This is a genomic window from Pseudoalteromonas sp. 2CM39R (assembly GCF_023161845.1).
Genome location: NZ_JALNTM010000010.1, coordinates 229668 through 287338, shown reverse-complemented (window position 1 = coordinate 287338; position 57671 = coordinate 229668). Strand labels below are relative to the sequence as shown.

41 protein-coding genes (2 of these 41 cut by a window edge) are annotated in these 57671 nt (G+C 42.9%); 22 read left to right on the top strand and 19 right to left on the bottom strand.

What is annotated here, in order from left to right; genetic code table 11:
- Window positions 1–407 carry the 3' end of an amidohydrolase family protein gene (locus tag MTF66_RS22390; RefSeq protein ID WP_248528845.1) on the top strand. It extends 1180 nt beyond the left edge of the window, so 407 of the gene's 1587 nt are visible here — the last part of the coding sequence; the start codon falls outside the window, past its left edge; its stop codon occupies window positions 405–407.
- A 54-nt stretch (window positions 408–461) separates the two neighbouring features.
- Here MTF66_RS22390 and MTF66_RS22385 read toward each other — a convergent pair whose 3' ends face one another.
- Window positions 462–2765 (bottom strand): TonB-dependent receptor, encoded by a 2304-nt coding sequence (locus MTF66_RS22385; protein ID WP_248528843.1) that lies wholly within the window; start codon window positions 2763–2765, stop codon window positions 462–464.
- 214 nt (window positions 2766–2979) lie between these two features.
- On the opposite strand from MTF66_RS22385, the gene MTF66_RS22380 reads away from it, so the two are divergent.
- The gene (locus tag MTF66_RS22380) at window positions 2980–4182 is read left to right on the top strand and encodes an AraC family transcriptional regulator (RefSeq protein WP_248528842.1); all 1203 of its coding nucleotides are present in this window, start codon (window positions 2980–2982) and stop codon (window positions 4180–4182) included.
- A 26-nt stretch (window positions 4183–4208) separates the two neighbouring features.
- Here MTF66_RS22380 and MTF66_RS22375 read toward each other — a convergent pair whose 3' ends face one another.
- On the bottom strand, window positions 4209–5678 hold the full coding sequence (locus tag MTF66_RS22375; RefSeq protein ID WP_248528840.1) for a M20 family peptidase: 1470 nt from the start codon (window positions 5676–5678) through the stop codon (window positions 4209–4211).
- A 214-nt stretch (window positions 5679–5892) separates the two neighbouring features.
- On the opposite strand from MTF66_RS22375, the gene MTF66_RS22370 reads away from it, so the two are divergent.
- Window positions 5893–7083 (top strand): alpha/beta hydrolase-fold protein, encoded by a 1191-nt coding sequence (locus MTF66_RS22370; RefSeq protein WP_374237576.1) that lies wholly within the window; start codon window positions 5893–5895, stop codon window positions 7081–7083.
- 18 nt (window positions 7084–7101) lie between these two features.
- Here the strand turns inward: MTF66_RS22370 and MTF66_RS22365 are convergent, their stop codons facing one another.
- On the bottom strand, window positions 7102–8250 hold the full coding sequence (locus MTF66_RS22365) for a serine hydrolase (protein WP_248528838.1): 1149 nt from the start codon (window positions 8248–8250) through the stop codon (window positions 7102–7104).
- Window positions 8251–8654: 404 nt separating this feature from the next.
- Here MTF66_RS22365 and MTF66_RS22360 point away from each other — a divergent pair, with 404 nt between their 5' ends.
- From MTF66_RS22360 to MTF66_RS22350, 3 genes are read left to right on the top strand one after another with little or no spacing between them, the layout of a single operon-like run.
- A complete protein-coding gene (locus MTF66_RS22360) occupies window positions 8655–9806 on the top strand; it encodes an RNA ligase RtcB family protein (protein ID WP_248528836.1) in 1152 nt (383 codons plus the stop codon).
- Entirely contained in the window at window positions 9803–10441 is a 639-nt protein-coding gene (gene prfH, locus MTF66_RS22355; RefSeq protein ID WP_248528834.1) for a peptide chain release factor H, read from the top strand. The genes MTF66_RS22360 and prfH overlap by 4 nt, the downstream gene beginning before the upstream one ends.
- Before the next feature lie 8 nt (window positions 10442–10449).
- Window positions 10450–10788, top strand: a complete 339-nt coding sequence (locus MTF66_RS22350) for a low molecular weight protein tyrosine phosphatase family protein (RefSeq protein WP_248528832.1) — start codon at window positions 10450–10452, stop codon at window positions 10786–10788.
- A 67-nt stretch (window positions 10789–10855) separates the two neighbouring features.
- Here MTF66_RS22350 and MTF66_RS22345 read toward each other — a convergent pair whose 3' ends face one another.
- The 3 genes from MTF66_RS22345 to MTF66_RS22335 all read right to left on the bottom strand — a co-directional run bounded on the left by MTF66_RS22345 (window position 10856) and on the right by MTF66_RS22335 (window position 18046).
- On the bottom strand, window positions 10856–14071 hold the full coding sequence (locus MTF66_RS22345) for a S41 family peptidase (RefSeq protein ID WP_248528830.1): 3216 nt from the start codon (window positions 14069–14071) through the stop codon (window positions 10856–10858).
- Window positions 14072–14229: 158 nt separating this feature from the next.
- The gene (locus MTF66_RS22340; RefSeq protein WP_248528828.1) at window positions 14230–15603 is read right to left on the bottom strand and encodes a 5-methyltetrahydrofolate--homocysteine methyltransferase; all 1374 of its coding nucleotides are present in this window, start codon (window positions 15601–15603) and stop codon (window positions 14230–14232) included.
- A gap of 28 nt (window positions 15604–15631) precedes the next feature.
- A complete protein-coding gene (locus MTF66_RS22335) occupies window positions 15632–18046 on the bottom strand; it encodes a TonB-dependent receptor domain-containing protein (RefSeq protein WP_248528826.1) in 2415 nt (804 codons plus the stop codon).
- Between the two features lie 138 nt (window positions 18047–18184).
- Here MTF66_RS22335 and MTF66_RS22330 point away from each other — a divergent pair, with 138 nt between their 5' ends.
- From MTF66_RS22330 to MTF66_RS22320, 3 genes are read left to right on the top strand one after another with little or no spacing between them, the layout of a single operon-like run.
- Complete coding sequence (locus MTF66_RS22330; RefSeq protein WP_248528824.1) at window positions 18185–18688, top strand: DUF2796 domain-containing protein; 504 nt, start codon at window positions 18185–18187, stop codon at window positions 18686–18688.
- Window positions 18685–19152 (top strand): Fur family transcriptional regulator, encoded by a 468-nt coding sequence (locus MTF66_RS22325; protein ID WP_248528822.1) that lies wholly within the window; start codon window positions 18685–18687, stop codon window positions 19150–19152. The genes MTF66_RS22330 and MTF66_RS22325 overlap by 4 nt, the downstream gene beginning before the upstream one ends.
- Window positions 19153–19197: 45 nt before the next feature.
- Window positions 19198–19599, top strand: coding sequence for a MerC domain-containing protein (locus MTF66_RS22320; RefSeq protein ID WP_054563008.1), 402 nt, complete (start codon window positions 19198–19200; stop codon window positions 19597–19599).
- A 60-nt stretch (window positions 19600–19659) separates the two neighbouring features.
- On the opposite strand, the gene MTF66_RS22315 is transcribed toward MTF66_RS22320, so the two are convergent.
- Together MTF66_RS22315 and MTF66_RS22310 are read right to left on the bottom strand one after the other, a co-directional pair.
- The gene (locus tag MTF66_RS22315) at window positions 19660–19905 is read right to left on the bottom strand and encodes a DUF3297 family protein (protein WP_171037140.1); all 246 of its coding nucleotides are present in this window, start codon (window positions 19903–19905) and stop codon (window positions 19660–19662) included.
- Window positions 19906–19990: 85 nt separating this feature from the next.
- Window positions 19991–20455, bottom strand: coding sequence for an energy transducer TonB (locus MTF66_RS22310; protein WP_248528820.1), 465 nt, complete (start codon window positions 20453–20455; stop codon window positions 19991–19993).
- A gap of 180 nt (window positions 20456–20635) precedes the next feature.
- Here MTF66_RS22310 and MTF66_RS22305 point away from each other — a divergent pair, with 180 nt between their 5' ends.
- Both MTF66_RS22305 and MTF66_RS22300 read left to right on the top strand, forming a co-directional pair.
- Window positions 20636–22720, top strand: a complete 2085-nt coding sequence (locus tag MTF66_RS22305; RefSeq protein WP_248528818.1) for a TonB-dependent siderophore receptor — start codon at window positions 20636–20638, stop codon at window positions 22718–22720.
- On the top strand, window positions 22710–23855 hold the full coding sequence (locus MTF66_RS22300; RefSeq protein ID WP_248528816.1) for a DUF1624 domain-containing protein: 1146 nt from the start codon (window positions 22710–22712) through the stop codon (window positions 23853–23855). Before MTF66_RS22305 ends, MTF66_RS22300 begins: the two co-directional genes overlap by 11 nt.
- Before the next feature lie 63 nt (window positions 23856–23918).
- On the opposite strand, the gene MTF66_RS38535 is transcribed toward MTF66_RS22300, so the two are convergent.
- The 5 genes from MTF66_RS38535 to MTF66_RS22265 all read right to left on the bottom strand — a co-directional run bounded on the left by MTF66_RS38535 (window position 23919) and on the right by MTF66_RS22265 (window position 32196).
- Window positions 23919–28865, bottom strand: a complete 4947-nt coding sequence (locus MTF66_RS38535) for a S8 family serine peptidase (protein ID WP_282454159.1) — start codon at window positions 28863–28865, stop codon at window positions 23919–23921.
- A gap of 159 nt (window positions 28866–29024) precedes the next feature.
- Window positions 29025–30209, bottom strand: coding sequence for an ATP-binding protein (locus tag MTF66_RS22280; protein WP_248528814.1), 1185 nt, complete (start codon window positions 30207–30209; stop codon window positions 29025–29027).
- Between the two features lie 6 nt (window positions 30210–30215).
- Window positions 30216–30926 (bottom strand): response regulator transcription factor, encoded by a 711-nt coding sequence (locus MTF66_RS22275; RefSeq protein ID WP_248528812.1) that lies wholly within the window; start codon window positions 30924–30926, stop codon window positions 30216–30218.
- Window positions 30926–31309, bottom strand: coding sequence for a DUF3019 domain-containing protein (locus MTF66_RS22270; RefSeq protein ID WP_248528810.1), 384 nt, complete (start codon window positions 31307–31309; stop codon window positions 30926–30928). The genes MTF66_RS22275 and MTF66_RS22270 overlap by 1 nt, the downstream gene beginning before the upstream one ends.
- Window positions 31309–32196 carry a MipA/OmpV family protein gene (locus MTF66_RS22265; RefSeq protein ID WP_248528808.1) on the bottom strand — a complete coding sequence of 296 codons (888 nt, stop codon included), beginning with the start codon at window positions 32194–32196 and terminating at the stop codon, window positions 31309–31311. Before MTF66_RS22265 ends, MTF66_RS22270 begins: the two co-directional genes overlap by 1 nt.
- Before the next feature lie 354 nt (window positions 32197–32550).
- Between MTF66_RS22265 and tkt the strand changes: the two genes are divergently transcribed.
- Window positions 32551–34551, top strand: coding sequence for a transketolase (gene tkt, locus MTF66_RS22260; protein ID WP_248528806.1), 2001 nt, complete (start codon window positions 32551–32553; stop codon window positions 34549–34551).
- A 119-nt stretch (window positions 34552–34670) separates the two neighbouring features.
- Here tkt and tal read toward each other — a convergent pair whose 3' ends face one another.
- Window positions 34671–35624, bottom strand: coding sequence for a transaldolase (gene tal, locus MTF66_RS22255; RefSeq protein WP_058586025.1), 954 nt, complete (start codon window positions 35622–35624; stop codon window positions 34671–34673).
- A 231-nt stretch (window positions 35625–35855) separates the two neighbouring features.
- Here tal and MTF66_RS22250 point away from each other — a divergent pair, with 231 nt between their 5' ends.
- The 6 genes from MTF66_RS22250 (at window position 35856) to MTF66_RS22225 (ending at window position 43689) form a co-directional block, all read left to right on the top strand.
- Complete coding sequence (locus MTF66_RS22250) at window positions 35856–37508, top strand: ribulokinase (protein ID WP_054562996.1); 1653 nt, start codon at window positions 35856–35858, stop codon at window positions 37506–37508.
- The gene (locus MTF66_RS22245) at window positions 37505–38200 is read left to right on the top strand and encodes an L-ribulose-5-phosphate 4-epimerase (protein ID WP_058586026.1); all 696 of its coding nucleotides are present in this window, start codon (window positions 37505–37507) and stop codon (window positions 38198–38200) included. The genes MTF66_RS22250 and MTF66_RS22245 overlap by 4 nt, the downstream gene beginning before the upstream one ends.
- Before the next feature lie 23 nt (window positions 38201–38223).
- Window positions 38224–39723: an L-arabinose isomerase gene (araA, locus tag MTF66_RS22240; RefSeq protein WP_054562995.1), complete on the top strand. Its 1500-nt coding sequence runs from the start codon at window positions 38224–38226 to the stop codon at window positions 39721–39723.
- Window positions 39724–39859: 136 nt separating this feature from the next.
- Window positions 39860–40444: an HAD family phosphatase gene (locus tag MTF66_RS22235; RefSeq protein WP_248528804.1), complete on the top strand. Its 585-nt coding sequence runs from the start codon at window positions 39860–39862 to the stop codon at window positions 40442–40444.
- A gap of 215 nt (window positions 40445–40659) precedes the next feature.
- Window positions 40660–41727 carry an aldose epimerase family protein gene (locus MTF66_RS22230; protein WP_248528803.1) on the top strand — a complete coding sequence of 356 codons (1068 nt, stop codon included), beginning with the start codon at window positions 40660–40662 and terminating at the stop codon, window positions 41725–41727.
- 12 nt (window positions 41728–41739) lie between these two features.
- Complete coding sequence (locus MTF66_RS22225; protein WP_235576231.1) at window positions 41740–43689, top strand: RICIN domain-containing protein; 1950 nt, start codon at window positions 41740–41742, stop codon at window positions 43687–43689.
- 414 nt (window positions 43690–44103) lie between these two features.
- On the opposite strand, the gene MTF66_RS22220 is transcribed toward MTF66_RS22225, so the two are convergent.
- Window positions 44104–44499 carry a DUF4019 domain-containing protein gene (locus MTF66_RS22220; RefSeq protein WP_248528801.1) on the bottom strand — a complete coding sequence of 132 codons (396 nt, stop codon included), beginning with the start codon at window positions 44497–44499 and terminating at the stop codon, window positions 44104–44106.
- Between the two features lie 173 nt (window positions 44500–44672).
- Window positions 44673–45107 (bottom strand): DUF4019 domain-containing protein, encoded by a 435-nt coding sequence (locus MTF66_RS22215; protein ID WP_248528799.1) that lies wholly within the window; start codon window positions 45105–45107, stop codon window positions 44673–44675.
- A gap of 592 nt (window positions 45108–45699) precedes the next feature.
- On the opposite strand from MTF66_RS22215, the gene MTF66_RS22210 reads away from it, so the two are divergent.
- Complete coding sequence (locus MTF66_RS22210; RefSeq protein WP_248528797.1) at window positions 45700–46650, top strand: diguanylate cyclase; 951 nt, start codon at window positions 45700–45702, stop codon at window positions 46648–46650.
- Window positions 46651–46675: 25 nt separating this feature from the next.
- Here the strand turns inward: MTF66_RS22210 and MTF66_RS22205 are convergent, their stop codons facing one another.
- From MTF66_RS22205 to MTF66_RS22195, 3 genes are all read right to left on the bottom strand, one after another.
- The gene (locus MTF66_RS22205; protein ID WP_248528795.1) at window positions 46676–47095 is read right to left on the bottom strand and encodes a hypothetical protein; all 420 of its coding nucleotides are present in this window, start codon (window positions 47093–47095) and stop codon (window positions 46676–46678) included.
- A 130-nt stretch (window positions 47096–47225) separates the two neighbouring features.
- Window positions 47226–50645 carry a LamG-like jellyroll fold domain-containing protein gene (locus MTF66_RS22200; protein WP_248528793.1) on the bottom strand — a complete coding sequence of 1140 codons (3420 nt, stop codon included), beginning with the start codon at window positions 50643–50645 and terminating at the stop codon, window positions 47226–47228.
- Between the two features lie 354 nt (window positions 50646–50999).
- The gene (locus MTF66_RS22195; RefSeq protein ID WP_248528791.1) at window positions 51000–51962 is read right to left on the bottom strand and encodes a glycoside hydrolase family 43 protein; all 963 of its coding nucleotides are present in this window, start codon (window positions 51960–51962) and stop codon (window positions 51000–51002) included.
- Between the two features lie 598 nt (window positions 51963–52560).
- Here MTF66_RS22195 and MTF66_RS22190 point away from each other — a divergent pair.
- The 3 genes from MTF66_RS22190 to MTF66_RS22180 form a co-directional block, all read left to right on the top strand.
- Entirely contained in the window at window positions 52561–55377 is a 2817-nt protein-coding gene (locus MTF66_RS22190; protein ID WP_248528789.1) for a TonB-dependent receptor, read from the top strand.
- Window positions 55378–55649: 272 nt separating this feature from the next.
- Window positions 55650–56987: an MFS transporter gene (locus MTF66_RS22185; protein WP_248528787.1), complete on the top strand. Its 1338-nt coding sequence runs from the start codon at window positions 55650–55652 to the stop codon at window positions 56985–56987.
- A gap of 77 nt (window positions 56988–57064) precedes the next feature.
- A protein-coding gene (locus MTF66_RS22180; protein ID WP_248528785.1) for a glycoside hydrolase family 127 protein crosses the window boundary here: on the top strand, window positions 57065–57671 show its beginning. It continues 1835 nt past the right edge of the window; the window shows 607 of its 2442 coding nt (coding positions 1–607); its start codon is at window positions 57065–57067; the stop codon falls past the right edge of the window.

Genomic DNA, 57671 nt, shown 5'->3' with positions numbered 1-57671 from the left:
ATGTTAAGTACATTATGGCTTACCCAATTACTGCAATCGCCACCGATGCGGGTGGTTCAGAACTTGGTAAAGGCAACCCCCATCCAAGAGGATACGGCACCTTCCCCAGAGTACTTGGTCATTATGTGCGTGAACAAGGGGGGATTTCGTTACCGGATGCAATACGTAAAATGACCAGCTTACCTGCAGCAAGAATGGGCCTAACTGACCGAGGAGTGATAGCACAAGGCTATGCTGCTGACATCGTCATACTCGACCCTGAGACGGTTGCTGATAAATCAACGTTTAGCGCACCTCATCAGTACGCAGAAGGAATTCAATACGTCATTATTAATGGCCAAGTCATTAAATCACCGGATGGCATGACGGGTAAAAGCGCCGGGCAAATATTGCGTCATACGCTTTAATTTATTAATCATTGAATGATAATAAAGCCGGCTAATCAGCCGGCTTTTTTGTGTTTAAAAAAAGTTATAAGTGAATGAAACGCCGTATGTTCTTGGGGGAGCATACATGACATCACTGAAACTCAGTTCAGACGTTGCTTTATCTGCTTTACTAACCTCAATTTCTTCATCGAGCAGGTTTTTAGTCCACAGCATGACTTCCCATGCGCCATCTGTAGAAACAATACCTATCTGGCTATTCACTAGGTTACTGGTACCAAGTTCGGTGGCTGATAAGTTACGCGCATCGCTTTGAACTTTACCGCGGTACGAATAATCAACCCCAGCAAACAGATCCCAATTTTCAGTGAGCGTGGTTTCATAGTTTAGGCTGACGCTGTTCGTCCATTTTGCGGCTCCCGGAAGTTGGTTACCTGTACAGTCGTCAATGGCATGGCAGTTTTCAAATTCATCAAAGGTTGCATCAGCATAGCCAATAGCCGCATTCACAGCTAATTGCTTCGTTACTCGATAGCTCAATTCAGCTTCAACACCTTGACTGGTTGCCGATGGGCCATTAACGACTCTGTTGGTGCCATTATCGTCAATAACGCGGGTTTGAATATCTGAGTAGTCTAAGTAAAAAGCAGCCATATTTAGACGCATGCGGTGATCAAATAAATCACTTTTAAGGCCTAATTCGTAACTGACAACGGCTTCACGGTCAAAACTCATCTGTGGGTTTAAAGGATCGCCACCAATTGATTGTAGAGATTGTGGACGGAAGCTATACCCCCCTTCTTTATAGCCTTTCGATACTTTACCGTAAACGTGGTTGTTGTCGTTTATTGTGCCATTTAAGCCGACAGTCCATGATAAAAAGTCATCTTTAAGGGTCTGATTTGTGGTTGGAATATCAATGTAATTGAGCAAGTACACACCCGGCAAAGACGTTTCCCAGCCGCGTTGATAAAAGCTCATTTGTTTTTCTACATCAGAGTATCGTAAACCTAAAAAACCGTTAATTGCTTGAGTGAAATCATAATTAATATTTGCAAAAATGGCGCTGCTTTTGGTTTGTAAGGTGCCGCCATTAATAGGGCCGCTACCCGGTTGTAAGTTAAGGCTTTGTGGGTACGGCTCTGGTAAACCTGTTGGAATGCCATAAATCCCAGTACCACTTAAAAAGTTTTGGTCATTTACAGCTTCATTATCTAAATAGAAAAAACCAGCTACATAGCGTAATGAATGATCCGTTGGCGATAATATCTGAAACTCTTGCGTGAATTGTTCGTTATTTTCGGTTTCGGTACTGAATACGATATCAACGGGAGTTGAGTCCATGTCTGTACCAATGGTTGAGTCGTACACCTTTTTAGCCGTGATGGATTTAAACTCAAACCCAGAATCAAATTGGTAACTGAGCGTTGTATCTAAGCCCCAGTTTTCTCGGCTTACAAAGTAGCGCTCAGGGTTTACAAACACTTCATGAATATCATCGGTAATAAAATCTTCTGGTGTCATGCCACTTGGATAAAGACCTAAATAGCCAAGACCTAATTCATAGTCAGTGAGTTTATTAGCAAGAGGAATACTCTTGTCTTTTAAATATTCAGCGCTGATATCAAGGGTTAGTTTATCTGTTGGGGTGTAACGAACTTGCGCGCGACCACCATGACGGTCCTGTGTTGAAAACTCGCTGCCATCGGCACTATTTTCAACATAACCGTCTCGAGAAACATCAAACAAAGAAATACTCGCGGCGAGTACGTCTTCGATCAGAGGCCCTGTTAAATACAGGTTTGTTTTACGAAGGCCATAATTGCCTAAGTCGACTTTTACTTTACCTTCAACCATATCGGAAGGCTTTTTGGTTGTGATATTAATAACCCCTAAATTGGTATTTTGACCAAATAAAGTGCCTTGTGGCCCGCGGAGTACTTCTACTCGCTCAATATTACTGAGCTCTTGGTTGAACCCTGTTGCTCGCGAATACACCACACCATCTACGTACATACCCATGCCTGGGCTGGTGCCAGAGTTAAATACGCCATTAGGACTTGATGGAATACCACGCATGTTGATAGTGGTTGTGAATGGGGAAGTGGTGACCATGCTCAAGTTAGGAACAGACTGCTGAATATCTTGGATATTTTGAATATTTCCGCGGTCCATTTGCTTACTGCCGAGCACCGATATTGCTAGTGGAACCTCTTGTAAGTTTTCACCGCGTTTTTGCGCTGTCACAATGATTTTTTCGAGCGCTAATTGTTCTTGTTGTTCGCTATCCTGAGTTTCAGCTGCTAGGCTCACGATAGGCAACAAGGTTAATAAACTGGTTATTGTTTTTGCAAGTTTGTGCTTTTTAAAATGACCCACCAAGCTCTCCTTTTGAAGCAATTAATTATTATTTTTTTCTGGTAAGTTAATCTTTTAAGCGATAAGTTTTATTAGTGCTTCCGGCTTTGCAAAATAAGAGGAATTAGTTTTAAAGCTTTTACTGATTTGCAAATTCGTAATATTAAAAAGCCCGTATTTAGCTGCTTTGGCAGCTGTGAGATTAAAATAAAAAGAATAATAAAAGTGTATCACTATGGCATTAAATGCGTTTTTCTCTAGCCCTTTGACTATTCAGCCGTTCTCTCTTTTTATCGGCGCATGTATGTGTTTTAGCTTTGGTTTGTCGTTTTTTTTGTGGCGTGCAGGGCCCGGCTCTGCGGGAGCAAAAAATACCATGGCCTTGGTTAGTTTATTGATTTCAATGTTGGCTTTAGCTGTCATCATGCAAGCTGAGATACCAGCCCTCAGAGGGCAAGTGTATTACCTCGTCAGTATTCAAATGCTGACGGGTCCTTTGCTGTATTTTTATGTGTTGTTTCAAACAAGGCCTAATTTCACTCTTCAAGCGACACACTTATGGCATTTGAGTCCAGTACTCATTTTTACACTCATTTGGCATTGGCAAATGCCCGTTGAGCTTAATCACAGCTTGGCTTTACCTTGTTTTAGTAATGAGTTATGCGATGTATATCGTCAAAATCGTTACCTTCATAAGGTGGCTGCTTGGGTCAGCAATTTAGCTTATGGCTTTATCATCATTAGGATTCTTAAATCTTACCAAGTGCAAATTAAAAGACGTTTTTCTAATATCGAAGAGATCAATTTACGCTGGGTCACCATGATTTGCTGGTGTTATATAATCGGTACTCTCTTGGCTATTCTATTTGAAGCTGGCCAGTTCTTAGGAAATGAATTTAATAGTGGTCATATGCATGAACTTGCGATGCTGGTGACAACCGTTCTAATTGCTCATTATGGGGTGAGACAAGTAACAATCCACGCTGAAGATAATGAAGAGCCTCAAAACCAGCCAGTAGAAAGCGTATCGAGCAGCAATAAAAAGTACCAAACAAGCAGCTTAACTGAAGTAGATGCTGCTTCACTTTGGCAGCAACTGCAGCAATTAATGGTGACTGAAAAGCCATACTTAGAGGCGGGTTTAAAGGTGAGCGATTTAGCTAAGCGTTTAGATGTCTCAGTGAGTCATGTATCCGAAACCATTAACGGTCATGCAGGATTATCGTTTTACGATTTTATTAATAAGCAGCGTATAGAAGCCGCTATTCGCATCTTAGAAGATCCTAATAAAGCACATTTATCAGCGACTGAAGTTGGTTTTGAGGCAGGTTTTAACTCGGTTTCAACCTTTTACAGCCACTTTAAAAACTATCAAGGTTGTACGCCTAAACAATATCGCAGCAATAATAGTGCGACTACTGTGAGTTTAAAAAGCTAAACCCACAGTGTAGATTTAGCGCTTAATTAAAGGTTTTGATCACTTTGCTTGATTAAGTAGCTATAAAATTGCACTGCTTTAGTTAAGTTCTCGATGCTAATTTTTTCATTTGTACCATGGAAACCGGTTAGCTCTTGTGAAGTTAGCGTCATGGGTAAAAAGCGATAGCTATCGTCAGCAACTTGTTGGTAGCGACGACTGTCTGTTCCCCCAACGGTTAACCCGGGTACAACTACCAGATCGCCATGAATGCTTTGTGCTGCATTAGCAAGTAGTTTAAATGCAGGGCTTTCGCTGCTTGATACAGGTGATGGTTCAAATTGTTCAACAATGTCAATTTCAATACGAGGGTCATCAATCACTGCATTAACGTAGGCAACGATACTCTCGACGGAATCGCGTGGGTGAATTCGAAAGTTAACTTTTGCTTTAGCTTCTATGGGTAATACGTTTGATTTCTCACTGCCTGATAACATAGTCGGTGCAGTGGTTGTGCGGAGCATGGCATTAGCAGAGTTCATTTCACTCATTTTATTTTCGATAAGTGAGCCAAATAACCATTTGTTAGCAAATAACAGGCGGCTTGAAAAAGGCATGTGACGAGCCATTTTATCGTAAATTTGCGCCGAAATACCTTCAAGGCCACCGGGCACTGGGGCATTTTTTAAGTTTACAATGGCTTGCGCTAAGATACTCACTGCCGTTTCTGAGGGGGGCATTGAGCTGTGACCACCCTTAGCATGTGCGATTAGCTCAAGGGTTAAATAGCCTTTTTCGGTGACATTAATACTTGCCACTTTTGGCTCAACACCAGGGATCATACCATCAAGTACAAATGAGCCTTCATCGAGTGACCATTCAAGGGCAATAGCTGCATCAGCAAAGTAATCAGCAATTGCTGCTGCACCATATTTACTGCCAATTTCTTCATCATGCGTTAGCGCAATATAAACATCTCGCTTGGGGCGATAGTCTTGTGCAAGTAAATGAGTGATCGCTTCCATGAGAGTGATTGCAGAGCCTTTATCATCAAGTGTTCCGCGCCCCCAAACATGTTCACTATCAATGGTGCCAGCAAAGGGAGGATGGCTCCATAGTGACTCTGTGCCTGCAATTACCGGAACGACATCATAGTGGGCAGATAATAAAATAGCTTTGTTATGCGCCTCGCTACCACGCCAATGAAAGAGCAAGGTGTAATCATTAAACTTTTTTAACTCAAGTTGTTGGTGAACATCGGGGTATGTTTGCTCTAGCCAAGATATAAATGCCCTAAACTGCTGGTAATCAATATCAGAACGGTGCTCTTTTGAAATCGTTTTAAATTGCACCGCTTGAGATAAGTGTTCAGCAATCTGCTGACTGTTTACAGCAATATTTGCTTTAGGTATTGGGGTGATTGCTGCGGGTTTGAATTGCCAAGTGCGAAATAGCATAGTTGCAGTTAGCAGCAGCAAAGCCGCTGCAAAGCCGGTGAGTATTTTTTTTATTGTCATGATTTATTTCACTATTTAGAAAAGTACAGAGTGAGTGAATCGTAAAAATGGCTGGTTTACTTCCGGTTTTGCAAACTGAGAATAAATTCTATAAAAAACTCTACTTTGGTTGTTGATTGGAGGTTAAGTCTCAGGAAATGGTGCTCTTTTTTCTTTGTTTGTACCTGCAATTCTGTTAGCTTAAAAAATTACCAATATTTCTTAAGGATAAGTCGTGCGACTATTTAAGTTACTCTGTATTAGTGGTTTTTTACTCTGTACTAGTCATGTAATGGCTCAGCCAGCTGTAGATGATGCGGTTACAAATTACAGCCAACATACGCATACTATCGAATCGAGTAATCTTAGTGAGCAACGCACTGTCGTTGTGCAATTGCCAAAAAGCTATCAAACACATCCAAACAAAAGGTATCCCGTTATTTACCGTTTAGATGGGGCCGGTAATTTACCATTGATTAATGCTGTGCTTGAACGCTTACAACAAAATGATCAAGCGCCAGAGGTGATTGTAGTTGCGATTGAAAGCACTAATCGACTTAGAGATTTTTATCCTACAGTGAACAAAGAACCACAAGGGCCTGTTGGTGAAGGCGGTGGTGCTGCAAAGTTTTTAGCTTTCGTAGAGCAAGAACTGATGCCTTTGGTTAATAAACAGTATCGTACTCATGATTATAGAGTTATCGCAGGAGCCTCTGCTGCGGGTGTATTTGCTCTTTACGCAATGCAAGCTGACCCTGAGTTATTTCAAGCGCACATTGCTTATAGCCCTGCGGTATGGTGGAACTATGGCGCCCCTGCTAAGAGTCTAAATACCTTTGTTACTAAAGCCAAAAGCATTAACAGCTATGTATATATGAATATCGGCGAAGAAGCCGGCATTATGCGCGAAAGATACGATGATATGCAGCAAACGATGCAAAATAGTAAGGTGCAAAATAGTAAGGTGCAAAATTTGCGCTTTAAGAGCGATGCCTTTGCAGGCGTTTCGCATAACCTAACCTCAGCCGCTGGGGCATTTAATGCGTACCATGGCTTATTTTTATCTAAACATATGCCTTTGAGTGCACTAGGCGATGATGTTTCATCAATTGATGCTTATTATCAACGTTTATCTCAGCAATGGGGCGAGCAAATAGCACCACCAGACCGCGCTGTTCGAATGCTGGGTTACAGCTTAACGGATAACCAGCAATTTGAGCGGGCTATTGAGGTGTTTAAGTACAATATCAAAAACTACCCTAAATCAGCGTATGCACTGTCAGCTTTGTCATATGGCTATGAAATGCAAGGTAATGTTCGCCAAGCATTAGCTCAAATCGAGGCTGCAATAGCCGTTGCAGATGACTCGTATCCCTACCCAGATTACTTAAAAGAGACAAAAACGAGGTTACAAGGGCAGCTATAGTTAAGCTGCCTTAAACAATCAATGGTCTTGGTGATAATAGCTCAGGGTTTGTAGGGCAAGCGCAAATACATCTGCGCTGTTATCACCATTGACGTTTTTAACTACAGTCACCGCGCGTTGATGATCAACACACATAATGGTCATGGTAATGCCACCCATACTACCGCCAGAGTGCATTACCGAGTGTGGCATGTCGGCCATCAATGCTTGTAGTTCAGTATCATGTTGGTACTTTTCTCTTTGCTGATAGTTTTTGAAACCTGTCATCCAACCGATACCAAAATTGACCTGTTCACCATTATTGAGTGTGGCAGGGGTAAACATTTCATCCACTGTGTTTGCTTTTAGATAATTGCCTAGCGTGTGAGCTACTGCAAACTTGACGATATCACTTGGTGTTGCAATAAACCCACCGCCTGCCCATTTATAGCTGTGATCGGTCTGCGGTGAGTTAATTAAACGGCCCTGATCAACGCTATAAGGTCTTGCACGATGTGGGATCAGGGTAAACTGCTCATCAAAATATGTGTCGTTTAACTTGAGTGGCGCGAAGACTTCTTGTTCGATAATTTGTCGAAAGTTGCGTTTCGGATCAGCGCCTTCCATCGCAGCGCTAACTAATGTCCAAGCGAATGTTGAATACTGCTGTTTGGTGCCCGGCTCAAACAGTAGGGGATCATCTTTAAACATGGCTAAAGCGCTATCAATATCGCCATACCATTTGTTGAGTAAAAACTCATTGGCGCCTTTTTTGTAATGGCGGATCCCTGCGGTATGTGACGCGAGTTGGCGCAGTGTTAAAGCTGCGTGTTTTTCTGGCCAGTTAGTTACATAGTCGGTTACAGGTTTGTCTAAGTTAATCAATTCCTTGTCGTAAAGGCGCATCATAGCAGCTGTAGCAATAAGTTTAGAGACACTGCCAATGCGAACTTTATGCTCTGGACTCATCAAAACTTGGTTTTCTATATCGGCAAAACCATAACCCTTTGCCGCGATTATTCCTGATTTATCGGCCACTGCGACAGTAATGCCCGGTACTGTTTTCGCACTCACCGCCGATTGAAAGGCGGCATCAATCGCTTGTGGTAGTTCAGCTGCGCTAGTGACATGGGCAGCAATCAACAGTGGTAGGCTGATGAGTGAACGAGCTATAAGGTGTTTGAGCATGGCGGTATCCTTTTTGAGTAACCTTGCGGTCACTCTTGTTATTATTTTTAAGGCATTTTTAGATTGCTCAAATTTTCTCTAGATGACAACCCATAGGCGCTTAATTGCACATTTTTCACGTTGTGATGAACATTTAAAAAGGGCGTAAATAACAACGATTGATTATTTTTTAGTTGCTTTCACTTTTTAAGGTGTTTACAATCGCCGCGATTTTAACCATTCACACACTGTAGAGGAGTAAACAATATGACTTATACAACTTGTTCCTTTGCAGGTCGTTTTCTTGCCTAGCTCGAAGCTATTTCTTTATTAGCTTTTCAAAGCTAAGCCTGATCAATTAATCAAAGACCTGCCAAATCATTTTTCGTTAGCATTTTTCTATTGCAGAGAAAGGAATTGGTATTATGGGCAAGTCCGTCCAAAAACTTACTGATAACGTTAGCCTTATTGCGTCTAAAGAGTCGTGGATTGAAGGGCTAGCAATACAACAATTAATTAAAACTTCTGAATTACCTGGTATGCACGCTGTAGCGGGTATGCCCGATTTACACCCAGGTCGAGGTTACCCCATTGGGGCTGCCTTTTTGACAGAAGGTAGAATTTACCCCGCTTTAGTGGGGAATGATATTGGCTGCGGTATGTCGCTTTGGCAAACCAATACTAAGTTAGCCAAGTTAAATGTAGATAAGCTCGCAAAACGCTTAAGCGATGTTGAACAGCCGCTAGATGAAAGTTGGCACACATTGATTAGCGAGCGAAAACATGAACTAGCTATCACACAAACTGGTTTTGATAATGCCCTTGGCACCATAGGTGGTGGCAATCATTTCGCTGAATTTCAGGCGATTGAAGAGGTGTTTGATCAACAAGCGTTACTTGCTTTAGGCCTACAATCTAAACAATTGCAGCTATTGGTGCACTCTGGCTCTAGAGGGTTAGGACAAGCTATTTTAGTTAAGCATATTGCAGAGCATAACCATGATGGCCTTGAAGTAGAAAGTGGTGCCTTTACAGATTATATGGCTAAACATGACGAAGCACTGCGCTGGGCTCAGTTAAACCGAGAGCTGATCGCACGGCGTTTTTTACAAGCTATTCGTGCTGGTGGCGAAGAGGTTTTAGATGTAAATCATAACCTTGTAAGTCAATCACAGATTGCAGGACAAGCTGGCTGGTTACATCGAAAAGGCGCTACACCCAGCGATCAAGGGGCTGTTATGATCCCGGGCTCTCGCGGTGATTACAGTTACTTAGTTAAGCCAACGGTTGAGCAAAACGTAAACTTACGCTCCCTTGCACATGGCGCTGGTCGCAAATGGAAGCGAGGAGAATGCCAAGGCCGTTTGAGTCACAAGTTTAAAAAGGAAGATTTATATCGCACTGCGTTTGGTAGCAGGGTGATCTGTAATGATAAAACGCTGCTTTATGACGAAGCACCACAAGCTTATAAAGACTGCCAAACAGTTATTGATGACCTTGTTGAGGCAGGGCTGGTTACTGTAATTGCCAAATTAAAGCCTGTGCTTACCTTTAAAACACAAGGAGCATGCGGATGATCTTAGTGCAATTATCGTCAGGGACGGGTCCTTTAGAGTGTTGTAAAGCGGTTGCTATGGCTGTTAAGCGCCTTGAGGATGATGCTAAAACGTTAGCTATTAAGGTGAATACTCTTGCAGTAGAGCAAGCTGAACTTTCATGCTGCTACAAATCGGTATTGCTTGAATTAACTGGTGCTGAGCCGCTAATTTTAAAACAGTTTGCGCAGCAATGGCATGGCTCGATGTTGTGGGTTTGTCAAAGCCCATTCAGAGCAAGGCATAAGCGTAAAAACTGGTACTTTGGCGGTCAAATATTTGAAATAGCAGAGCAAAAATTTGATAGCGAGATCCGCTTTCAGCAATGCCGCGCAAGTGGCGCGGGAGGCCAACATGTAAACACCACTGATTCGGCTGTTCGTGCTACCCATGTTGCGACAGGAATTACTGTTCGCGTAGAGAGTGAACGAAGTCAGCATACGAATAAGCGTTTAGCCCGAGCTTTGCTAATGCAAAAACTGGCAGAGCAAGCTCAGCAGGCTGCAAGCCAGCAGCAAAAGTCGCGGTGGCAACATCACAATGAGCTGCAACGGGGTAATCCGATTCGTACGTTTAAGGGCCCTGAATTTAGCCAGACTCACAAAGGAAAAGGTTAGCAAATAACATGGAAAGATTACTGTTTATATGTAGCCGTAACCAGTGGCGTAGCCCAACGGCAGAAAAGGTATTCAACCAATACAATGGCATTAAAGCCCGCTCTGCAGGCACAAGCCCACGAGCAAGGCACACGGTAACAACTGCTGATATTAATTGGGCAGATATAATTTTTGTAATGGAACATAAGCATAAACAACGCCTTAAAGCGCAGTTTAGCCGTTTATTACAATACAAGCCGATTCAGGTACTCGATATACCCGATGAGTACCAATATATGGATGAGGCACTCATTGAAACTTTAAAGCAGTCAGTCGATGATTGCTTGTATATACAAGGTGATGAATAGCTCTTTTAATTAAAAATAAACCCCGCATTGCTGCGGGGTTTTTTGCTTTTTAACAACCAGTTAAGAATTAAAAGTCAGTCGGTGCTGGTGGCACGGTGAGTGGCTTTTTCGGGTTGTCTTTTAGCTCTTTTAATAGCTCTTCTACGGCACGTTCAATCGATGGATCTTTACCTTGGTAGATTAGCTCTGGGCGATCAACAACCTTGATATCTGGGGTAACACCTTCGTTTTCGATGATCCAGTTGCCATCGTTATCTAAAATGCGGAATGTTGCCGCGATAACTTGGCCGCCATCTACTAGGCTTGGGTTACCCGAAATACCAATTAATCCACCCCAAGTACGGGTACCAATAAGCTTACCTAACCCCGCTTGGCGGAAGTAGTAAGGAATAGCGTCACCGCCAGAACTTGAGTAACCATTGATCAGCATGGCTTTTGGACCATCATGAGCAAATTGTGGTGTTTTCGTTGGCTCAACACCGCGGCGCTTCCAATAGTTAAGCGGTTTACGGGCAAGCCAAGTGATCATGTGCTCAGGAATAAAGCCACCGCCATTGTATCGGTCATCAATAATCATGGCGTCTTTGGTAGTTTGCGGCATGTAGTTTTTGAACATGGCGCGGTTACCTTCGTAGGCTGTATTTGGTAAGTGAACATAACCAATACGGCCATTTGATAGCTTATCAACGTAGGCTGCACGAGAGTTAACCCAGTCTAAATAACGCAAACCTTGCTCGCTGGCTACAGGCTTAACGGTAACTTGCCATGCACCTTTGTTTCGCGGCTTACTGTTAAGGACTAGCTCAACTTGCTCACCTTGAGTGTTCTCTAGTAATTCGTAGAAGTTAGCGACGTCTTTTACTGAGCGGCCATTTACGGCAATGATGTAGTCGCCGTTATGTGCTTTTACCCCTGTTGTGCCAAGTGGTGAGCGGAAGTCTTCATGCCAGTTTTCACCTTGGAAGATTTGCTCAATTTTTACGTATCCAGATGGATCGCTGGCAAGTTTTGCACCCAATAAGCCGTGCTTTTTACGCTCTGCTTTTGGCATATCACCCGACTGCACATAAATGTGGCCTGAGTTAATTTCACCTGCGATTTCACTGAGAATGTAATCTAAGTCACTACGATGTGAGATAGCATCAGCCATAGGTTGATACTTAGCTAAAATTGCGTCCCAATCTTGGCCGTGATGGTTTTCATCGTAGAACCAATCACGTAATGTTCGCCAGCCTTCAACATACATTTGCTGCCATTCAATTTGCGGCTCAATTTTTAAGGTCATGTTACTAAGATCAAGCTTATTCGCTGCTAGGTCTTGTTTTGCTTTAGGCTCAATTAAGCTGTAATCGTTACCCGCATGTACTAACAGATGTTCACCGTTGCTCGAAATAGTATAACTACGAACCCCTTTAGCCACGGTTTCAAGCTCGCTGTCGTGAGCTGTGCCTATCAATTGTAGGCCGCCATTAGCCAGTGTTAGCACGCCACCTTTTACTGCCGTTAAACCGCGATAATCTCCAGCTGGCGCATTTAAAGCGGTAACGCGCTGCATAAAGTCACTGCTTTGCAGGCTATTTTTCGCTTTCTTGTCGTCATCTTTTTGTTTATCGCTGACGATCGCTGTTTCATCACTTTGTAGTGCGATAAGTGGTTTGATGCTGTCATTTACGGCAGCGGCATAAATACGCGTTGCACGATTAAACATGTAGTCGAACTCGTAGCTGCTGAAGGCTAAGTTAAAGTCGCGCTCAGAACTAAAGTATAGGTATTGACCATCAGGAGAGAAAGTTGGGTTTTGCTCATTGGTCATTTCATCCGTTAAGCGAGTCACTTTCTTTTTATCAACACTGTAGTGCCACAGCGAGGCATAGCGGTTTTCATTGTTTTTCACATACACAATGTCTTCGCTATTTGGCGACCAAGTATACTGGCGAATGCCTTCTTCATCGTAGATGCTGGTATCAATTTTGTGTTGTTTGCCTGATTTTACATCTATCCACCAGAGTGTGTGGTTTTTATCTGCAAATAACAGTTTTGAGCTATCTGGTGACCAAATTGGTGTAAAACGCCAAATAGTTCCGTTGCTGGTTAGCTGCTTGGTGGCATTATTTTTACTGCGGTCTTTTAAGTAAATTTCGTATTCGCCACTTTCATCGCTCATATAAGCAATATAACGGCCATTTGGCGACCAACTTGCGTCAATTTCGCGGCCTTTTGCTGTGTAAGATAAGTTACGTGTTGGGCCTTGTTTAACCGGTACGCTAAATAGCTCACCACGGGCAGTAAAGAGTGCACGCTTACCATCATGAGAAATCGACATTGAGTCGATAAAGTCACTCAGATTTTTTGTGTACGGCATTGCGTATTGACGCACACCAGCAATGTTAATGCTCAGCTTGCTGCTTTTTTGAGTTTTTGGATCAAAGCGATAAAGGAAACCACCATTTTCATAAACAACAGCATTTGGGCCAGCTGATGGCCACAGTACGTCAAAGTCTTTATGGTTGGTCAGCTTCTTAGGCTCAGTGCCTTTTTGATATTGATACAGGTTAAGGGTGTAATCACGGTCAGATACAAAGTAAATATTGTCGCCAACCCAAGTTGGTTGCTGATCGGTAGCGCGGTTAGTGGTTAGCTGCTCTGAGGTATTATTTTTTAGATCGTAAACCCAGACATCTTGTGCACGACCGCCACGGGTACGCTTCCAAGTACGAAACTCACGGTCAATTGGCGTGTAAACATATTTACTACCATCTGGCGAAAGCATACCGCCGCCGGTTTCTGGAATAGCCAGAGGCTGCTCAAGGCCTCCGTCAGCAGGCACCATGTATGGACGACCCATACGTTTACCCCACGGTGTGCGGTTAGCACGAAACACCACATTTTTGCCATCTGCTGTCCAATCGAGAACACGATAATCAAAACCGCCGCGTGGTGGCATTGGGCCAACATCGTTGTAGTAAGTCAGTTGTTTTAAGCCAGAACCATCGCTGTTAATTACATAAATTTGGCGGCTGCCATTGTACTCTGCTGCAAAGGCAATGCGTTTACCGTCAGGTGAAAACTTAGGGAAGGTTTCAAAGCCAATATGATCGGTTAAGCGTTTGCTCTCGCCTGTTTGCGTATTAGCAATGTAAATATCACCACCGTAAACAAAGGTAACATTTTGGTTATGAATATCAGGAAAACGCAGTAAGCGCGTGTCTTTAGTTTCGTAAGCTGATGCCCAAGGTGCCAGTGTCGCAGCCATGGCCAGTGCCAACGTTGTTAGTTTTTTCATGGGATTACATCCTATATTGGGAACTGTTACATCATAACCATTAAGGCTTAAATAGCGATGCAGTTGCGATGAAAGGTCTGTTACAAAATATGAATAAAAAAAGGTTGGCAGTAAATGCCAACCTTTGCGAGCTATGTCATACCATAAAACATAACTTCTTAGTGGTCGTGATCGTCACTTTCTTCTGCGATACCTAACCAAGTGATGGCGCTTGGTGCAAAAGTCAGTTCAAGATCACCTTCAATTTCAAGATCTTCGATATGTACTTTTAGTACGTGCTGAGCGATAGGGTCAGCAACGTAAGCAAACTCACTATTTTGTGACACAGTCATGCTGAAGTTCATATCCTCTTGCATTGTTGTTACGTCTTCTTCAGTGATATCTACTTTACCGGCAAGTTCCCAGTGCATATGACCGTCGTGCTCATGGGCTTCAAGCACGTTTAAATAGCCTAAGCTATCAAGTACTAAAAAGTGCTCACCGCTTGCTGAGAATGAGTAAGATACAGCACTTGCGCCTTCATCAAGTTGCCACTCAAGTACTTCCATTTCAGCTTCACTTGGATTGACACTTACAAATACACCTGATGCAATTGCAATAAAGCTTTCACTGCCTTCATGGCCATATAATGTGCCAATACGTGTATCACCTAAAGCATCAATATTGGCGATTTTTTCTGCATGGTATTCATCGTCATGTTGGTGGGCTACCAGTACACCGTCACCACAGCCAAATGCTACATAATCATGGTTTTGCGCTGCACCGTGTAAATCTGGGCAAGTAACTTCAAATGTTTGTTCAAGCTCATATTCACCGTCATGAAGGTGGAAAACACCCACTTGATCCGGCAGGATTTTAGCGTTTGAAGTGCTTTCGCTATCAGCACGACGTAATGTTGCAACTAGGTGCTCGCCACGTGGCTCTGCAACACCATGCATATTGATGTCGTACTGAATACCAGCAAGTGTCGCGGTTTCGTTAGCAATGTCGTTATCGGTTAACACTTCTACAGAGGCAACCGTACCTGCATCGGCATTACCATCGTAAAACACGGCCATTTGGCCATCATGTTTAACGATGTGAGTAGGGCGGCTGCCCGTTGTTAGCTCGTAGTCACTAAATGCAGGGCCTTGTTTATAATCATGCAAATGCTCGCCATGATCTTCACGCCATAAACCGCCATCGATAAAACCTAAGTAATCTTGGCTGCGGTTAGCAATAACTGCATAACGGTAGCTTGGTGAAACATTTAGTGAGCTTGAATCATGGATAAGCGAAAACGTTTCTAGTAGTGAGTCGTCATCTAAATCAAAGATATTCGCTTCGTTGCTATCAGCTGCTAAAACCGCTAAACGGCCCATTGAGTCAATGGTATAACCGTCATCATGATCGTGATCATGGTCATCACCACTGTCGTCAGGAACCTCGATAGGGTCTTTCTCAACAATATTTGTTTCTGCGTCACCACATGCGGTGATCAGGGTGCTACTAATTGCCAGTGCCAATAGTTTTAATCTAAATAAGTGTGTCATGTAGGTTTCCTTTATTTGTAATTTTGTTTTAGAAGTAGCCGCGAACACCAAGCGCAAAACTACGCCCAGGACGTGGTGCAATATCTTTTAAGAATGAGCTATGAACGCGGGCTTCTGTGTCCGTTAAATTTGTGCCTTTTAAATAAAGCGATAGGTCTTGGTTCAATACCGATAAGTCATAAGAAATGCTGGCATCAACAAGGGTATAGCCGTCTGTTGTGGTTTCTTCTTGTGCTATGCGGTCTTGTTCTTGGTAGCGCGTAACGTGAATATTTGCCGTTAGGTTTTCGGTTTGATAGCTAAACTCAGTACCAAAACGCAGTGGTGGAGTACGCGGTAAATCTCCGCCGTCTTTCAGACGCGCGCGTACATAATCAGAGAATAAGTCGACTTTAAATTCGTCGGTTAGCTGCCAAGCAACTTGCGCTTCAAAACCATGTAAAATCACATCGTCTGTTTTAAATAAATAAACCGGTAGTTCAGATGAATGATCGTGCTCTTCTTCGTGATTATGTTCGTCGCCATGGTCGTGATCATGACCGCTTTCAGCGTATAGGCCTGTGTTGATCTGGTAATAATAGTTATCTACTTGGTTGTAAAACGCATTGAAGATAAAGCCAACATCACCCTCTGTTTTACGGAATGTCAGGTCGATATTATTTGCTGTTTCTAAGTCGATAGCCTCTTCTGATAGCTCAAAATGACCATCATGAGTATCGAATAGCGCACCAACTTCATACGTTGCAGTACCAATGTGTGGGCCGAAAGATAATAGCTCAGAAGCAGACGGAGCACGCTCAGAACGAGATACCGATAAACCTAGGTTATAACCTGGTGTAAAATCCCATACTACACCTGTTGATAAGCTTACCGGTGTAAACTCTTGGGCAACATCAAATACACGTGTGTAGTTTGATTCTTCGTGGTCATGATCATGGTCGTGCTCATCACCGTCTTCATCATGTGCATGGGCGTCGATCTCAGGTAACAGCGCATTGTTAGCATCAATAGTAACTCGCTCAACACGGCCACCTAATTGCACTAAAAAATCGCCAAAATGCTTTTCTTCCATAATTGCAAAAGCAATACTTTCAGTAACAGAAGGTGGGGTGAATGCTTCTGAGCCTTGTGCTTCTACATCACTTTTTTTGTAATGAAAGCTAACGCCACCATTCCACTCATTAAATTGGCTATGCAGAATGTCAACGCGCAGCTCATTGGTTTCATTTTTGAAAGTGGTGCCTACAGCACCGTGCTCGATTTCAGCGTGTTCGTAATCAGTGTGGCCTGCACGTAAGTTAATTTTGCTTAGCCACTCACTGTCGATATTGTATTCACCAAGTAGCTGGACTTTGGTTTGTTCAAGGTCAGCAAAAACGGCTTCTTCTTCACTGTGCTCTTCTTCGTGATCATGCTCTTCTTCTTCACCATGAGTATGGCCAGGAATACCGTATTGGCGGTTAAATTGCTCAACCGCAACACCAAGGTAACCTTGCTCAAATAAGTAGCTAGTACCAACAGTAAAGCCATCTGAGTCTTCATTACTGTTTTCTACTACGTACTTTGAGCTGTGCTCTGTGTCGTCAATATCGGCGGCAACAGGTACTTCGTAATCGTCTGATTCACGCCAGAATGCATCAGCATAAAAGGCAAATGACTCTGTTCCTGTGGTGGCATTAAACGAAGCAACTTTTTGCTCATCTACAGAGTTATGTTCTAGATTCCATTCACCACGTGTTGTGCTATCTGTTGGTACTCGGCTGTCAACTACGTTGACGACACCACCAATTGCACCGCTGCCATAAAAAAGAGTTGCTGGGCCACGCAATACTTCAATTTGCTGCGCTGTTGATGCTTCCGATGCCACTGAGTGATCAGGGCCAACACGTGACACATCACTTACATCTAAGCCATTTTGCGTAATTAAAACACGTGGGCCGCTCAAACCACGGATCACAGGCGTACTGGCAACTTTGGCATGAAAGTTTGTGTTAACGCCCGGCAGCTTTTCGAGGCTATCGCCAAGCGTTGATGCTTGTTGGCGTCTTAATTGTTCGCCAGATAACACACTAACAGGTGAGGCAGATTCCATTGCCGACATATGAATCGGCGTTGCTTCAACATCAATCACTTCAATCGGTGAGCGCTTTAGATTAAAGGTTGCGCTGTGGTCTTGGTCATTGGCAAGTGTGATATCTCGATGTAAGTGAGCATAACCTGGCGCTGAAATATGTAGCTCTTTTAAGCCGTTATTTAAGCCGCTGATTTCAAACTCACCTTTGTCGTTAGTTGTTACTTTTTGATCAGACCCTTCAAGGTCAACTGTGGCATTAGCCACCGCTTTACCTTGGTTATTTAAAACAACGCCTTTGATTGATTGTGCCAAAACACTGGCTGGTAATAACGCTGCTATGACGACAGCCACTCTTGAGATGTTATTCATTATTCACCATTGTAGATATGTTATAATGTATCAATTGTGCTTTAATTGTTATAATGTATCAAGTGTGAATCGACGAATGAGTTTTATTCTTTTTTATAACAGCATGTTTAAAGTGAGGTAAATGGAGTGATTGGGGTTATGAAAGCAGCAAAATTAGCGGTGATATGCTTTATGGTTGGATGTATTTTTTCAGCTCAAGGGCATCAACACCATCATCATTCACATGGTGAGGGAGTGCTTTTTGTGGTTCATGATCAAGACAAGTGGCAGGTTAAGTTCATTTTACCGGCTGGAGATATTTTTGGCTTTGAGCATCAGCCCGAGACAGCTGAGCAAAAGCAAACCATTAAACAAACGTTAGCCCAATTAGCAAATTCACAGCAGCTAGTGACATTTAACGGCGAATGTAAGCTTACTCAAGCAAATTTTGAAAACCCATTTGAGCATCACACTCATCATGCACATCAAGACTTAGAAGTTGAATACTCGTTTAGCTGTGATAAGCCCGTTTCTAAAGTCACTGTTACTTTATTTGCATGGGCTGAAGCAATATCTGTTATCGAAGCACAGTGGATCACAGAGCAAGCGCAAGGGATAGCAGAGCTGACAGCAACAAAACCTTACATTGAGTGGTCGCTATGAATAAACAGCGATTAACCAGCACACTTAATAAAGCGAAGCAGGTTTGCCTTGAGCATGGCAGAAAGTTCACCATTCAGCGCAAGCAAATACTGCAAATATTACTAACCACAGACGTGCCGTTATCGGCCTACGAATTGGCCAGTTGCTACAAGCTGCGCACAAGTTCAAGTGTATCTGTTATGTCTGTTTATCGAATCTTGAGCTTTTTGGAGTCGGTAAACCTTGTTCGCAGGCTTAATAGTGCTAACAAGTATATCGCTTACGGTACCGACAGTGAGGTTTTTAAGCGTGAGACTTCTTTGTTTTTGATTTGCCGTCACTGCCAAAAAGTTGAGACTTTAGCGGTTTCACAGAGTGACGTTGCAAAGCTTTTCCCTCATTTTGATGATGCAGGTTTTACCTCACAAACAAAGCAATTTGAAATGTTGGGAGTATGCAATGAGTGCCGAGCAAAACTTGCTTGATGCACTTTTTATAATTCATGTGTTCAATTTTGTAGGAATTATTCAGTGAAATTACAAGAAATAATGGACAAGTTTGCCATCGGGTTATCAGCTATGTGTGCTATTCACTGTTTAGCTGTGCCTGTGTTATTGGTTTTATTACCAAGTGCTGCAGCACTGGGTTTAGGTAACGAGCAATTTCATTTTTGGATGTTAGTTGCGGTACTGCCAAGCAGCTTATTAGCACTATTTTTAGGGTGTAAAAAACATAAACGTTATCGATTATTGATGCTAGGTGGTGCAGGGCTGGTGTTGTTGTCTGCAGCGGTGCTGCTTGGCGAAAATGTTATTGGTGAGGCTGGCGAAAAAGTACTTACTTTATTGGGTTCGCTCTTTGTCGTCACCGGGCATTGGTTTAACTTTCGCTTGTGTGGGAAAAAACGAGGGGCTGAGTGTCTAAGCTCGTAAAGATATAAACTTGTTGGCCAACCATTGTGTTGGCCAACAAGCTAATTCAGCAAAACTGAATTACTTGTAGAATACTTCTACAGTGCCTTTTACTTTTAATAGTAAAGGTTGGCCGCGGCGATCAAGGGCTTTTGGAGAAGCGACTTTGATCCAGCCTTCGCTGATATTATATTCTTCAACGTCAAAACGCTCTTTGCCGTTAAGTTTTACACCAATTTCATGCTCGAAAACTTCTTCCACATAAAATTTACTACGTGGATTGATAGAAAGTTGGTTTGGTAATTCTGGTTTTTGTGTATCAGTCATAGTTGCGATCTGCATTGAATAAATTGTGCGCCATTGTAGGCAATAGCTGGCATTGGCTCAAGTATCTACACGGCAAATTTATTGTTTACTCGCAGGCTTGTACTGAATGCTCAACACACATGGCAACGGCTTCACTCTTTTTATCGAAGTCGTGCGTTAAGCAGTAGTCAAAACGCATGGTTAACTCAATCACTTGTTCACCCATGCGCTCTGGCCATTGCCAGTCTCTCACTATTTGCCTTGCTGCCTTTCTAACGTCTTTACTAAAGCGCTTAGGTGCTGAATTTTCAATATTTAAGTTTTTCACATTGCCTTCTGGCGTTACCTGAAAATTGACAATAGCGCAGCCACTGCCTTGTCGATTTAGCAGCCCTGTCGGGTATTGTACATGGTGCATTGGTGGCAGCCGTTGCCAGCTAGGCTTATCTGTAGTGGTATCGAGTACCTGCGCTTGAATATCAACAAATGGAAATTTACGTGATAAATCAGGGTTTGCGAATGAGCTGATTGATGCGCATACGAGCGTTAATGCTAAAAGTGATTTATACATAGTTTTCCTTAACTTGTTTGTTTTTTAGTCATTTATTAATACTAGTGATGAACTTGCATGATGTAAACATTAAAAAGATAGGTAAAAATTCTGTGCGAATGATTTGTTATACTATAACCTATTTTTTATTTATGTTATTTTATAACAAATCATTTCTCTTAACTTTTACAATCAGACCTTATGAAGTACTCAACTCTTAGTTTAGCCTTAGCTGCGGCGTTTGCAGCGAATACACATGCAGCTGATAACAGCGATATCGAAACGATCACCATTGAACATAAACAGGCGTTTCGTGGTGATATTCCAACAAAAGATTTACCGCAATCGATCACCACATTAAGTAAAGACATGATGACTGATAACGGTATTACAAAGTTTCGTGATGCACTGGATTTTTCTGCCAGTATTACTCGTAAGAATAATGGTGGAGCACTGTGGGATAGCTATTCAATTCGTGGTTTGTCAGGTAACGAAAATATGCCGTCTGGGTACTTAGTTAACGGTTTTAGTGGTGGTCGCGGCTTTGCAGGCCCACGTGATGTATCAAACATTGAATACATCGAAGTATTAAAAGGGCCTGGCTCGGCACTCTATGGCCGTTCGGAGCCGGGTGGTACCGTAAACATTATTACTAAAAAGCCACAGTTTTATCAGCAAGGGCAACTTCAAGCTGAGTTCGGTAGCGATGATCACAAGCGTATTCAAGGTGATTACAGTAACGGTTTAAGTGATGATTTAGCGTTTCGTATCAATGGCTCATGGCAAGATAGTGACAGCTTCAGAGACTATGTACACCACGACAAATTCGTGATTACGCCTTCGCTTTATTATCAAATCAACGATAACTCATCGCTGACTTATGAGTTTGAGTATGTTGATCAACAGCAAATGTATGACCGCGGTATTGTGGTGTTAAATGGTGATTTTGATACCGTGCCTGAGTCACGCTTTTTAGGTAACCCAAATGATGCACCAACCAAAGTGCACTCACGCGGCCATCAATTAAATTACAGCAACGATCTAAACCAAGATTGGAGCTTGTTATTAGGTGCTAGTTACCGTACTGCAACGTTAACGGGTTATTCGTCAGATGCTGAGCTTTCACCATCGCGTCAGTCATTATTTGATGATGGCAGAACCTTAACTCGCCAGCACAGATACCGTGACTATGAGTCTGATGATTTATCGCTGCGTTTTGAATTAAGCGGTCACTTTGATGTTGCCGGTATCACCAACCATGTATTGATTGGTGTTGACGGTTACGACTATGAGCTGCGCACTGGGCTTTATCGCTACCGTGGTGGTAATGGTACTTACACCATTGATATTTATGAGCCAGAGTACAGCACTACTGAAGGCCCTGAAGTGGGCATGCAGTACGAAAATAACGAACAGCAAAATGCGTACGGTATTTACCTGCAAGACCAACTAGATCTAACCGATAACTTAAAAGTGATGTTAGGTCTGCGTTTTGATGAAATTGAACAAGATATTTTTGAGACTAAGTCTGGTGTGGCATCAAACAGCAAAGAAAACCGAATTAGTCCACGTTTTGGTGTGGTTTACGCGCTTAATGACGACATTAACCTTTACTCAAGCTATTCAGAAGGCTTTTTACCACTGAGCGGCACCGATGCAGAAGGTAATCCATTCGGTTTTGAAGAAAGTGACTCGTTTGAAGTGGGTGTTAAATTTAGCTACGCCAATATCAGCGGTACGCTTGCTTATTTTGATGCAAGCAAGAGCAACATGCTGGTGGCAGATCCAGTAAATGTGGGTTATTCAACACCTGTAGGTAAAGCAAATAGCACAGGTTTTGAGTTAGATTTAACAGGTTCATTGGGTGACAATACCGAGTACAACCTATCTTATGCCTATGTTGATGCCGAGACTGCAACAGACAGTCTAAATGTTGACTGGTTAGTGCCAATTCCTAAAGGTAGTCCACTTGTGAACGTACCAAAGAATAACCTTTCGATTGGCTTAAACCATGACCTAAGTCTATTCGCACAAGAAATAAAGATTGGTGGTCATTATCAATATGTGTCTGACCGTTTGGGCGACCCAGCTGATCTCACTTTCCGTTTACCGAGTTACCAAACTGTTGGTTTATTTGCTAAATGGCGAGCGACTGAACGTACTACGGTATCACTGAATGTTGATAACGTGTTTGATGAACAGTATATTGCCAGTTCTTACAATGCATTGTGGGCCTACCCAGGTGCGCCGACGCAATTTAAACTTGGCGTAAGCTATGACTTCTGAGCAAGTTAAAAGCCGTATTCACAGTATCGACATCATGCGTGGTGTCGTTATTCTGCTGATGCTACTTGATCATGTGCGAGAGCGATTTTTCTTGCACATGCAGGTGGCTGATCCCATGGTGGTTGATACAACTACGCCGGGGCTTTTTTGGAGCCGCTTTGCTGCGCACTTTTGTGCGCCAACCTTTATCTTTTTAACCGGTTTGTCGGCGTGGCTTTATAGTCATCCAGCTAGTGGCGTAGCGCGCTCAGCACGAAGCTTTTTAATCAAGCGAGGGCTATTTTTAATCGCCCTCGAAGTGACTCTGATTTGTTTTTCGTGGATGGGTTACTACCACACCATTTGGCTACAAGTGATGTGGGCGATTGGCCTTTGTATGTTGGCGTTAGCATTATTGATTAAGCTGCCACGCAACCTATTGTTGGCGCTTGGTTTAGTTATTGTATTTGGCCATAACTTACTGACCCCAATCAGCTTTACGCCCGATGAGTTTGGCTACTCGCTGTGGACGATTTTGCATGACCGAGGCTATCTATCACAAGGCGGCTTAATCGACGTCAAAATTAGCTACCCAGTGCTGCCTTGGATTGGCGTTATCTTATTGGGTTACTGTGCAGGTCCTTTATATGCACACACTCAATCGGCGGATTCGCGTAAACGAGCATTACTGCTGTTAGCACTGTTATGTGTGGGATTATTTGCGCTGCTGCGTGGTTTTAATATTTATGGTGAAACCTTGCCGTGGCAAACGTTTAGCACTATAACCGAAACCATGATGTCGGTGTTTAACGTGACTAAGTACCCACCGTCACTGAGCTTTTTGCTGATCACGTTAGCAGGCATGTTTGTTGGCTTATGGTTATTTGAAAGACCATTAAACCGCTTTACGAATGCGCTACGTGTATATGGCTCTGTGCCTATGTTCTTTTATATTTTCCACCTCTATGTACTGCTATTTATGTATCAAATAGGCATGCTGATCTGGGGGGCAAATCAAGGGCAATATTTAGGAGTCAGTGATATATCAGGTATTTGGTTTATTACTTTGTTGCTGGCAATAGGGCTTTATTGGCCAACCAAGAAGTTTAGTGAATACAAGCGTAAGGCTAACAAGCCTTGGTTAAAGTATTTATAACGAAAAATGCCGATATGCTAAGCATATCGGCATTACCTACTTACTATCCTAATTAACTAATCCTTAGTTAATTCGAGATTTTTTACGACGAAGTGCCATCAGTGGGGCAACTGCTAGTAGTAACCAGCCGAATGAACCGCTTGATGATTTCTTGTCTTTTTCAATCTCTGCTTCTGGAATCACTAACTCAGGGAAAGTACAGCTACCATCGTCAGTATTGGCGCTTTCATCATAGTTAGTTGCTGAGCTGTCAGTACAGCCAAGCTCTTCACCATCAGACATCACCGATAATACAAATGAACTCATTGCTGCATCAGTTGGGTTAACGCTGTCGCTAACTTTTACTGTGACATCAATATCACCATGGAAGTGCGCCGCAGGCGTGATAGTCACAGTGCTACCTGATGTGTGACCAGATACTTCATAAGTGAAGTTTTCGCCTAACACTTCGATTTGGTTGCTCACTTGGTTTTCGTCAGCATAAAGCACGTCAAAACTAATCGTTTCGTTCTCTGCCACCGACATATCAGTTAAGGCTGCCATTTCTAGGTTACCGATAACTTCTAGGTCAAGGGTGATGGTTTCATCATCTGCGCCAACTAAACCATTTGTAAGTGATAGTTGATGCGTTTGATTCGCCGCTTGCTCACCAATGTACGCTTGGAATTTCACGTCAAACTTAGAAATCTCAGGGCCTGTGTAGTCAAGACACACAACCAGTTTGTCGTGTAGTACTTCGTCCATATTGTCGAAGCCGTACTTGTTACCGATGTTTAAATCGATAGGAATATCACCATTGATAAATCCACGGCCATCGGCAGCTTTCAAGCCGATAGAACCTTGTGCATCAACTAAGCTTAGGTTGTCGTAAGCAAATAGTAGCTCGTATTCACCTGGCTCATAGTCAATGCCCATACGCATGAACATTTCAACATCAACTGATTGGCCTTCAGTTCTTGAGCGCTGGATATTATCCCACTCAAGTACTAACCACTCACGCGATACCGTGTAAGTTGGTGTGATACCGGCGTTGGCGTCATAGTTACCGTAACCACCGTCAACACGCTCAGGGATCATGTTATCACCAACCCAGAATGGTGCGATTAGGTAAGGCGGAGGTGGCGGCTGAGTGTAACCTTCTGGCAGTTCAACGTGGAATGGCGTTGTACGGCCTTGCGAACCAAATGTGACTAAGCCAGCTGGGTTAAGTTTAATTGAGTCAAAGTGATACTTATTAAAGAATGGGAATGACACATCAAGGTTAGTGTTCATGATTTCTTTAAATGTGTACTCAAACTCGTTGTAGTAACGGCCTTCAACACCTTCTAGTGTACGCCAGCCAAGCTCACGTAGTTCTAGGTAGTGAGGATCTGGTGAATGCGCCGATGTTAATGAACACATTTCGTCTGTGATGTTGGTGGTAATGTTATAATTACGCTCAACATTTTTAGTCGTTTCTTGAACACCAACTAGTGCTAGAGCGTTGCTATCTAGCATTGGTGTTACTGGCGTTGAGTTAGATGCGACAATGCTGTCAGGAACAATGTCTACGCCCGCAGGGAACTCAGTGTTTAGTGCAAATTGACGCGCTTCATCTTCGTTATTAGCAATAACGCTGATTTCGAAGTCAACTAAATCACCCACAAATGCTTTGTCTTTGTTAGCTGTAAAGGTCACGTCTTTATCAACTTGCTCGATGATCACTGGCACAAAACCAAGATTACCCGCATCTTCAGGGTTGCTACCAATATCAAAGCCACCAAAGTAGATATCGCCCACTTCCATATCAGGTAGGTTATAAGCAAGGTCAAGCTCAAGCTGGTCATAACCCGGTACGCTGCTTGGGCCTGTTACGGTTAATGAACCATTGTCTTCAGTGCTCACAGCTGTTGCAAACGATACTTCGATACCTTCATCAACTTCACCATACGATAGAGTCTGTAGGCTCATGTATAACGTAAAGTACTCACCCGCTTCAGGGTCAACAATATTACAGAAGTTAGTTAGGGTGTAGCTCGTTGACATACAAAGCGTTTCTTCATAAGACGCAATGCCATCACCGTTGCTATCTTTACCCATGAACACAAGTACACGTGAGGTGTCGTTCATGACGCTTGCGCTTAGCATTTTTGCGCCTTCTGGCACTGTCGTCCACTGAATGTGGTTGTTGTTTACAGCTTCGCCTTCACCTTCAGCCTCTACGCTATCGAATGGGTCGCCTGGTGTGGTGTCGTTGAATAGGTGTACTGTTTCAACTTGACCTTTTACTAAGCCGTACGATTGTGTTGTTAGGTTGCTGATTTCATCAGTATTGAATGGACCCACTTTCATCGTTGCAGAACGGCGGTGTGCATCAATTTGAATATACTCAGGTAAACCGGTATCACCAGCGAAAGTCCATACAGGCATTTCTAAAATTGGTGATTCAGGGTTGCTTGAGGTCATTACGATTTGACCTTGGTTACCTGTGTAATCAACAATTTCTTGTGGTGTTGCTTGTTGGCTTGCTTCAACCGTAACAACAATGCTTTGTGTTTCACCTGCTTTGATATCAAAGTTGCTTGGCTCAACACTAATTTTGCTATTACCAATCCAGTTTTCTGTATGAAGTGTCCAGCTTGCGTCTTCTGTCGCTGTAAAGGTTCTGATAAACGTACACTTAAAACCACAGTCATTATCAACCATGTAAGCTGTGTTTAGTGCTTTTTCACGGCCACCAAGGCTTGGGTTAGCTGCATTCATGTTAGCAATGGTTTCATCAAGCAATAGGCCTGCTTTATCAGCACGCTCAACTTGCATTTTACCTGAACCCATTTCAGCAAGAGCAGCATCAAAGCCATCATCGGTGTAGTTGTTTAAGTACTGTGCTAAAGCAACTTGATTGTTTGCAGTTAACATCAATGCTGATTGAATTTGCATTGGTGTCCAATCAGGATGAGATTGTTTTAACAATGCTGCCGCACCGGCAACGTGTGGGCTTGCCATTGATGTACCAGACATAGATTGCCAGTCTGAAGTTGCAGGGTTGCTAGTAAATGGTTGATCGTCTGATGATGGCGCATAGATATCAACACCCGGAGCCGCAAGGTCTACAAGTAAGGTGTCAAAGCCAAAGTATGATGGGCCACGACCAGAGAAGTAAGCAATGCGGTCTTTATCTACAGCATCTACAGTACCTTCGGTTGCTTCAATGGTACCCATGTGGCTGTCGCCTGTGCTTAGCCAGTCAAGTAAGCTCGTACCATCGACGTTTTTAATGTGAATGGTAGGAATAGGGTAAGACACTGAAGGAATCGTGTAGCGATCGTAAAATGATACATGGTTATAAATAATTAAACCTTCAGCACCACCTGCCTCTACGTTCAGCGATTTAGAGTACAGAGGGTAAGAACTACGCTTACATACGACAATCACATCTTGCGCACTTTCGTCGATAGCAGTTGCTGGGTCATCAACTAAATCAAATGTACCCTCAGGGAATGGCTTGTCACAGTTGGCAAGTGCATAGCTTGAACTTTCATTTGGATTTTCAAAATCAGTTGCGGCAACGATTAAACCTTTTAGCTCGTTAAAGTTTACACCTGCACCAGCAAATGGTCCTGGCGCTGCAGTATCGCCACCAGTTAGGTTTTTAAGTTGTTTGTTACCAAAATTGACTTTAGTTGAAGGTGTATGAGCTGCAACTGTGGTTACCCAAGGTGAAGAGTGGTCAGCCGTTGAATATTCAGGGCCGCTGTTACCTGCCGCTACCGCCACAAATACACCGGTTTCAGCCGCATTCATGAACGCTTGCTCAATTGGGTCGCTCCATGGATCTTCTTCAAGGCCACCTAATGAAGCATTCAGTACGTCAACATTATCTATAGCAGCTTGTTCAACAGCAGCTAAGATTGCGCTTGTTGGACAGCCTGCATAAGGGTCACCAGAATTACCTGGCCAACATACTTGGTATGAAATGATATTAGCGTGTGGCGCCATACCTGATACTTGCGGGAAAGTTACATTGGTTTCTAAACCAGATGATTGGCTTTCATACTCAGTCAGTTTGTAAGGAATATCGTAAAGGATATTACCTGCTGCTGTACCTGCAACGTGTGAACCATGGCTATGATAGTCTTCACCATTTTCTGGGCGAGTCTCTTCAAATACAGTATCAACGTAGGCTGCGGTGATCTCAGGGTAAGAATAAACACCAATTAGCTTGTCGTTACACAGATCAGCAAATTCAGCAGTCGCACAGTCACCTAGGTACTTGTCGCCTAGAGGGTTGGTGTGAGTGTAACCGTCGCCGCCTACTGCTGCGAATGATGGGTGATCGGTATTGATACCCGTATCAATGATACCTACAACCGTGCCTTCACCTTTGTTGCTGCTAGGGTTGCTAGCACTTGCGCTCCAAAGTGCAGAAGCACCGGTTTGCTCAATGGTATTGAAAGTATTTAGGCTGTAGACTTTTGAGCGAGTGATCTTCTTAACACCTGCCACTTTAGCAAGTCGCTTCGCTTCATCTTGTGTCATTTGGGTGGTGAAACCGTTTAATGTCACATTGAAAGTGCGCTCAACATTTAGCTGTAAGCCTTGCTGACTCATCGCAGTACTCAGTACTGATTGGCGCTTACTTGCTAGGTGGTTAGCGTAAGTTGCAATCGCAGGCTGCGCCATATTAAGCGTTGAGCGCGTTGTTGCTTGTTGCGTCTGCATTACCACATCTTTAGTGCTCGCAAGCCCTTTAACACCACCGTGGTAAGTCGAAATTGGTGCATCGTCCAGTTGCACGATATAAGTTTGAATACCACTAATATCTTTCTCTGGTGTGAAAACGCGGCTTTGTTTTTTAACTGTGTTATTAACCTTGTCTTCCCACACAAATTCATTGCTAATGGTTTGCTTTGGCGCATAGCCTGCAGGCTGTTCTGGCCATGCTTGGTCATTTAGCGCAGCAGCAGACGTACCTACACCTAAATAAAGTGCAGATGCGACCATCACTGATACTTTTTTCATATTGAACATGTGATCTAACTTCCCTCGAAGGATTATAATTATGAGCTCGCGCAGCGGCGAACGGTTGTAATCAGTAGGGATAGTGTTGAGTTGTGACTATAACATCAATGAAATGTAAACAATTGGCACACACTGTTACAGCTTGGTACATTTTTACCGAAAAACTGTTTATGGAAACAAGATGCTTGCTCTTGCTCCGCTTAAGGTTTGTGCGTTATCTAAGCTAAATTTTGCGTTATTCCATAGGCACAGTTGCTTAACGATTGATAAGCCAAGCCCAACACCTTGGTAGCCTGTTTGGTACACCGAAGCGGTTTTTGAAAATGGCTGCATGAGGCTGGCGCGCATGTGTTCTGGGATCCCTGGGCCATCATCTTCAATCACTAACAAAGTGCCGTTTTCGTATTGTGAAAGCCTGATATGAATTTGCGTTTTAGCAAAGCGGACTGCGTTGCCGAGTAAGTTTTGCAATAAGCGTTGAAAGCTTTGTTTATCAACGCAAATTGCTGTTAATTCGCAGTCAAGACGAATAGCCAAAGGGCTATAGCTTTGAAATTTAGTAATGCAGGGCTGTAATAGCTCGTCTGGGCAGTAGTCTTTCACTAACAAGGTAGGCTCGCATTGTTCGAGCTCGGCATAGGTTAAAAACTCTTCGACTAAAAGCTCAAGTTCAATAATGTCTTGCAACACACTGTGCCGATAAGCGTTGTTATCAACGACTGCTTCGAGAGCGAATTTAGCCCGTGAAATAGGCGTTAAAAAGTCATGAGAAACAGCATTGATCAATTCGCGTTGGCTTTGATTACGGTTATGCAGCGCTAATGCCATGTTATCGAAGGTATCGCCAATGCTCTTTAGCAAGCTAAAACGTGTGAAGTGTACTTGTGCTGTAAAGTCGGCATTTGACATTTTACTACTGGCTTTGCGCAGCTTAGTTAAGTCAAACAGCAGCGGGCCTGTAAAAATCACCACAGCTAAGGCAAGGCTAGAGTAAAACAGAAGGCTTACTAAAGACTGATAACCCTGATCAGCAGGCTGGCTGTAGGGGCCAATGCTTAATAAGGTCTCTCTATCATCTGCAAGTTTATGAAAGTAAAGGTTGTTATTAGCATCGTTAACGCTAATTACCTGACCTGCTAAAAGTGATGCCTGTAATTGTTCACCAAGGTAAAAGTTCGCCAGAGGTGTTTGTTTAATATCAGGGTTATTGGGGGCAAGACTTAAGATGCTTTCTGCTAATTGCTGCTCTGTACTGTAACTCGGTGGGCTTGGAAAATAGGTTTCTAGTAACCAAGCGGCGCTCCCCAGACAAACTGCTAGGGTTAAATACAAATAGCAAAACAGGCGTAGCAAACTGCATTAACCCCACGCTTGTGGAGAAAAAATATATCCTTTACCCCAAACAGTGACGATTTTTTGTGCCGGCACCGCTTCGTCACCGAGTTTTTTGCGTAAGCGACTAATGCGGCCATCGATAGTGCGGCTTTGACCATCATATTTACGGCCAATGGTGCCATCAAATAACTGATCTCGACTGACCAACTGACCCGCTGATTGAGCTAGTTGGATCAGTATTTCGAACTCTGCACTGGTCAATTCAAGTGGCTGGCTATGCAGGTAAGCCTCGCGCTGAATAGTATTAATACTTAAAGAACCAAAGCGAATATTATGCGCATTATGGGTAGTACTTGTTGGCTTAACAGCTTGGCTGCGGCGAATGCTATTGTTAATACGCGCTAATAAAATAGACGGGGAGACAGGTTTGGTTAGGTAATCATCGGCGCCTAGCTCAAGGCCAGTGATATGATCGACTTGGCTCTGCCTTGCGGTCATAAAAATAATTGGCGTATCTTGATATTGTTTTAGTTCTTTAAATACCTCAAAGCCATCTTCTGATCCTAATCCGATATCAAGCAAAATTAGGTCGTACTTTTTGCAGCTTGCTTGGTAACAGGCATGGCAACCACTTTCAAAGTGTTCAACGGTATAGCCATGATCAGTTAAATAGTTAGAGACTAGCTGGGCAAGTTTTAAATCATCTTCAATATATAAAATAGTATGCTGGCTCATCAAAAAATACTCCATGCGATATCACGTCGGCGTTTTTTAACATGCTGGTGGAATAAACTAATTTCAGTGCTTTCTAGTGGCTCTAGCTGTTCGCTAAGTAGCTCTAATACAATGTTACGATTGTTTTGCACTGTGATTGCAAAGTTTTGCCCTTGATTTGGCTTTTGGCAGAACAGCCTAATTTGTTGATCAGTAACACGAATGCACACCGTTTCGCTGACTTCGGTATACCAATTAATCGATACATCCATCACGCAATCTTGCTCTACTGTTACACTGTTTTCTGGTGTTGCCTCGATATAACCGGCTTGTGCGAATGTACTGCCAACAAACGCGAGGCTACAAATGAATAAGAGTGAAAAAAGCTTCGTACGCAACATCATCAGTAATTCCATGCAAAGCCAGCATAAAAAGACAGTAAGTTGCTGTCATCGATAAGCGGGCTATCGGCAATACCCGATGATAAACGTTGGTATTTTATATCGCTGATAAATTGCCATTGTTGATTAAACTGATATTGGTAACTGGCTTTTAGATTGTACTTTTGACTAGAGTGACCTAAAAAAGGGCTAAATCCGGCTCGTATTTCTTGTTGTGCGCTGCCATAGTAGTAATCCACTAAACCAGCGCTTAAATGTTGTATTTCTGCGCCGAGCAAAACTAGATGCTGATCAAACAAAAACAAGCGCTGTGCAGACAATGCGCCCTGTAACCCTTTGTGATAGTTGGTGAGTTCCATTGACCAATACGCGCTAAAACGCCAGCTTTGCCAGTCAACGATAGCTTCAATACCGCTCATGGCAGACAGTTTACGTTTAGATATTTTAGTAATATCACCGCGGCGTTTTATCACCGCTGGTGTTTCGATACCTGAACCGGGTGGTGGCGGTGTCATTGAGGGGCGGCCGCCGGTTGTTCTAATCGCGGTCAGTGCTGCTGAGTGTTTAGCAAAATACAGCCCGTCTTCATTGAGTTGGGTGAATAACGACACTTGATAGTTATCGCCCCACACGGGTGTCCAAGCAAACTGAGTATTTGCAAATGAAAAGTCACCGGTAAATACCTCAATGCGCGGTAGGGCATAAAGAGGAATGTCGTCTTTTTTATAAACCGGGTTGTCGAGTTGACCATAACCTAAGCTTAAACCAATGCTTACTCCTTCATCTGCTAAATAAGCAGAGTCAGTGCTGCTTGCCATTGGTGAAAGGCAAAATGCACTAATTAGAAATAAAACTCGTAGCCCAAGTGAGCAACTACCTAGAACAGTCACAAATAAACAACCTTAATGAAAAAACTTGTTAACATTAAGTTGTTATTAATGGCTTGAACAATGAAATAATGTACCAAATTGTAGCAAGGTCTGGTTTTTGTAACCTAAATTAGTTAAGCAAATTGCTTGATAAATAAGCATATTTCACTAATTTGGTTTGGTTATTTTGAGTGGTGTCGTCATTTCTTTAGTTAGAAAAAGTTATTAACAATAAAATGGTGTTAAAACCTGCGCTTAGCGGTACAAAATGGCCCTAAATACACGTCATTACTGGCATGGCGGTTTATTAAGTTGCTATTTGGGTGAGTTTTTGCGATATTATTTATATTATAATATTAACAGGAAGCTAATAAGATGACTCTGCCTAGTTCTCAATCTGCAAATGCTATTCGCATACTTGCTGTCGATGCCGTTCAACAAGCTAACTCTGGCCACCCAGGTGCGCCTATGGGTATGGCTGATATTGCAGCGGTATTGTGGCAAAACTTTCACCGCCATAACCCATTAAACCCAGACTGGTCTAACCGTGACCGCTTTGTGTTATCAAATGGCCATGGTTCAATGCTTCAATATGCATTGTTACACCTAAGCGGTTATGACGTAAGCATCGAAGATATTAAGCAATTCCGTCAGCTTCACTCTAAAACACCGGGTCACCCAGAATATGGTTACACACCGGGTGTTGAAACAACTACGGGCCCATTAGGTTCTGGTATTGCTAACGCAGTTGGTATGGCAATCGCTGAAAAAACCTTAGCAGCGCAATTCAATAAGCCAAAGTTTGATATCGTTGATCACTTCACTTACTGCTTCATGGGTGACGGCTGTCTAATGGAAGGTATCTCGCACGAAGCATGTTCGCTGGCAGGTACATTAGGCCTAGGTAAACTAATCGCATTTTGGGATGACAATGGCATCTCTATCGATGGTGAAGTAGAAGGTTGGTTCACCGACGATACGCCTGCACGTTTTGAATCTTACGGTTGGCAAGTTATTCGTGATGTTGATGGTCACGATATGAATGCAATTGCAGGTGCAATCGAAGCGGCACAAAGCAACACTACGCAACCAACACTAATCTGTTGTAAAACAGTGATTGGTTTTGGCTCGCCAAATAAATCAGGTAGCCACGACTGTCACGGTGCACCACTGGGTCACGACGAAATCGCAGCAGTACGTGAGAAGCTAAACTGGCCACACCCAGCATTTGAAGTTCCACAAGAGGTTTATAACGAGTGGAATAATCAAGCGAAAGGCCAAGAGCTTGAAGGTGCATGGCAGCAAAAGTTTGCAGCTTATAGCAAAGCACATCCTGAACTTGCAAAAGAATATACACGTCGTGTTCTTGAAAAAGCATTACCAGCTAACTTCGCTGAATTAGCTGATGAGTACATTGCTAAATGCCAAGCTGATATGCAAAACATTGCGACACGTAAAGCATCACAAAATGCGATCACTTTCTTTGCTAACCAGCTTCCAGAATTAATGGGTGGCTCAGCTGACCTTGCAGGTTCTAACTTAACCTTATGGCCAGAAGCAAAAGGTTTACAAGATGCAGCTGATGGTAACTACGTATTCTATGGCGTACGTGAGTTTGGTATGAGCGCAATCATGAATGGTATTGCATTGCATGGTGGCTTCATTCCATTTGGCGCAACTTTCTTAATGTTTATGGAATACGCACGTAATGCAGTACGTATGGCAGCATTAATGAAAGCGCAAAGCATTTTTGTGTATACCCATGACTCTATCGGTCAAGGTGAAGATGGCCCAACTCACCAACCAATCGAGCAAATCGCTAACCTTCGCATGACACCAAATATGACTGCATGGCGTCCGTGTGATGAAACTGAAACAGCAGTAGCTTGGCGTCAATCGTTATTAAAAGAAACAGGCCCAAGTTCACTGATTTTCAGCCGTCAGGGTACCAAAGCAATGGCACGTGATGCACAGCAAGTTGCTGACATTGCAAAAGGGGGTTATGTACTTGTTGATAGCGAACAAGCTGCAGAGCTTATCCTTATTGCAACGGGTTCTGAGGTAGAGTTAGCTGTGAATGCTGCTGCTGAGCTAAAAGCACAAGGCAAGCAAGTTCGCGTGGTATCTATGCCATCAACGAATCAGTTTGACAGCCAAGATAAAGCATACCGTCAAAGCGTGTTACCAGCTGGTACACCTAAGATTGCTGTTGAAGCTGCACACCGTGACTTCTGGTTCAAGTATGTTGGCCAAGATGGTGATGTACTAGGCATGGAGACATTTGGTGAGTCAGCGCCTGGCGCAGTACTGCTTGAGCACTTTGGTTTCACAGTGGCAAACCTAGTTGCAAAAGCAAACGCATTACTTGCTGAATAATGTGACTGGCTAAAAATTATCGTAATCGCAACACGATAAGCCTGCTTTTACTAAAAGGCAGGCAATAAAAAAGCCCGCAAACTTTGGTTTGCGGGCTTTTTGCTGCTTAAACAATCGGTTTAAACTAATTCGCTTAAGATTGACTCTAGTTTCTCTTGGTCAATTGCGAACTGACGAATACCTTGGCTTAGCTTTTCAGTAGCCATGGCATCTTCATTCATTTCCCAGCGGAAAGCTTGCTCAGTCATTGCAGCTGGCGCTTCTGCTTTTTCTGTTGCTGGTAATAGTTTTTGAGTTAATGGTGCGTCAGTTGCAGCTAGTTCAGCAAGTAACTTAGGGCTTATAGTTAAACGGTCACAACCTGCTAATTCTTGGATTTCACCGATGTTACGGAAGCTTGCGCCCATTACAATCGTGTCATAGCCGTGCTTTTTGAAGTAGTTGTAGATATGCGTTACTGACTTAACGCCCGGATCGTTAGCACCGTCGAAATCAGCGCTTGCATCTTGTGCTTTGTACCAGTCAAGAATACGACCAACGAATGGTGAAATTAGGTAAGCACCTACTTCGGCACAAGCGCGTGCTTGAGCAAATGCAAATACCAGCGTTAGGTTACAACGGATACCTTGCGCTTCAAGTACCTTAGCTGCTTGAATACCTTCCCATGTTGAAGCAATTTTGATTAACACGCGCGATGTGTCGATACCTTGCTCTTTATATAAAGCAACAAGCTCAAGTGCTTTATCAACAGTTGCTTGAGTATCAAATGATAAACGCGCATCAACTTCGGTTGAAACTAAACCTGGCACTTGCTCCATTAATTTAGAGCCAATTAATACTGCTAGCTTATCAGCTGCTTTTGTTACAACTTCTGCTGTGTCACTGCTTTGTGCTTTTGCCCATGATACGGCTTCTGCAGCAAGTGGGCGATATTTCTCAATTTGAATCGCGTTTAAGATTAGTGATGGGTTTGTTGTAGCATCTTGCGGTTTATATTCGTTGATTGCTTCAAAATCACCCGTGTCAGCAACAACGGTTGTTACTGCTTTAAGTTGTTCTAATTGACTAGACATAGTTATCCCATTCTTATCATACAAAAGTTAATGTAGTGGCTTTAACCTATTATTTGTGCTGAAAAAACAATCTAATCTACCAGAGAAACTGCGCAATAAATCGCCCGCCAGCAGCAAATAATCCTGTTAATAATATTTTTATAATACCTTTACAATCTGGTATTGTTGATATTATCATACAAATAAAGATAATGACTAACAATGTTAGTAAGCAATTAGTGAAAGGTAATTATGTCTCGTTATACGTTGGGATTAGACTACGGGTCGGACTCGGTAAGAGCATTACTCGTTGATGTTGCGACTGGTGAAGAACTTGCCAGCCATTTAGTAAACTACCCGCGCTGGGCACAAGGTTTATACTGTGACCCAAGTAAAGATCAGTTTCGTCAGCATCCACAAGACTATATTGATAGCCTTGTAGAAGTAGTTAATGGTCTTTGGTCACAAGTTCCAGCAGGTACTGCAGACAAAGTAGTGGGTATGAGCTTTGATACGACAGGCTCAACTCCTGTAGCAATTAATAGCCAAGGTACACCACTGGCATTAACTGAAGAATTTGCAGAAAACCCAAATGCAATGTTCATTTTGTGGAAAGACCATACGTCTATTAAAGAAGCAAATGAAATCACTGAAGCTGCAACTAACAACGATGTGAACTACCTTTCACACATGGGCGGTATCTACTCTTCTGAGTGGTACTGGGCCAAAGCATTACATATTTTCCGCGTTGATAGCAGTGTTAAAGCAGCCACATATTCATGGGTTGAGCACTGCGATTGGATGACCGCGCTAATGTGCGGCACAACACACCCTGAAGCATTAAAGCTAGGTCGTTGTGCAACGGGCCACAAACAAATGTGGAACGAGCAGTGGGGCGGTTTCCCACCAAACAGTTTCTTCAGCAATATCGATCCACTATTAGATGGTGTTGTTGATACGTTAAATGCAACTACAGAGCCAAGCGACCAAGTTGCTGGCAACTTAACTGCAGAGTGGGCCGAGAAGCTAGGTTTACCACAAGGTATCGTGATTGGTTACGGTGCATTTGACTGTCACATGGGCGCAGTAGCAGCCAATGTTCGCCCTGGTGTTCTAACCAAAGTAATGGGTACTTCAACTTGTGACATCACAGTAACGTCTAAAGAACAACTAGGTGATACTTGCGTTAAAGGTATCTGTGGTCAAGTTGATGGCTCAGTAATCCCTGGGTTAATTGGCCTAGAAGCCGGTCAATCTGCATTCGGTGACTTATACGCATGGTTCAAAAACCTAGTACTTTGGCCAACCCGCCAACTTACAAATCTATCTGACGCTGAACAAGCGTTAGTTAACAAGCTAGAAGATTCAATCTTAGTTGATCTATCAAAAGCAGCGGCAGCACTGCCTGTAACAAGCAACGATGTAACTGCGCTTGATTGGGTAAATGGTCGTCGTACGCCAGATGCTGACCAAAGCGTTGCCATGGCATTAACAGGCTTAAAAATGGGCACTGATGCACCTAAGTTCTTCAAAGCACTTGTTGAAGCAACTGCGTTTGGCGCACGTGCTATCACTGAGCGTTTCCGTAGCGAAGGCGTACCAATCGAGTCAGTGGTTGTTATCGGCGGTATTTCTAAAAAATCAGACTACGTAATGCAAACTTGTGCTGATGTTTGGAACTGCCCAATCGACGTTTTAGAAAGTGAGCAAAGCTGTGCATTGGGTGCGGCAATTATGGCTGCGGTTGCTGCGGGTGAGCACGCAACAGTGGCAGATGCTCAAAAAGTTATGGCGTCGTCTGTATGTCATCAGTATTTACCAAACCCTGAGCGCGTTGCTGTGTATGACGAGCTTTATGCCAACTACCAAGCACTTGCAAGCTATGTAAACGGAGACAAAGCATGAGTTTTACTGAACTAAAACGTGAAGTCTATGAAGCGAACATGGAGCTGCAACGTCGTGGCTTAGTAATTTATACCTTTGGTAACGTATCGCAAATCGACCGCGACAAAGGCGTTATTGCGATTAAACCAAGTGGTGTTTCGTACGACCAAATGAAAGCCGAAGACATGGTGATCGTCGACCTTGAAAACAACATTGTTGAAGGGTCTATGCGTCCGTCTTCTGACACCAAAACACATGTTCATTTATATCGCCACTTTGATTCAATTGGCGGTGTAACACACACGCATTCGACCTATGCAACTGCATGGGCGCAAGCAAAACAAAGCATTCCTTGCCTTGGCACAACTCACGCTGACTATGTACACGGTGACATCACCTGTACTCGTGAGTTAACCGATGAGCAAGTGAATGGCGATTATGAATTAGAAACCGGTATTCAAATTACTGATGCGTATCAAGACCGCGATCCGAAAGCTGCACCTATGGTGATTGTTGCGGGTCATGCGCCTTTCACGTGGGGTAAAGATGCCGCTCAGTCTGTATACCATGCCGCGTTACTCGAAGAGATTGCACGCATGGCGTATTTAACACGCACTTTAGATCCACACGCAGCTGAACTTAAAAAAGCAGTGATGGATAAACATTATCTACGTAAGCACGGTAAAAACGCGTATTACGGTCAGAGCAAATAGCAAGAATTTAGAGGATTATTAACATGACGACGATGACGAAAGAAGTCTGGTTTGTTACCGGCTCACAACATCTTTATGGTCCTAAGGTGTTAGAAACGGTTGCCAAAGACAGCGAAGCAATTGTAGCGGGCTTAAACAGCGAAGCTAATCTACCAGTAAACTTGGTATGTAAGCCTACCGTTAAGTCACCTGAAGAAATTCACGCTGTTTGCCAAGCGGCAAATACGGATCCTAACTGTGTTGGTTTAGTTTTATGGATGCACACTTTCTCTCCTGCGAAAATGTGGATTGCTGGCCTAAGCGAATTACGTAAGCCTTGGTTACACCTTCATACTCAGTTCAATGCAGCCCTTCCTTGGTCTGACATCAACATGAACTACATGAATACGCACCAAAGTGCACACGGTGACCGTGAGTTCGGTTTCATCGGTACTGTAATGCGTAAAGAGCGTAAAGTTGTTGCAGGTCACTGGCAACGTGCTGACGTACAACAGCAGTTAGATGACTGGTGTCGTGCGGCAAAAGGTTGGGCAGAAAGCCAAACACTTAAGGTTGCGCGTTTTGGCGACAACATGCGTCAAGTTGCGGTTACTGAAGGTAACAAAGTTTCAGCGCAAATTACTTTTGGTTATGAAGTACACGCCTTTGGTGTCGCTGAGCTTGTAAAAGTGGTTGATACTATCACTGAAGAAGAAGTTGATGCACAGTTAGAGCTTTATAAGCAAGACTACGTAATTGCTGACGAAACTCTACAAGACGATTACGCAGTGAAAATGCTACGCAACGAAGCACGTTTAGAGCTTGGTATGGAGCGTTTCTTAGAGAAAGGCGGCTTTAAAGCATTCACTAACTGTTTTGAAGACTTATCAGGTCTTTCTGGTCTTCCAGGTCTTGCTACACAGCGCCTAATGTCGAAAGGCTATGGTTACGGTGGTGAGGGTGACTGGAAAACAGCTGCTATGGTTCGCATCATGAAAGTAATGGGTGAAGGCCGTGACGGCGGTTGTTCATTCATGGAAGATTACACTTACAACATGGGTGAGACTGACCAAGTACTTGGCGCGCACATGTTAGAAGTGTGTCCTTCAATTGCAGCACAAAAACCACGTCTTGAAGTTCACCAGCACACTATCGGTGTTAAATGTGATGTAGGTCGTTTATTGTTTACTGCAAAACCGGGTGCTGCAATCAACGTATCACCAATTGATATGGGTAACCGTTTCCGTATTCTTATTAACGAAGTAGATACAGTGGCTCCGCCAGCTGATTTACCTCACTTACCGGTTGCTTCAGCGCTTTGGGAACCAAAACCAAACCTATCTGTAGCATCAGCTGCATGGATCCACGCCGGTGGTGCACACCACACTGCATACAGCCAAGCAGTAACAACCGATATGATTATCGATTTTGCTGAAATGGCTGGCGTTGAAACTATGATCATCGATAACGATACGACGATCCGTGGTTTCAAAACAGAGCTTCGTCATAACGCAGCTTACTACATGCTAAAACGTGGCGTGTAAGAATTAGTACTTTATGTACTAGAACGTGCTGTGTGTGAGCACGTTCACCCCAAATTTTGTTGTCGATTAAGCCAGTGATGAGCCTCGCTCTTCGCTGGCTTATGCTATTGTGAAGCGAAACATTTTAGGAGTAGATATGATCGATTTAAGCGCCTACCAAGGCATTATTTTTGATATGGATGGCACCTTAATTGACTCAATGGGCAGTCACTTACAGGCATGGCAAAAAGCTTGCGAAGCCTATGGCTACCCATTCGATTACGACTACATGTACAGCTTAGGTGGCATTCCGACCGTTAAAACAATTGAAATGCTTAACGAAAAATTTGGTTTAGAGCACGACCCTCTGGTTGTGGCACAAGATAAACACCAGTTTTGGGTTGATTTACAGCACCAACCGCTAGTGATTGACGAAACCGTCGCAGTACTTGAAAAGTACCATGGTGTATTACCTATGGGCGTGGGCACAGGTGCTGACCGCGAACATGCAATTGATCATCTAACTGATACCAATTTAATAAATAAAATTGGCGCGTTAGTGACTGCCAGTGATGTAAGTAAAGGTAAGCCAAATCCTGAAACATTCTTAAAAGTAGCAGAGCAGTTAGGTGTTGAGCCAAGCCAATGCGTGGTGTTTGAAGACACGCAAATTGGTTATCAAGCTGCCAAAAGTGCGGGAATGGATTGCATCATGGTGAAAGACGGAAAAATCCAACTTTAGCGATTAAAGTTGCAATGACACCCTTATTTGTATTATAAAACTATAAATACAATTACAAAAAGGTTATTCATATGTCATTGCAATGTGTTTTCCAAGGTTTAAAAACAACTCATCAAACAGCCAGTTCGAACACGAAAAAGTCGCGCGGGCTTTATGCATTGTTGGTGACATGTGGGATTGCCTTTACACCAGCTTGTGCTCATCAAGGAGACAATATGACTACTTCCCCTTCAGCATCAATGACGGCCTATGGCGTACTGGCAGATCAAACGCCAGTTAATCAAGTAACGCTGACTAACAGCAATGGTATTAGCGTTGATGTAATCAACTACGGCGGCATTATCACGCGTATTGAAACACCTGATGCAAAAGGCGAAATGGGTAATATTGTACTGGGTTTAGATAACCTAGAAGCATACACAAAAGCGACAACTTACTACGGTGCAATCATCGGTCGTTTTGGTAACCGTATCGCAAACGGTAAATTCACGTTAAATGGCACTGAATACCAATTAGCAACCAACGATGGTGACAACCACTTACATGGTGGTGTGCAAGGTTTCGATAAAAAAGTGTGGAACATGACACCGTTCACGACGCAAAACAGTGCTGGTGTTACCTTAAGCTTAGTGAGCCCTGATGGCGACCAAGGCTACCCGGGTGAAGTGACGACTGAAGTAACTTACACGCTAACGAACAACAACACGTTAGATATGCAGTTTATTGCTACAACAAGCAAGCCTACCATCATCAATATGACGCAACACAGCTACTTCAACCTAGCTGGTAAAGGCGACATTCTTGATCACCAAATACAAATTAACTCAAAAGCAATTACCCCTGTGGATGGCGGCTTGATCCCAACTGGTGAGTTGATGGATGTTGCAGGCACACCGTTTGACTTCCGTACTGCTAAAGCAATCGGTCAAGATATCAAAGCAAGCAACGAACAACTGAAACTTGGTAAAGGTTATGACCATAACTTTGTGCTTAAAGACACGCCAAGCAATGAACTAATTGAAGCTGCTACGGTTTACGAAGCAAACTCTGGCCGTACGTTAACAGTTTACACAGAAGAGCCTGCAGTACAGTTTTATTCAGGTAACTTCTTAGATGGTAGTACTCAGCAAGCGTCTGGCTTAGTGCATAATTTCAGAAGTGGTTTTTGTTTAGAGCCACAGCATTTCCCTGATGCACCAAATCAGCCAACGTTCCCAAGCACAACATTATTACCGGGTGACGTGTATTCAACACGCATCGTGTACGAATTTGGTACAAAATAAAGGAACACAATCGTGAAAACAACAAAGCTTAAAAGCGCAATGCAAAAGGCTGGCTTAGCCAGCGTATTTGCCTTGTCGTTTGGTGCACTGACTGGTTGTCAGACTACAGCTGAAGACAACACAGCTAAGAAAACTGACGTGGCAGCCACAGAAAAAGCGCCAATCCAAGATAATGGTATTTTTACCAACCCACTTTTTCCTAATGGCGCCGATCCATGGCTTGAGTACTGGGATGGTAACTATTACCTAACCACAACAACATGGACATCTGAGTTAGTGATGCGTAAATCACCAACACTAGCTGGCCTTGCTGATGCAACACCAGTCAATGTTTGGTCTGATTCAAATCCTGAGCGCTGTTGTAACTTTTGGGCGTTTGAGTTCCACCGCCTAAAAGGACCAAACGGCTACCGTTGGTACATGATGTACACAGCCGGTACTGATGGCACTTTAGATAACCAACACTTAAATGTATTAGAAAGTGCTGGTGACGATCCTATGGGTCCATACGAATACAAGGGCGCATTAATGCCTAACGTATGGAACATCGACGGTAACTACTTAACATACAAAGACAAGCTATATGTGATCTACTCACAATGGCAAGGCGATCAGCAATTAAACATTATTGCTGAAATGGAAGATCCGTGGACACTGAAAGAGAACTCACCGCATACGGTGATTACGCGTCCTGAGCTAGATTGGGAAATCAGTGGTCGTAAAGTAACTGAAGGTGCTGAAATTTTACAGCATAATGGTCGTACGTTTATGACGTACTCAGCAAGCTTCTGTAATACTCCTGATTACAAACTAGGTATGCTTGAGCTTGTTGGTGACGACCCACTTAAAGCGAGCAGCTGGAAAAAATACGACAAGCCAGTATTTGAGCGTACAGAAGAAGTGTTTGGCCCAGGTCACAACGGCTTTTTCACATCGCCAGACGGTACAGAAGACTGGTTAGTTTATCACGGTAATGATTCGGTAGAGCACGGTTGTAGTGCGACTCGTTCATTACGTGCGCAAAAATTTACTTGGAACGACGATGGCACGCCAAGCTTTGGTAAACCATTAACACCAGGCGTTGAAGTAGCTCCGCCATCAGGTGAATACGGTCCACTGGTAACGCGAGTACAAGGTCAGCGCTATCAATTAGTGAATGCAACAAGTGGCTTATGTTTAGACATCGCAGCTGATCCACAAGATGCACGTGCTGTGCAACGTCAGTGTGCAAGCACCAATGGTCAATGGGTTATTGATGCAACAACAGATGGTTTTGTTCGTTTAGCTAACCGTGAAGACAGCAAGTTCTTAGAGCTTGAAAGCTGTAATGACGCAGATAACGCTAAAGTACAATCTGCAGCATGGCGTAATAACTTCTGCCAGCAATGGAAAGTAGCACCAAGCACAGATGGTAATGTATCTATTACTAACCGTTACACAGGCAAACCATTAGCGGTTGCTGGTTGTTCTGCTGCACAAAACCAAGCGGTTTTACAGCAAAGTGACGCAACAGCGTGTGGTGATTGGCAATTACGCCCAATGGGTAGTGTTGTAGTATTAAGCCAGCAAAGTGGTAAAGCACTTAGCGTGGCGGATACAGTTAAAGCAGGTACCAATGTTGAGCAACAAGCTTACACGCATAAAGATGCACAGCAATGGTTCTTCACACCAACAGATACTGGCTATGTAAGCCTTAAACAAAGCGCTGACAGCGAGTTCTGTGCTGCGGTAGCTGATAACGCCTTAGTACCAGGTGCCAACGTAGAAATGGCCTCTTGTGCAGCGAAAACAGCACAGTGGCGCATTGCTCCAGTAGAAGGTGGTGGTGTGATGCTTATCAACCGCTACACAAAACAAGCGCTTGGCTTAAGTAACTGTGGTTTAGCTGAAAACACTAACTTCGCACAACAACCTGATTTAGGTAACAAGTGCCAAGTGTTCCATCTGCGTGAACCAAATTAAGTTATAAGTAAAAAATCGACTCAACCAAAGCCACTTCATTTATGAGTGGCTTTTTTTGTGGCTGTCAGCTGCAAGTTAGCGAGAGTAAAGTTAGCGAGAGTAAAGTTCCAAGCCGAGTGGTATGTTGGTGATATGTCTGTCTGCTCGTAGGGTGTTGATTTCATGACGCGGCAAGCAAGCGTGACGCCTACCACACTACTTGCCCTGCTCATTCTTCGGGTAGGTTGGTTTGAGCGAAGCGAAACCCAACATAATCCATCAAAACCTTCTCATGCCTCTGCATTGCATATAAAACCCCACGTAGGAGGTACTTTAGTGCCGAATTTTGTCCATCACATAATCTTCACGGCTAAAGCCTTTCTACAATGCAATCCTAGAACCTAGAACCTAGAGCCTAAAACCTAAATATAACCCCTAATTAATAAAATAACCGATAGGTTGCCACTGGCCACTATTTTTGCTGAGGCTAATTGTTTCAATGGCCTGCTCTTTATTCATAAATTGGCTTTGAAACTGAATGATCACGTATTCACCATCAGGAAGAGAGGGTAAAGAGTCATAATTCATCAGGCTTAAATTCTTACGTAAAACCACCTTGCCAAGCGGTACCCGAACTTGTTTTAACGCTTTACTCCAGTTGCTTTGTGGCATCGCTTGTTTAAATAATAAGTCTGCTTGCTGCCAACTTTGCTGATACTGACCGTTGTCGATTAACGTAAGCCAGCTTTTAGCGCGATGAATAACTTCGAGCTCCTCAGCATTTGCACAAAAGCAGCTTAAAAAAATGATTAGTAAGAGCGTTTTTCTCATAGCAATTCCATTTACTTGTTGTTTATTGAATTCGTCTTGAAGTGTTTTTATGTTACGGCGACGAACAATAAATACTATTCATCAATTGTGCGGTTTATTTTCCCGCAGATAAGCATTTTGACTGCCGATAAATCTTACAGCACATAGCTCAAGGTGCTTTGCGCTGCTCTAAATTAATCGATCAGATAGCCTAGTGGGTGCCAGCCATCGGCGGCTTTGCTAAGGCTGAGCGTTTCAACTACAGCCTCTTTATTCATAAACTCGGTTTGAAACTTGACCACTAAATACTCACCATTTGGCAGGCCGGGTAATGAGTTATATTCTGCTGTGCCAAAATAGGTGCGAGACATAACTCGGCCTAAAGGAACGCGTATTTGATCTAAGGCCATTTGCCAGCGAGCTTTGGGCGTGGTGTTTTGAAAGACCTGATCAGCTTGCTGCCAGCTCTCGTGGTACTCTCCTGAATCGACCAAGGTTAACCATGCTCTCGCTGTTGAAATAGGGCTTGTTTCTTCAGCTGAGGTGAAAAAGCACACCAATAATGATGCCAGTAAAAACAGTTTTTGTAGCGTAAATCCATTTACAGAAAGTAATAAAATTTGACGCATAAGACGCCCTCACTTCGTTCATAGGGTGAATTCATAATACGAATGAGTTGGTTAATTTCTATACTGAAAAAGTACTAGAGAAGGCTTTTTGGTGGGATTTAAGTGTTGTTTTTTATTTGAGCGATCTTTGCAATTGAGTTCGAAAAGTGGCGATGTAGTTTAGATTGTTAAGTTTATATTGTTGATTTATTAAACAAAACAATTCGTTTTAATAGCTACAAAATGTAACGACAATGACCATAAATAACACTTGTTTTTGCTGCTAAGGAAGTTTCGTATTTGCATGCTCGATATTTCAGAGCCCGCATAGTTACTGGGTTTTTGACCCTTTTTGGGTTTTCAGAGAGGAGTTAGCGAGGGGAAAGTTAGCAAGGGAAAAGTTAGAAAGGGAAAAGTTAGAAAGGGAAAAGTTAGAAAGGGAAAAGTTAGAAAGGGAAAAGTTAGAAAGGAGAAAATTGGCTATAGCCGTGAAGGCACAGTCCAAACCTAAAAGCCATTATTCACAGGTTGGAAGCCTTGCTATTTGTCGTCACTTGAAAATCCCGATAATGCAAACTACCCTCAACGGTGAACCAATAGGGGTAAACTTTATATGGATAGTTCGCTTAATTTATTACGAAAAAAAGCTGAAAAGGAGCTGAATCAAGCAACACTTGAAAGCAATGTTGTTTTGGTTGAAGACAGTGATCTTGATTTTACTGTTATCAACAAAGTGCTATCACCTAAGTACAATCTCAGGCGCTTCTCATCAGCCGAGCAATTGTTAGAGCTATTAGGTGATTTAAAGGTCTCACTTTTTTTACTTGATTACCGGTTGCCAGGTATGGACGGGATTGATCTGTGTCAGAGCATTCGCAGTGTTCCTGCGTTTGAGCATACACCCATAATCATGTTAACTGGCGAAGCCTATGCAAGCTTTGAATATAAATTTTGGGACGCAGGATGCAATGATTTTATTGCTAAACCTTACAGTGCAGTAACACTGCAAAAGCGTGTAGAAAAAGAACTAAAATACAGTGCCTTGCTTGAGCAACATAAAGAAGCCTCAATGATTGACTCGCTCACTAAAGTTTTTAATCGACGCTATTTAGAGGTGGTGATGAATCAACTGAGTGCAAGACATGAGTCACCCGAAGTCTCTGTGTTATTACTGGATATTGATTATTTTAAAAAATATAACGACCGTTATGGCCATTTGGCTGGTGATGCAGCGCTTGTATCAGTTACTAACACAGTCAAAAGAGCATTAGCACGCGACACTGACTTTATTTCACGTTGGGGTGGTGAGGAGTTTGCCATAGTTCTTCCGCACACTAATCATGATGGTTGTCAGTTGGTGGCAAAACGAATAATAGACCTATTGCACGAAGAGCATATACCCCATGAAGACTCACCGAGTGGTTATTTAACTATTTCAATTGGTGGGGTGACTGTTCCGGAATCTCCAAGAGACTGGAAGACACTTTTCTTAAAGGCTGACGAAAATCTGTATGAAGCCAAAGAGAACGGGCGTAATCAATACTGTTTAAAGCCTAAAGCCTAAAGCCTAAAGCCTAAAGCCTAAAGTTTTATACTAAGACATTCATTAGCACTCCAGGGTCGCTGATACCAGCTTCTTTTAGCGCGTCGCTAATTGATTGGCTAAGAGACATTATTTGCGTTTGGATTTCCATAACCATCTTGGTCTGCGTTTCAACTTGCACTTTTACAGCTTCGTCTTGTTGGTTTTTGAGCGCTTGCAGTTTGGCTAATTGCTCTTTGGCAAGTTCGAGTTGTTCTTTGAGCTTTTCGAGTTGCTCAACCATTTTGCGAATATGCGCGGGGAGTTCGCTAGATACTTCTTCTTTTTGAGCGGTCTCTGTTTCACGACCAGAGAGTTTATTCATCTCTTGGCTGCTGAGTTTGTAGCCTACTTTTGAACTGGTATTACTGCTTGCTGTATCTGCGTTTGAGATAGTTAACGCATTTGCTAATGAGTTAATAGCCATAACGATTGAGTTTAAAGGTAAAGATAGCTATGTATCGGCAAGGGGTACTAAAGCTTTAGAAAAAAGCCGGGTTTTCACCCGGCCTTTCCAGACAACAAATAGTTGAGGTGAGGCAGCTCACCTCACTTTGTTACTCCTGTGCAGCAGCTGCATCAAAGAGTGCTTTTATTTCTTCAGCGCTAATCGCACCGTTGAAAATTTTCAGTTCATCGATAGCACCGTTATAAGGTGTATCCCAGTAGTTAACACCGAGTGCAAACTCATTTGTTTCACCAGGAACCGTGAATACACGCGGGAAGCCATCGGTTTCTAGCTGTAATTCACCGTTAACATACATCTTCAACACATCACCGTTCGTACCATCAACAGTGAATGCAACATGTGTCCATTCTTTTGCTGGAATACGGCTATCTAGTTCTGCATTATCGAAGAAGGCGCCGTTATTTGCCCATAAACGAGTTAGGCCTGTACCAGCCATAGATGGCACATAACTTAACCAAGAGCCTGCACTTGCACCTGCGAAGAACGCTGTAGTGTAATCAGTGAAGGTTTCAGGTTTTAACCACATAGATACTGAGTAGTCATTGGTCGTGATTAGGTTATCCGGTAAACGAACACCTGAACCTTCAAGGAATACTGCTTGACCTATGATACCGTCAACAAAAGTTACGTTACCACCAGTGTTGTTGATGAAACCACCCGTTGGTTTACCCGCTGCATATGCACCGTTTAATGCACTTAAGTCACCTTCGAAGCTGTATTCAGCAGGTGCAAGTGATTTTAAGGTTACATCGAATGACTTAGTATCAGTAAAGTCTTTGTAGTTAATAGTTGCAGTTAATGTCACTACTTGGTCGCCAGCAGAGGCGCTAGGTTGTGTCACAACAGCTGTGCCATTAACCGGTTTTAAGTACTCTTCGTTGTTTGACGTCCAGCTAATACCAGATACAAATGGACCTACACGCGGTAACTCAAAGCTTTCACGTACTGCCGATACATCACCTAAATCAAGCGCGTCAGTAATGAAGCTCTCGAATTTAGTCGGATCTGTCAGGTTATTGATAGCCGCACCATTAATGTCTAGACCGTTTAGCGCGTAGTCATAAACGATGAATTCATCAATTTGACCTTGGAAAGGTAAATCCCAGCCGTAGTTCACACCAAGGGCAAAGTTACCTGTTTGTTCGCTAAAGAAGTCAGGGCGAGGCATCGAACCTGCACGTACACCATCACGATAAAGTGTTGCAGTGCCATTAGCATAAGTGATTGCAATATGATTCCAATCCATTACCGCTGGAGAGTCAGAGATGATTTGGTTCCACATATCTGTGCCATCATCAGCTAAGTAACGGCTCCAAAGCATTGGTGTTGTTGTAAAGTGAGTACTACCCGGGATCAAACTCATCCAACGTGCATCAGAGGTTGATGCGAAGAATGTAGGCGTGAAGTTAGTTAGTACTGTTGGCTTAAACCAATACGAAATAGTGTACTCATCGCCTGTTACTAACTCATCAGGTAAACGAACACCCGTTGCACCATCAAAATTAAATGCTTTACCTGTTTGACCTTCTGCGTATGCAGCTGTACCAGCACCCACATTTAACATGTTGTTATCTGTTACACCCGCATCATCAAGGTTACCTAAGCCATCACTGAGTGAATCTTCAAATGCATAGTGTGCAATCGCATTTTTAAACTCTGGGCGCGCTTCTAGATTTACATTAAATGTTTTAGTCGTGCTTTCACCGTTTAAAGAGATATTAGCCGTTAAAGTAACCGCTTTATCACCACGATCTGGCGTTGGAATGAATACAGAGCCTTCACTGGTGATGTAGTATTCATCACTGCTTTCCCAGTTAATTGCAGCACCGTCTTTACCTTTCGTTGGTAATGAGTAGCCTTCGTCAGCGATTGATAATTCAGTTTTGATATCAAGCGCTTCTTGAACAGTACCCAGCACGTTTGCAGTATCCGTAATTTCATCACGTTTACTTGCCCAAATGGTAGCGCCTTCGCTTGATGTAGCTGACACAGTTACAGCCATTGCTTTAGTTGCATCATCCCATTGCCATTTAGCCACGCCAAAGTAAGTACCAGAATCTAACTCAAGTTTAATATTTGAGTCATCAATCATGTACCAGATACCTGGATCATCACCGGTTACTGAGTGATCTTCGTTTAAAGCAATATGCATTGAACGAATAGCATCTGTATTTACATCGTTACCATGGTTGATAAATTTGTAATAGCCGTAAAGCTCATCTGCTACAACCATGTTGTCGCCTTCAAGCGGCACATAACGTTGTGGAGAAGCCATAGGCCAACCTAATGAGTTAATGAACATTTCATGTACGCGAACTTGGTGCGCTTCTGAAATGGTTGGGAACTCAGTAGACGTTTGTGGGAAACGTGTATGCGTAACTAAGATATGACGACCTGTCGCTTCATCATAGTAAGCAGAGTTATGGCCCGGTGATTGGTAGCCCCATGCTGGTGCTGTTTCGCCAAGTTCTTGCGTGTACTCAAAGCCGCCCATTAGTTTTTCGCCGACCTCTAAGCCGCCGATAGCTGCAATGTCATTACCTGCGTTATCTAGGTAAGGGCCATCTGGTGTTTTAGAGCGAGCAACACGGATGTTGTAACCACCATTAAGATCAAAACCAGCAACAGAGAAGAATAGGTAGTAGTATTCACTTTCTGGGCTGTACATTACAAATGCACCTTCCATTGCACGGAAGTCACCGCCTACTAGCTTTTTACCATAGCCTTGACCTGCTTCTGGCATACCTGTTTCTTCGTCCATTGCTAGAACGAAAATACCGCCAGAGTATGAGCCGTAAACCATCCAAAGTTTGCCATCAGCATCATAGAAGGCTGCAGGATCAATGGCGTTAGGATCAACGGCACCATTCCATGTTGTTTGGCCATTATCAAGTGGGTAAGCTGCAAACTCCGCTTCTGTACGATAACCGCTGCGTAAGAAAATACCTTTGTTTGTATAAGGACCTTCAATATTGTCAGCTTCAGCTAAACCAAGGTAAGAACGGTTCCAGCATACTTCATCAACAACATCTGGTGTATCTGGGTTATCTTGTGCACAGTGGTTATAGTAGAACCAAAATTTACCATTTGGCGCTTTGATTACATCGGCAGCCCAGTTTCCTGTAAAACCGTCTGTCCATTCAATACCTTCGGCAATTTCACCTGTGTAGTTGTAATCAAATAATGGGCTTTCATTAACGGCTGCGTTAGCTGAAAGGCTCGAAATCATTTCCCAGTTCAAGAGATCAGTTGATTTAGCGGCAGCAAGGTGTGAACCAAAAATATAATAAGTGTCGTCAACTTTAACGACAGAAGGATCGTGCACGCTTACATTGGTAACCATTACGCTACCTGATTCAGTGTATTCAACACTGCTGCTTACTGTCGGTTTTGCACTTTGCGGGTCGGCAACCGCTGGTGCTGTGTCAAGCTTAGTACCATCTTCTTTGCCACAACCTGTAACAGCCAAAGAGCAGGCTATGACCATGGCTAATTTATTTAATTTCATTTTATGTGTCCTCTTGAAACTGGGATTCATTTTTTTATTCGATTGTTGTCAATAAAATTGCCGCGTGCCTATATCAAACTAATAAGAACGTAGTATTGTAATTTTATAGTACGATTTAAAATGTGCAAATACTTTTGCAAAGGTAATTGATATGTAAACACGAAGTGTCAGTGTTTACAATATGTACAGCGTGATTTTAATTTTTTCAAGTTGCCAATTTTGGCGCTTTTTTCGCTGTTTTTGCTCTATTAGGGAAGTTTTTAGCTTATCTGCAAGTGAGGATTTTCCGGTAAATTTGTTTATTTGTATTACATTTGAACACTAAAAAGGGCTCTTAAAGAGCCCTTTTTGAGATTACTTGTCTTGTTTACTTAGACCTTCAGTGGTCATGATAATACGTTTAAGTGTGCCATCTTCGTTGTAATAAAGCGGCTCAATCGCCACTGAACGGCGAAAACGCCCGCCACTTGGTTTGCCATCAATCGGTGGTACAGCACCAGTATGGTAAATAAAGTAGTCTTTACCTTTATATTCAATGATTGATTGGTGGTTAGTTTCGCTGTTACCTGCGATCTCATTCAAGATACCTTTATATTCCCATGGCCCATGAATGCTTTTGCTCATGGCATAACAGATCTTCTCAGGGAACTCACATGCGTACGATACATAGTAGTTGTCGTTTTTCTTATGAACCCATAACGCTTCGGTAAAGTTTGGTAAGTCTAGCGTCTTAATTTCACCATCAAGAGAGAGTAAATCGTCGCTTAGCTTTACGTATTTTGGCATTAAGTTACCAAAAAACATGTAAGTATCGCCGTTTTCTTCGGTATAAATAGCCGGATCAATATCATCCCAATCATTTGGCGTATGCTTGGTCATGTCATCGGTAACCAGTGCATGGCCAATCGCATCTTTAAATGGACCCGTTGGTGACTTAGAAGTTGCAACACCAATTGCAAAGCCTGGTTTTGTGTCGTTGTGACGAACAGTTGTAAAGAAGTAGAAAGTGCCGTCACGCTCAATCATGTGTGAAGCCCAAGCCTGACCTTTAGCCCATTTAAAGTCTGTTGCTTTCATAATTGGGCCGTGCTTTTTCCAGTTCACCATATCTGTTGATGAAAAGGCTAACCAGTCATGCATTTCAAAAAACACGTCATTATTAGGAGCTTCATCATGACCTGTATAAAGGTATACGGTGTCATTGTGAACAAGTGCAGCAGGGTCTGCAGTAAATACATCGGTAAATAATGGGTTTTGTGCAACGGCTAAGCTGCTCGAAAAAAGTAATGGCAGCGCTAACGCTTTCAATTTCTTCATGAGTGTCCTTAGTAACTAATAATTGTTGTTCGAACTGCAGCTTTTTCGACCCAGAGCTCGCTCTAAGTGACCAGATAATACACAGTGTATGCCTGGTTATACTGAGTAACTGATTGTTTACATCGAAACAAATCAGCAAAAGTGCAGCAAAAAATAACTCTATATTGTATTATTGTATTTTAATCATAGTAGCATCAAAATACGCTGGGTAAATAACTTGTTAGCCCTTTTTTGTTGCTCTGGATGAATGAAAGACAAATTAAATAAGCGAACGAACAATCGCTAAGTGGCTGATAATAATGGGTCTTAATAAATCCCCAAAACAAAAACGCAGCATGCTTTGAGTTTGTAACATGTTATAATTGCAACGTTTTTTGTAAACATAATGGCGGTTATTTTAATTTGGCTTTTTGAGTTGACTGTTAAATAATCATACAATATGATTAAAGTTCAGGCAGCAATGTATTAACATAAAAATATAGACACACTCGCGCACCGTTTTGACAACACACGATGCACAATGCAGTGGTCACTCTTCGGTAACTGAATGGGGAAAGTTCAGCGGACCGATATAACTATAATTTGGAGAACACCGCTTATGTTTAAAAGAACACACATAGCCAGTGCTGTAGTTATGGCATTTACCTGTCAATTTGCTTTTGCACAGGAGGAAGCACCAAACACTCCTGAGAATAACGTCGATGAGATGGAAGTTATTCAAGTATCAGGTATTCGCGGCAGTTTAAACAAAGCGTTAGATGAAAAACGTGCAAGCGTTCAAATCGTGGATGCAATTGTTGCTGAAGATATTGGTAAATTCCCTGATAACAACGTAGTTGAAGCATTACAACGTGTAACGGGTGTACAAACAACAGGCCGTGGTGCTGGTGAAGTAAGCGCGGTTTCAATCCGTGGTCTTACTGATGTTAATACCACAGTTAATGGTCGCGCTATCTTTACAGGTGCGGGCCGTGATGTGGCGCTGCAAGACATTCCTGCAAGTTTACTTTCAGGCGTAACAGTTTATAAAACCCGTTCGGCGGACCAAATCGAACGCGGTATCGCAGGTGCGATTGATATTAAAACTCACCGTCCTTTCAACTTCGAAGGTGAAAAAGTTGTTTTAGCGGCACGTGCGATTTACTCAGATCAACCAGATGAAGTTGATCCAAATATCAGTGCGTTACTTTCTAATCGTTGGGAAATCGACGGCGCTGGTGAATTTGGTGCATTAGTTAATCTTTCATACGCTGAAACACATTACCGCGATGACACCATCACAGCGGGTGCTGCATTCCCATTCTTTACTGATAAGCCACAATACAACTACTCACCGTATTCACGTGTTCCAAATGAATTTTGGACTCAAGGTACTGAGTTAGGTCTACCGACAGCGTCAGGTTCGACTCTAGATGTTAATGGCGAGCCAACAGAATACCTACTTGCACGTGATGCTATTTTTGGTACTTCATATACTGGTCTTCGTAAGCGTCCTGCTGCGTCTGTATCTTTACAGTGGGCACCAGATGAAACCCTAGAAATCACAGCTGAAGGTTTCTACACAGGTTACGAAAACGAATCGCAAAATGCGATGTGGTTCTCAAATACGTTTGAAAATGGTAACGGCTTCATTGAAACACCAACTGTGTTTGATGGCACTAATGTGGTTAAAGAAAAGCAAGCGATTGGCGCTGGCGGTTTCCAAAGTGGTGACTTTTCATATGGTAAAACAGATAGCTACTTATATGCGCTAGGTGCCGAGTGGCTAGCAAGCGATTACCTAACTATCAACACTGAAGTTGTTTACCAAGACAGTGAGTACGAAACAGATTTCTTCGCAATGCGTTTTGATCGTGTAGCGACGGGTCTTGATGTTGATTTTAATGATAAAGACGGCGTACCAGGCATCGCGTTTTGGGATGATCCAAACACAGCGGTAAACGAAGCTGATATGGCTGCTATCGAAAACTGGAATGCAGGTACTATTTATGACAATGGCGGTGGTAATGCCGGCGATGCACTAACATTCACATTTGATGCTGAATACCTAATTGGTGGTACTTATTTTGATAAAGTGAAATTCGGTGGCCGTTACGAAAAACGTACTGCGCAAGAGTACACGCGTGGTCAAGATACTGGTATTGCCAACACGTCTGTAGCTAGCTTAATTGAGCAGCTAGCAGCAGCGGGTGCAGCAGGTGATGGTTCTGGTATTGTGTTCCAAGTTGATGATTATTTCGATGGCCGTGCTGACGTATTCGACAGCTTTGTAACTGCTGACGGTGGTTACATGCTAGATAACGGCGATGCTGTTCGTAGCGTATATGGTATTGAAGCTGAAGACGTATATAAAACATTTGATATCGAAGAAAATTCATACGCGCTATATGCCACAACTAACTTCTTCTTAACGGATGATATCAGCGGTGAGTTTGGTTTACGTTATGTAAGCTACGAGCAAGATATGGACTTCGTTGCTGAATCTGGCGGTATGAACTCAAATGTATTTGAAGAAAGCTCAGCAAGTGCAGATAGCAGCGCATTACTACCAAGCTTAGTACTTAACTGGAACATCACTGATGATGTAGTGGGTCGTGTTGCGTACACAGAAACATTACGTATGCCTAACTTTGCTGACTTGAACGCGCTGCAATACTGGTACGATCCATTAACAGAAGGTGCTACATACGGTACAGGTAATGGTGGTAACCCAGAGCTTAAACCAACAGAGTCAAAGAACTACGACGTATCACTTGAATGGTACTTCGCAGATACAAGCTCACTTTACGCGGCTTACTTTTACCGTGAAATCGAAGGCTTAGTTGTTGCGGGTCGTAAGCAAGTTGTGCGCGAAGGCGATGATGGCGTAACACGTCCATACGTATTAAGTGCACCAGTGAATGCTTCAAACGGTGAACTATCTGGTTTAGAAGTTGGTTTAGTTTACTTCCCTGAAAACCTACCAGAGTACTTAAACGGTTTTGGTGTGCAAGCAAGCTACACGATGCTTGATTCAGAACAAGATACACCAGAATTCAATGAGCTAGGTGAAATTTCTGGTTATGTAGATTCGCAAATGACAGGTGTTTCTGATGAATCTTACAGCATCGTCGGTATCTACGAGCGTGATTCATTCGATATGCGCTTATCTTATGTATGGCGTTCTGAGTTCTACACAGGTAATGAAGCGGCAATCTTTGCTAACCCGATTCAGTTTTGGAATCGTCCTGAGCAAAGCTTAGACTTCCAATTTAGCTACAATGTGAATGATGACTTTGTTGTAACCTTTGATGCAACGAACATCCTAGATGACGTATATCAGAGCTACTACGGTGAAGGTAACGACAACCTATTTAACTTTGGTAACGGTATCTACTCACGTACATTCGCACTAGGCGCACGTTATTCTTTCTAAATTTCTTTTATAGACCTAAAAACCCCGGCTTTGCTGGGGTTTTTTATTGGTTTTTATAAACCAAACCATCGGTCGAAAAGAGTTGCGATTTAATAAGTATGATAATACTATTAATCAGATTAGCATTAAATTTACAAAAATAACGAACGCAATGGCCAAGCTGTGTAATATCTAGGGCTATAAATTTATTTGATACGCAATGTTAAAAGCTTTTTAGCATTGCTTGAAATAGTGAGCGGCGGCTCATTATTGACCAATTAGGGTGTTGTTGTATGGAATCTCAAAAGTTATCCGTTGTAGAAAAGGTCGGCTTTGGTGCCGGCGACATGGCAGTAAATGTCATGGTTGCAGCGTTGTTCTATTTTATGTCTTTCTTTTACACCGATATCTACGGACTTGATCCAGTTGATATGGGTGTGTTGTTCTTAGTGGCGCGTTTTGTTGATGCCTTTACCGATCCATTAATGGGGGTGATCACCGACAAAGTGAAAACACGCTGGGGTCAATTCCGTCACTGGTTCTTATTTTTATCTGTGCCTTATGGTTTATCGGTCGTACTGTTATTTACCACGCCTGATTTCGACTACAACATGAAGTTAGCTTGGGCTTATGCAACGTACTTGTTTGCGACCTTGATGTTTACCGGTGTTGCTATCCCTTACATCTCTTACATTGGTGTATTAACTGCCGATCCTAAAGAGCGTTTGTCAGCCAATGGTTACCGTATGTTCTTCGCTAAGATTGCTAATGTAGTGATCGTATTTTCAGTGCCGCTACTTGCCACATATTGGGGAGATGGCAGCTTGTCGTATGGTTATAAACTGGCAATGGCATTGGTATCGGCATGTGCCGTAGCACTATTTTTGTTTTGCTTCTTTACTACTCGCGAACGTATTACCCATGAGCCACAAACCGAAGGCGTACTTACGCAATTAAAAGTACTTATTAAAAATGACCAATGGTTACTACTGTGTGCAGCATGTGTGCTTGGTACGCTTGGCTATGCGATTCGTGGCAGTGTTGCTATGTATTACGCAACCTATTACTTAGGTGTACCAGATTTAGCAGGTGCCTTTACCAGTGCAGGTATTGCAGCATCTATTGTCTCAATGGTGGCAAGTACGTGGATCACCCAGCGTTACTGTAAAATGAAGCTATTCCGTCAATCACAAATTGCCGTGCTATTTATTTCATTACTAATGTACTTTGTGGTGCAACCTGGCGATGTGATGACGGCGTTTGTGTTTTATATCATCTTGTCATTTGTGGTTGATTTACATGCACCAGTATTCTGGTCTGCCATTGCTGAAGCCGTTGATTACGGTGAAATTAAAGACGGCGTTCGTGCATCGGGCCTATCATTTGGTGGTATTTCATTCTGCCAAAAAGCCGGGGGCGGTTTAGCGGGCTTAGCAGGTGGTTTATTACTGGCATTTTTTGAGTACAAGCCTAACGTTGAGCAAACCGAATTTACACTAATGGGCCTAGCGCTGATGCTAACTATCATTCCGGGTGTTTTCCACGCCTTACTAGGTCTGATTTTGAAAAAATACAAAATTACCGATGAGTACTATACGGATATGGTTATTCATAAGCGCCTACCAAAATAACCACCCTTTAAACGCACACACTAAATAAGTGTGTGCGCTTTGCTCTTTAAAATAACAATTCGCTGGGAGACAACAGTATGAACACATTCAAGGTTAGCTATTTAGCAAGCGTTTGCGCTGCAATTTTAACTGTGACCGGTTGCAGTGAGCAGCCAACAGACACTAAACAAGCTGCTGTCGAGCATGCTGAACATACCAGCGAACAACATTTATTTGCCCTAAATCAAGTAAGTTTAAGCGCCAGCCCGTTTTTACATGCGCAGCAAACGAATGTGCGTTATTTATTAGCTCTTCATCCTGATCAGCTGCTTGCTCCTTATCTGCGTGAAGCCGGCCTTGAGCCAAAAGCGCCTAACTATGGCAACTGGGAAAGCACTGGCCTTGATGGCCATATTGGCGGTCATTATCTTTCAGCCTTAAGCCTTGCGTGGGCAGCCACAGGTGACGAAGAATTAAAGCAGCGTTTAGATTATATGCTGAGTGAGCTGGAGCGCGCCCAACAAGCCACAGGTGGTTACCTAGGCGGTATCCCAAATGGCGATGAAATGTGGCAGCAGATTGAAAAAGGTGAAATCAAAGCCGATTTATTCAGCTTAAATGACCGCTGGGTGCCGCTTTATAACATCGATAAAATCTTCCATGGTTTGCGTGATGCATACGATGTAGCCGGTAGCGATAAAGCCA

Bases quoted from the DNA above. Each gene is read 5' to 3' on its own strand.
- MTF66_RS22215 (WP_248528799.1), bottom strand. From the start codon at position 45,107: ATGCGTCAAATTTTATTACTTTCTGTAAATGGATTTACGCTACAAAAA.
- MTF66_RS22330 (WP_248528824.1), top strand. From the start codon at position 18,185: ATGAAAGCAGCAAAATTAGCGGTGATATGCTTTATGGTTGGATGTATT.
- MTF66_RS22380 (WP_248528842.1), top strand. From the start codon at position 2,980: ATGGCATTAAATGCGTTTTTCTCTAGCCCTTTGACTATTCAGCCGTTC.
- MTF66_RS22195 (WP_248528791.1), bottom strand. From the start codon at position 51,962: ATGAAGAAATTGAAAGCGTTAGCGCTGCCATTACTTTTTTCGAGCAGC.
- MTF66_RS22270 (WP_248528810.1), bottom strand. From the start codon at position 31,309: ATGATGTTGCGTACGAAGCTTTTTTCACTCTTATTCATTTGTAGCCTC.
- MTF66_RS22210 (WP_248528797.1), top strand. From the start codon at position 45,700: ATGGATAGTTCGCTTAATTTATTACGAAAAAAAGCTGAAAAGGAGCTG.
- MTF66_RS22275 (WP_248528812.1), bottom strand. From the start codon at position 30,926: ATGAGCCAGCATACTATTTTATATATTGAAGATGATTTAAAACTTGCC.
- MTF66_RS22325 (WP_248528822.1), top strand. From the start codon at position 18,685: ATGAATAAACAGCGATTAACCAGCACACTTAATAAAGCGAAGCAGGTT.
- MTF66_RS22310 (WP_248528820.1), bottom strand. From the start codon at position 20,455: ATGTATAAATCACTTTTAGCATTAACGCTCGTATGCGCATCAATCAGC.
- MTF66_RS22205 (WP_248528795.1), bottom strand. From the start codon at position 47,095: ATGGCTATTAACTCATTAGCAAATGCGTTAACTATCTCAAACGCAGAT.
- MTF66_RS22350 (WP_248528832.1), top strand. From the start codon at position 10,450: ATGGAAAGATTACTGTTTATATGTAGCCGTAACCAGTGGCGTAGCCCA.
- MTF66_RS22360 (WP_248528836.1), top strand. From the start codon at position 8,655: ATGGGCAAGTCCGTCCAAAAACTTACTGATAACGTTAGCCTTATTGCG.
- tkt (WP_248528806.1), top strand. From the start codon at position 32,551: ATGACTCTGCCTAGTTCTCAATCTGCAAATGCTATTCGCATACTTGCT.
- MTF66_RS22335 (WP_248528826.1), bottom strand. From the start codon at position 18,046: ATGAATAACATCTCAAGAGTGGCTGTCGTCATAGCAGCGTTATTACCA.
- prfH (WP_248528834.1), top strand. From the start codon at position 9,803: ATGATCTTAGTGCAATTATCGTCAGGGACGGGTCCTTTAGAGTGTTGT.
- MTF66_RS22245 (WP_058586026.1), top strand. From the start codon at position 37,505: ATGAGTTTTACTGAACTAAAACGTGAAGTCTATGAAGCGAACATGGAG.
- MTF66_RS22235 (WP_248528804.1), top strand. From the start codon at position 39,860: ATGATCGATTTAAGCGCCTACCAAGGCATTATTTTTGATATGGATGGC.
- MTF66_RS22340 (WP_248528828.1), bottom strand. From the start codon at position 15,603: ATGACACACTTATTTAGATTAAAACTATTGGCACTGGCAATTAGTAGC.
- MTF66_RS22315 (WP_171037140.1), bottom strand. From the start codon at position 19,905: ATGACTGATACACAAAAACCAGAATTACCAAACCAACTTTCTATCAAT.
- MTF66_RS22305 (WP_248528818.1), top strand. From the start codon at position 20,636: ATGAAGTACTCAACTCTTAGTTTAGCCTTAGCTGCGGCGTTTGCAGCG.
- MTF66_RS22375 (WP_248528840.1), bottom strand. From the start codon at position 5,678: ATGACAATAAAAAAAATACTCACCGGCTTTGCAGCGGCTTTGCTGCTG.
- MTF66_RS22300 (WP_248528816.1), top strand. From the start codon at position 22,710: ATGACTTCTGAGCAAGTTAAAAGCCGTATTCACAGTATCGACATCATG.
- MTF66_RS22185 (WP_248528787.1), top strand. From the start codon at position 55,650: ATGGAATCTCAAAAGTTATCCGTTGTAGAAAAGGTCGGCTTTGGTGCC.
- MTF66_RS22365 (WP_248528838.1), bottom strand. From the start codon at position 8,250: ATGCTCAAACACCTTATAGCTCGTTCACTCATCAGCCTACCACTGTTG.
- MTF66_RS22230 (WP_248528803.1), top strand. From the start codon at position 40,660: ATGACTACTTCCCCTTCAGCATCAATGACGGCCTATGGCGTACTGGCA.
- MTF66_RS22200 (WP_248528793.1), bottom strand. From the start codon at position 50,645: ATGAAATTAAATAAATTAGCCATGGTCATAGCCTGCTCTTTGGCTGTT.
- MTF66_RS22190 (WP_248528789.1), top strand. From the start codon at position 52,561: ATGTTTAAAAGAACACACATAGCCAGTGCTGTAGTTATGGCATTTACC.
- MTF66_RS22250 (WP_054562996.1), top strand. From the start codon at position 35,856: ATGTCTCGTTATACGTTGGGATTAGACTACGGGTCGGACTCGGTAAGA.
- MTF66_RS22345 (WP_248528830.1), bottom strand. From the start codon at position 14,071: ATGAAAAAACTAACAACGTTGGCACTGGCCATGGCTGCGACACTGGCA.
- tal (WP_058586025.1), bottom strand. From the start codon at position 35,624: ATGTCTAGTCAATTAGAACAACTTAAAGCAGTAACAACCGTTGTTGCT.
- araA (WP_054562995.1), top strand. From the start codon at position 38,224: ATGACGACGATGACGAAAGAAGTCTGGTTTGTTACCGGCTCACAACAT.
- MTF66_RS22220 (WP_248528801.1), bottom strand. From the start codon at position 44,499: ATGAGAAAAACGCTCTTACTAATCATTTTTTTAAGCTGCTTTTGTGCA.
- MTF66_RS38535 (WP_282454159.1), bottom strand. From the start codon at position 28,865: ATGTTCAATATGAAAAAAGTATCAGTGATGGTCGCATCTGCACTTTAT.